This is a genomic window from Candidatus Saccharibacteria bacterium oral taxon 488, from assembly GCA_010202465.1.
GTDB lineage: Bacteria > Patescibacteriota > Saccharimonadia > Saccharimonadales > Saccharimonadaceae > Nanosynbacter.
The window spans coordinates 288,356-346,026 of the sequence record CP047919.1 but is presented as its reverse complement, the minus strand read 5'-3'; the positions used below and the strand labels follow the sequence as shown (position 1 = coordinate 346,026).

Here is a 57,671-nt window from a genome sequence, read left to right as displayed (position 1 = left end):
CCAGCATGGCAATGATCTGAAAGCGGGCTTTCTGGCCACCCGACAGACGCGCCAGTGGCGTCATCCGATCCGCTTCGGTGAACAGATAATCAGCCAGTAGTTGGCGAATTTTGGTATCAGAAATCGGTAGGTCACGGCCAAGATACAACTTCTCAATCGCCGCCTCCAACGGATCCGCCAAATACCGCTCATCAATCTCTTGCTCATACACGCCCACCCGCACCTGCGGGTCGAGGAAGAGGTTGCCGGAGTAGAGGATAGGGGCGGCAGGTGCGACACCTCCTCCGCCAGAGACTGTGAAACGTTCGTGAGTAACGGACGTTTCAGCCGAACGCTCGCGAAGAATCTCCAGTGGAGATTTGAGCGAAGAGTGTGCTCTGGCGGAGGACGGTGGAGTGGCTGCTGCCCTACTATTTAACAACATCCGCTCGCCTACACCAACTGCCGCATCCTCAACTCGCACCAGCACGTGCTGACTACGACTAGCCGCGTCCTTCATCGATAGCCGAATATTGCGCGCCTTGAAATTGCCGTAGCGCTCGGCCGATTTATAATCAAGCTGCCCAGCCGACTGCTTATCGATCCAAAACGTCGGCTTGTCCATCTCTGATAATTCCGCCAGCTCGGCCCGCGCTTCATTCTCCAGCCGCTTGAACTTTTGGATAGTGCCGGGGTTTCGCGACTTTTCCTTCAGCCGCTGATAATCCAGCACCTTTTGCTTGAGGTTGGTCATCCGCTTTTCAATGTGCTCAAAATTATTCATACCCGCCGCCGTCGCCTGAGCATTTTGCTTAAGGTAGGCGTCATAATTACCGCGGTAGCTGACCGCTCGGCCGTCTTTGAGCTCGATGATCCGATCCACCTGGCCCAGCACATCGCGGTCGTGCGTGATGATCAGCATGGCCTGGCGCGGCTGCGAACTCATCCAGTCGATAAACTGTTGCTTAGCCACATAATCCATGTGGTTGGTCGGTTCGTCAATCAGCGCCAAATGCGCCCCCGCGTGCATAATCTTCACGATCTCTACCAGCCGCTTCTGTCCGCCCGACAGGGAACCAAGCGGCCGCTCACCGCATCCGCTCAGCTGAAAATTATCAAGCTCTCGGGCAATCTTCTCCTCAATCTGATAAAACCCTTTTTGATCAAATCGCTCCAACGCCTGGGTGTACTCCTCAATCTTATGCATATTATCGCCCATAGTCTCGGGATACTCATCAATGATTTTCTTCAAGCTCGCATATTCCGGCAGCCCCGCCAGAATGTAGGCAAGCACCGTCTGGTCGCCCAAGCCGTGGTGTTCCTGCGCCGTCGACGCCATGGTGATGCCGCGCCGGAAAATCACCTCCCCGGTATAGTCGGTGTCCGTACCCGCCAAGATACCAAACAACGTTGACTTGCCGATGCCATTGCGGCCGACCACACCAATTTTCTCGCCGTCGTCCACACTAAACTTGACGTCACGCATCAACGTCTTGTCGCCAAAACTTTTTTCGGTGATGTGGATGTCGGCTATCATGCTTGGGATATTGTAGCATACTATGATGCTAATCATTGACTTTTATGTAATTACATCGTATTATTTAACACATGCCAAGAACAGAAGTAGACCACGGCAAGGCCAGAATTATACCATTCAAGACCATTGCCGGAGATCGCGCTATACCGCCACACCACGATGAAGCCAGCACAGCTACCACTGAAGGTGTAATCATACCACTGACAGAAGCCCGCATTCAACGATCAGAAGGTGATAACCTCCCCAGTTACCAGCACCTCAACGAAAAATTCCGCACTGCCACCAACCAACTCGAAAACCTCGACGAGACTGTCGATATTTGTGATATTCTTGAGAATATCGCGAACGTAGCACGCTTACTCGAGAAGCACCCAGAGTTTAAACCAGACCTTTCTGTGTGGCGACTCGTTGATACAATCGAGAAGTCTGCCAACCAGTTGATTATCATGAATCACATCAACAATTACCCCGCACTGGTACGGCTACTCGGCTGGGCCATCAGGGGCGAATGCCACCATCCAGCAGTCAGGGAACTCGGCCATAATGTCCTGGTCCTCGTATCCCAGTGCCAGCATAATGCTAAATGGGATTTCACAACCGGTGAAGTGCATGGGCTTGAATAGGACAAAATAGTAGCTAGGTATTGCATTTATACTTAAACAATGTTATAGTATAGAGCTATGAATAGAGAGACGACACCACAAGAAAAGCAGACACATAAAGTAGATAAAAGATACTACACAGCCAACGGCGAGGATATTACTAGCGTTGTTGCGCCAGCTGAAGAATTCATCGATAAATTTTGTTCATCTGCAGCGGAAAATAGTAGTAGCATGCCAACCTTAACGCAGCGCACCCAGGCGGCCATGCTGCACACAGTACGTACGGTACTGTATGAAAATAATATGCGCCCATATGATTTCCCGTGGAATAATCCAGAAAAAAGTACTAACACGGCCAATACTTCAACGGTAGAGCACAAAGATGACCAGGGAATTACACAAGTCAATAATTCGCAAAGTATAAAACCCACCGAAAGCAACCCAGAGATTACTGAGGCCCACTATGAGCGTCTTGCGGAGTACAAGACCTACCAAGAGGTGGTCAACAATATACCAGAAAAAGGGCACGAGATACTCGGGAAGCTTCAGGGCGTACTCAGCAAAATCCTCAGCTATGGACTCGCGCCAAACGCAGCGAAATACGACGTCTTAGCCAGGCTGGAATACAAAATTGAAACAGCTGCTGCTCCAGACGAGCTCAACCTGATTAGGCAGCAAATTCTAAACTCCGAAAAGGAGATGCCACGTCCCGTTGACGCAGAGACTGTCATTGAAATTACCCAAAAAATCCTCAGCAGCAAGCTAGCTGAGCTGCGGGGTGATACAAAAGAGAGGTGTCGCTTAGAGGAAGAAGCGTCAGTAGACATGGCAGGGATTCAAGCTCTCTTTGACTTAGACAAGTCAGGGCTGCTTGATCAGCTATACAAGGAGCTCCTAACCCGTATCAATATCATATACAGTGATGATGAATTAGAGGTGTCGCAAAAGCAAGTAGCCCTAGAGGAGCTTGCAGCCGTCATAGACGAAATACGAGTGGATATGATGATTGCGGATGAAGAAGAGGTACTGCACTAGTGAGGCTTGATCAGGCAGATGTCCCGCTTCGGTACGATCCAGATGGTACAGGACGCGGCCCAGACAGACCAACCCTCTTCTAGCTAAGGCTCCATCCTACATGCTACAATAATCAAGTGACCAAGCCCACCAAGACCAAAAAACCATCCACTCACGCCGTCGTAAATCGCCGAGCGCGATTTGACTATGAGTTGGGCGAGGAGGTTGTGGCCGGGCTGGTGCTGACGGGCATGGAAGTGCGCGCTGCCAGGGAAGGGCACGTGCAGCTCAAGGGCGCATTCGTTAGTCTGCGCGGCGGTGAGTTGTGGCTAAATAATGCTAGTTTTTCACTGCGGCTCAATGTTCGCGGCCAAGCCAACGCCCGCAGCGTTGACACTTCAGCGCGAAAATTATTAGTCAGCAAACGCCAATTAACGCGCTTTACTGAGGCAAAAAAGCAGGGCATGACCATTGTGCCGACCAAATTATTGACTAACGGCAAGTTCATTAAGGTGGTCATCGCCCTCGCCAAAGGCAAAAAAACCTATGACAAGCGCGAGACCATCAAGCGGCGCGATCAAGATCGCGAGACGCGGCGGCAGCTTTCTGGGCGATAACCCGGCGATATAATTTCTCTAATTTGCGGACTTGGCGGCGCTCGGTGAACGTGACCGCTAATCTTTTGCTCTCAGCGCCAAACCTCGCTCGACGGGCCGGTGAACGGAGCAGCGTAATGATGGCATCCGCCATGCTCTTGGGCCGATTTTTTACGAAGATACCGTTCACGCCGTCACGCACTACCTCTGATACTTGCGTGTCAATGATGATAATTGGCTTACGAGCGTGCGCCGCTTCGTGTAATACCCAGCCTTGCGTATCCTTGAGTGACGGGAAGCAAAACACATCCAGCGCCTGGTAAGCCACGCCTAATTCCTCGCGCGGCAAAGCGCCGGTAAAGATAATCCGATCAGCGTACTTACTCTCGGCCGCCATCGCCTCAAGTTTTTTGCGGTACTCGAAATCGCCAACGAACAGCAATTTGGATTTAGGGCGAGCCTTGGCGACGTACTTGTCAAAGGCCTTGATCAAAATCGGTAAGTTTTTCTCTTCACCCAGCCGCCCAATAAAACCAAATACTTCATCAGATGCCCGGAGACCCCACTGCGCCCGAAAGGCCTTGAGCTGAGCCGCCGACGGTCGCGGCAGGGCATTGACACCATTTGGCAGCAATGTCAAATCATACAGATGATCATCGTCCTGCCAGCCACTGAGCTGAGCGACACTTTTGCGACTGAGGGCGATGACGGCGTCGGCTTTGCTGTAGAGAATAGTGATGACGCACTCGATGATGGCCCGGTTCCATTTGGTGATACCACGCGGCCGGTACAGCTTGACCAGTTCAAATAAATCACGGCCCCTTAGCTTAATCGACAGTGGTAGCACCACGCCAGCCAGTGTCAAAATCCCCGGCAGTACCGCCGGATAATGCTCGGCAAATTCGTACATATCGGTGCAGTGCTGGATGACGAGGGGGATCTGCTGCTTGTGCGCCGCACTGACGCCAACCAGCCCAATTTGCGACGGCGTAAAGATGTGCACGATGTCCAGCTCCAGCTCTTTGATGCGGCGCTGCACTGCCGGCGGGAAGAACACCGACGTATCGTAATCATCAAAAAACGCACCCTTGATTGATGGAAAGCGAACGATGTGCGAATCCGGATCTTCGTTGAGCAGCTCGGCTTGTTTGGCGGGATTCATCGACTTGGCGGGGCAGAATACGTAGACTTCGTGGCCCAGCGCCTCGAGCTCACGCTTGAGCGATTCGACCACAAAAACGATGCCGTTAATCGACGGTCGATAGGTATCGGTGAATAAGCCTACGCGCATTCCTCATCTTCTTTTAGCAACTCTTGATACATCGCGACTAAGCGCTTGGCGCCAGCACCGCTATCAAATCGTTCAGCAATTTTTTTAGCACCATGAATTGCTGACTGGCGAAAAGACGCATCTGTTCTGAGACGGGTCACTAATTGAATAAATTGCTCATCAGTACCCGCCATAACTGCCGAGCCACGAAATGTATCGTCATACTGCGGAATATCACGCAATACTATCGGCAATCCAGCACCAGCTGCCTCCAGTACACACACAGGATGATTTTCCTGAGTAGCCGGCAATACAAACACATCAGCTGCCATATAATACTGGCGCACATCTTCGAGCGGTATAACACCGGTTACCGTAAGGTTAGGAGGAACTGAATTAATAAGTTTTTGCATTGACTCGTATTTAGCCCCAAGATGTTTAAATGGAATACCGCCAATCCAATAAAACGTAACATCCGGCATTGCACGAGCGATTGATATAAAGGTATCAAGTCGTTTGCGAGGCTGCACTTGGCCATTACCGATGACGACGAAATCACGTTCTGTCAAATGTAACGCTTGACGCGCAACACGGCGATCATCAGCAGTAACCCGATATCGCGCCATGTCAACTGTATTATATAACACTTTGACGTTAGACAATTTCATGTCATGAACCAGCTCATCATGTACCATCTTGGAACAGGCCAACACAAGGTCGGCCCGGCTGTAGAAGAACTTTAGCCACAATTTACCAACTGGCTTCCAGTATCTGGCCGCCCTCAATGATCCAATGAAACTATCTGGTACCAAGTGTGCTGAAACAATTTTTTTACCGTTTTTGCGCAGTAACCGTCCCAATGCATACATACCCACTGTCTGGACATGAACTATATCTGCCGATCGATTAGTGTTAATGGCAATATCAATAGCAGGCTGTTTTTCCAAGGCACCAGTAATCTCCTTATAAGCTGTATGTACACCATGTCCTTGGACCGTAAACTCACTTTCCGAAATCATATTGACCACGATTCGGGATGTCTTTTTAGTCATATTTAGCAATTATACCATGATAATTCGTTGTATAATACAAGAATGCGATTATTTTCCTGGAACGTCAATGGTATCCGCGCTGTCATCAACAAGGGCGAGTTTGCCCGCTTCCTGCAAACCTATGATCCGGATATTGTATGCCTCCAAGAGACCAAGGCCGCCCGCGACCAGGTAGAAATTAATCTGCCAGAGTATCACGAACATTTCTATTCAGCCGCCAAAAAAGGTTATTCCGGCACGGCGATTTTGTCGAAAATCCGGCCGCTGCACTGGCGCGATGGGTTGCCGCCGGCTATCATCGAGCGGTTTAATTTGACCGGCGATCAATATGGCAATCCAGCGGACGAGGGGCGCATCATCACTGCCGAGTTCGACGATTTTTGGGTGGTGACCTGCTATACGCCAAATTCAAAGGGGGATTTGAGCCGGCTGAAATTACGCCATGAGCAGTGGGATCCAGCGGTGCTGGCGTATCTGGAGGAGTTGGAGCTCGTCAAGCCAGTACTATACTGCGGCGATATGAACGTGGCGCATCAAGAAATTGACCTAGCGAACCCTAAGCCCAATGTCGGCAGGCACGGTTTCACTGACGAGGAGCGCGAGGGTTTTCAGAATTATCTGGACGCTGGATTTATCGACATCTTCCGGGCGGCGTTTCCCGAAAAAACCGACGCCTACACCTGGTGGACGCACTGGGCCAACGCCCGGGCGCGCAACGTCGGCTGGCGGATTGACTATTGGCTGGCATCGCGTGAAATCGCCGGGCGCGTCACCAACCCACAGATTCACGCCGAACAAATGGGCAGCGATCACTGCCCGGTAAGCATTGAGGTTACGATATGAAAATTACCAAACGCTCAGGGAAACGCACATTATTCATCAGTCTCAGCGCCGTACTAGTCATCGCCGGGAGCGCTGTGGTGACGTATTTCGCTCTCCGTCATTTCAACCCGCCACGTACCACCGCTCAGCAGCCAATTAACACAAAGCAGCCCGATCCCGTACCAACACCCAAGGAAAAAACTCCCGACAGCCCGAAGCCCCCAGCGCCAGCCGCACCAATTATCATCGCTCTACCGCGCGCTACACCGATCCCCGCCCGCATTGTCAACAACGCTGATGACGCTGATCTCTGGAAAATCGCCAACAAATCCCGGGCCTTTGCCAATCCTCGCTATCAGCCAAGCGACCTCCGCATCGTTAGCGTACCGACATTACCCGGCCGCGGCCAAGACGAGCGCTCACTCCGCGCCGTCCTCATGCCTGATCTCGAGAAGTTAGTCGCCGCTGCCCGCGCCGCTGGCGTCACGCTCCGCGTCGGCTCAGGCTACCGCAGCTACGCCACCCAAGCCTCACTCTTTGCCAGCTACGCCCGCCGACACGGCGAGGCTGCAGCCAGCCGCTTTAGCTCGCGCCCCGGACACAGCGAGCATCAATCAGGCCTGGCGGTTGACTTCGCTGGCGCCGATCAAACCTGCTGGGTGGATAATTGTTTTGAAGGAACCGCCGCCGGCAAATGGCTGGCCGCCCACGCTCATGAATACGGCTTTATTCTGCGCTATCCGAAGGGTAAGGAATCGATCACCGGCTATCAATACGAGCCATGGCATTTTCGCTACGTCGGGCGGGAGCTAGCGGGTGCGCTGCACCAGTCGGGCTTGACGATGGAGGAGGCTTGGTCGTATATTGAAAAGGCAATGACCAAACTCAAGCAGCGAGGAACACAATAAATGAAGCACGGGGTGGGGCGCGCAGTCGTGGCCATGGTTTTGGCGGCCTGGACGACACTGACACTACTGATGATCAATGGCGGCACGCAGCTCGTCAATCGAACCTCAGAGTCGGTCGCTCATTCGCCGCTGTATAATTTCCAGCCGATCACCATCCGTCTCGACCGGACCAATCGCGACTTGACCTTTCCGTCGTGGAAATATTTACAAACTGGGAAAATCTGGTCGTACGTTTCGGGCAAGCAGGGCATCGACCCAGCCTTTGAGCCACCGCTGACTGATATTACTGATGGTACGCCGAGCTGGATAGAGGATAAGCGCGTGCAGCCGATGGTCAAAGAGCCACTGGAGCAACTGCGCCAAGCCACGGCTGAGGCCAAGCTACCGGTCCTCGTCTCTAGCGCCTACCGCTCCGGCACCGCCCAAGCCAAAGTCCGCACTGAAACCACCGCCAAAAACGGTGCCGCCCACACCGATGAATACGTCGCCAAACCCGGCCACAGCGAGCATCAGCTCGGCCTAGCGGTTGACTTAACCAGCTTTTCTGAGAAATGCAAGGCCCGCTTTAGCGACTGCGCACTTGATCCAAAAACCGCCAGCTGGCTCGCCACCCACGCCCACGAATACGGTTTTATTCTGCGCTATCCGAAGGGCAAGGAAAAAATAACCGGTATCGCGAGCGAAGCTTGGCACTTCCGCTACGTCGGAAAAGACCTAGCCAGCCTCATCCACGAATCGGGGCTGACCTTTGACGAAGTGTACCAAAACATGGTCAAATTACGCGACAATGCATCAGTTGCTAAGTCGTCTCCTTCATGATATAGTAAGCTATTGCGAGAAAGCCAAAAATACGAGATAATCAAGCGATGAAGCAGCAGAAATTCGCAGTTTTTGATATCGACGGTACGCTCATTCGTGGCGGGCTGTATCGGCAGTTGGTGCTCGGGCTGATTGATGCCGGCGCCATCCCCGAAGTCCATGCCTCGATCATTCAGCAGAAATTACTCAGCTGGAAACGGCGAGAGTCAAAAGATGCCTACGATGAGTACGAAATGAGTTTGGTCAATGCTATTTCCAGCTCACTCGCTGACATCCCGACCGCGGTGTTTGACGAGGTGGCGAGTAGTATCGCCGAGAGGGAGCTCGACCACGTCTACACCTACACACGGCATCGCCTGCGCGAGCTAAAGCAGGCGGGCTATTTTCTGATCGCCATCTCTGGCTCACAGCAGGAGTTAGTCGAGCCATTTGCTAAAAGATACGGCTTTGACGCCTGGGCGGCTCAGGTGTATGAACGGCAGGGCGATACCTTTACCGGTACAATGACCACCAAGACGTATACCAATAAAGACAAGATCCTCCAGGGAATTATTGATAAATACGGGCTAACGCTCGCTGGCAGTTATGCCTTTGGCGACAGCGAGGGCGACCGGCACCTCCTGGCGATGGTTGAACATCCCGTCGTCTTTAACCCGACGGAAAAGCTCCTTGAAATTGCCAAAACCAACGGCTGGCCAATTGTCCTGGAGCGTAAAAGCGTGGTGTTTGAACTCGAGAAAGGCGAACGTGGATACCTTTTGGCGCAAGCAGGAAAAATCTAAGCCGCTGTTTCCCGACGTCGAATGGAATCGGCCAGAGCGCCGCGACCAGGCCGGGCGGCTGGGGATCGTTGGCGGCAACAAGCTCGGCTTTGCGGCGGTGGCAACCAGCTACCAGGCAGCACGTGACGCCGGGGCAGGTGAAGTGCGAGTCGTGCTACCCGACACACTGCGCCGCACCGTGCCAGCAGCGATGACCGACGTTCTATTTGCGCCCACCAATCCGTCCGGCGGCCTCAGCAGCGCGGCAGCAGGCGAATTAGCCGCCCTCGGCGAGTGGGCTAACGTCATGCTGCTAATCGGTGACGCCGGCAAAAATAGCGAAACGGCCGCGCTGTACGAGCAATTTGTGCGCCAGTACCACCGGCCAGTCGTGCTGAGCCGCGACGCCATCGACCTGGTGCAAAACAGCTTTCCCGCCATCCTTGATAACCCCCACGTCGTCTTTGTCGCCTCATTCGCCCAAGTGCAAAAGCTCTTTCGCAGCGTCTACTATCCAAAAATCCTGACATTTAGCATGCAGCTAGCACAGTTAGTTGAGGCGCTACACAAATTCACCATCACTTATCCGGTCACATTGGCAGTTTTTCATGCCGATCAATTAGTCGTCGCACGGAGCGGAGAAGTCATCACCCAAGCCTGGACCGAGCCGATGCAGCTTTGGCGCGGACAAACTGCCGCGCACGCCGCGAGCTACCTCTTGTGGTCGCCCGAAGCACCACTGGCCGCCATCAGCACCAGCATTGCCGCTAGCGTATAAACCGGGGCGGTTCCCACCAGCTCTTGACGATTTATAGACTACGCGGTATAACAAGGATAGTTATGTCACGAAAATGCCTGATTTACCATCCTGTGACTGAATTTCCTCTATCAGATCCAGATTTTGCTCAAGAGATACAGGAACGATTTAGTATACTGAATGACAACCCCATACAACCAACGCAATCCGAGGAGCGTCATCTTACTATCCTAGGTGCACGAGAATACCCAAAGATTCTACATCCGTCTAGACTGCAGGTCCGCCTACCGGAACAATCACAAAAGAGCCTTGAGCTCAATGTAGTTGGCGCTCGTATATTAGGAGAGTGTGCACTCACTCTGGTATTCAATGACCTCAGCCAAACTTTACCGCGGGAAGAAAGACGACGTATCAAGCAAGCATTTATAGAAGCAGGGGCTACCACTCCTCACCATAAAAAATTCAAGCCACACGTCACCATTGCCAAGATTCCCAGGGGAATTAGTAGACGGCATGTGATTCGCTGGACAGAAAATATGCTACCGACAGACCCAACCGTCATCGTTGGCGGTATCACGCAGAACAATCTCTCGGGGAGAGAATTTAATGAACAGTCCCTCATCGAGTTTGACTTTAGTAATGAGGGTCATTCTCTCGATCTACAGGTTGCTGACTGTATGCTTCTGCCGCCACTAAAACAAAAGCCAGAGAAGAAAGGGTGCGGACATCATTCTCATTCTTAACATTAGCTTCTCATAAGGTATTGCCACCAATAAAACTCCCGCTACAAAACGGGAATAAAATTAAACAAACTGAGGCGACCTCTGGTACCGCGGGCCGGACTTGAACCGGCACGAGCTAATGCTCACCAGATTTTGAGTCTAGCGCGTCTACCAATTCCGCCACCGCGGCACGAGAGAACGCCCCAAGTCATCCGAGGGTAATTATACCACGGCCGCTACCACATCAGCAAGAGCCCGGATACTTTATCTTTCCGACGTTTTCCCGTATAATAAGGGGTGATGAATCCACATGACGATCAGTTTGGCAGGCGAGTGGGAGCGCCAATCTCGAGTCAACCTCGTCCACTGACGCCGCCACCACGTGATTATTCTGGCTCGCAAGCTGCTGCCGCTAATGTTATTCGTGATCAAATTAATGCTATCTATGGCGGTCGCAGCACCGAGTCCACGCCACACACCACGCCGGTGGTTCAGCCGCGGCCCACGGAGCAGCCACATCCAGAACCGACCGAGCGTACTACTGTCACGCCGCCACCGCGCACGCCAAGCCCACACGCCCTGAACACCGCGCCACCGGCAGCTCAACCGACCCAGCCAGCCACAGCGCCATCTCCCGAGCATCCCGCTCACATCACCGAGTCACCTCAGCCCCAGCCAGCGAACAAGTCAACGGACAAGCCCACCGCCGCGCCACCAACCACACAGGCGCAACCGACCGCCCCGGCCAAAACTCCCGCTCATCAGCCGCAAATCACCGCTGATCAGTGGAAGCAGTACCACAGCTCTTGGCAGAAATATTATCAGATGTACTACGAGCGCTATTATGCCTCACACCTTGACCAAAAGCAACAGGAATTTGACCGGCTGGTCCAGTCTGCTCGCGACGCTAACGCCGCCGCCGCGCCGGCCATGACCGATATGTTGTCCGCCCAAAACCCCATCAAGCGCCTCCGTACCCAGATCCAGCAAACCGTCCGCGACAAGGCCAAAAAAGTCACCAAGTCACGCCATTTCATCCCGGCACTGGCAGGTGTATTGGTGCTGCTAGCGTTCGTCTTTTTGCAGTACAACCGCGTCTTGTTTGGTATCGCCGCCGCCTATACCACCCCAGGCAATGTTGATCCACAAAACATCATCGTCAATCCAGCAAGTAGCACCACTGTCGGCCCCGACCCACGGCTGATCATTCCTAAACTCAACGTTGATGTACCAGTCATTTATGGCGTTAACGCGGCCGACCATAACGCTCAAATGAAAGCAATGGAGAAGGGCGCTGCTCACTTCGCGATCGCTGGCGCGAACGCCGTGCCTGGCCAAGTTGGCAATGCTGTATTCTCGGCGCATTCGTCTAACGATGCCTTTGCGCCCGGTGACCACAAGTTTGTCTTTGCTCAAAACGAAAAGCTGGTCAAAGACGACATCATCTACATGCACTACCAGGGCAAACGCTACACCTACGCCGTCACCAAGAAAGAAGTCGTTATGCCAAACGAGGTCAGCCGTGTCCAAATTCAAACCGATAAGCCGATGCTCACTTTGATCAGCTGTGTACCGCTTGGCACTGCTGAAAAACGCCTGCTGGTCTTTGCCGAGCAAATCAGCCCCGACCCATCTGGCGCTGCCAAATCAACCGAGCCAGTCACCACTCGATCCGCCGCTATCCCGGGTAAGCCATCACCAACACTACTGGAACGATTATTTGGCGCCAAGGAATAAAGCACGATAAAAGCACAATAAGATTCAAATTAGCGCTTAGCGCTTGATCGTCATCCGTAGCCGTGACATCGTCACCGTGCCGTTATCAGCTCGGCGGAAAGCATACAGCCAGTCGCCGTCGTGCGACAGTGACGCATCAAACCCTTCGCTGGCCTCCAGCATCGTCGATTGATTAGCGCCGTCGAACTCGCGCATCACCAGCTTGCCGCCCTCAACACTCCACACGTGATAATCATCCAGCCAATCAAGCGTCGTTCCCGTCGGCAGTGCCGTATCATGCGACATCGATTGCCGCTCAATATCATAACTCATAAAGCCAGCCGTCGTTCGCATCAAGACGAACCGCCCGGTACCGCTCAGATCCAGCTCGGTCAGTAGTTTACCGGCAGCGATCGACTTGACGCGACCAAGTAATTTTGACGCTGACGAGCTCGACCCGTCCAGCGCCGCGCCCATGTGCAGCGTCACCGCCGAGCCGACGCCAACCACCAGCACGTCTTTATTATCATAGCGCGAGAACTTGATCATCAACGGCGTCGAAGCCTCCGCCTCAGTCTGTCGCCGCACAACCACTGGCTCAGTCCAGTCCTTGCGCCAAATTCCCGCCAGCTGCAGCTTGCTCGTACCATTTGTCCCGACGTAGGTGATATAATCCGCACCATACACCGAGAATGACTGCACATGACTGATCAGCGGCGCAGAAATCGTCGCTGCGTTTAAGTCCGCTCGCCGCAGTTCGCCGCTCGACTGTAGTATGTATAGTTCGTTGCCGCTCTCACCGAGGAAGCGCACATCTTTTAGTTCCAGCCCGATCACTTTCGTGATGTCAGCCACTGTCTTATTCTCGCGGTCGACTTTCAGCCACTGGACTTTTTCGCCTTGGCCTTCGACCACGTAGGTGTGTTTGAGAATGGCGTAGCGATTACCGGAATCCCATTCAACGATCTTGAATGTGTGCGTCGTCGCCTGGCCGCCATAGCCCGCCACCACCGACGTATCCAATGTCACCTCATTAAACTTTGGCTTATCCGAATCACGCAAATCGCCCCAGACGATCTTCGGCGCATCGGTCGCTTGCATCACACCCAGCATGAACCGCCAATTTGGCGAAAATCGCACCGAGGCCAGCGACGAAAATTCCTTGACCGAACTCACCACCCGCTCACTCGGCACCAGCCGCGCATATGATAGCCAGGTCAGTGTCCCGGCCTTAACCTCGACGACCTTGCGCCACTCGTCATAGCCATCCAGGCGCATGGAAAATTGATGCTGCCCCTCAGGAAGCATGCCCTTGATATGTGTCTTGCCGAGCTCCATGCCATCGACAAACACCCGTGCGCCTTGCGGCCGCGAATCATACTGCACCAGCGCCCGCTGCTCAACCGTCTGCGTCTTAAGATTCAGCTGATAGCCAAGCGTATGAAAAATCAAAATGAACGCCAATATACACACCGCCAGTACCATAACTGTGTAAATCAGTGTCCTGCGGGCGAGCTCTAAACTGCGCTTTTGTTTTCGATACATAATGAGAGATTATACCACATTTCACCCCTTGCAAAAAGCATGTCCTCTTTGTACAATAAAATATAAGCATTAGGAATACGAGGGGTTCATGAACAAACAAATCATCCATAAAACCGTCCACAAAACTGCCGGCCAAAAATCAACGACGCTCAGTCGCCGCCATGTTGCCGCACCATCGCACGCCAAGCGTCGCCTGGCCAGTCGCCTCGACATCACGCGCGACACCTCCGTCCCGATGAGTGTTCATGTCAATAAATTTGCGCCGAGCGTGCCGAGTGTCCAGCTGCAACCAACCAAGCGTGACCGTCCTGCCGAACCGCACCCGACCATGGTGCGCGCCCAAGCTCGCGCCGCCCAGCAGCCTCATCAGACCACCCGAACTGCAACTCGCCGCAGTCCAGCCACATCACACCATCACTCGACTCGTATCGTTAAACCAAATCAAACTCCAGCCAAACAGCATCCTGCGACCCTCGCGCCCAAGCCAGCCGCCGTTCTCAAGCATGAAGCCATCACCGAAGCCCTGCAGCGCGCCACCACCCCGCAAAAAGCGCCGCGCCGCGCCAAAAAACCAAAGAGTCGCATGGGTCGCTGGCTGCAAGTCGCCTCCGTCGGCCTGGCCATCATGCTGATCGGTGGCTATTTCACCTACCTCGGCATGCCTAACATCTCCACTCGCATTGCCGCTATCCAATCTGGCATCAACGCCAAATATCCCGGCTACCGACCAACTGGCTACGCCCTGAGCGGCCCGGTTACCTTCAAGAGCGGGGAAGTCCGCATGAAATTTGCCTACGCTGACGGCGGCCAATCCTACACCATCACCCAGCAAAAAAGCTCACTCAACTCCGCCGCCCTCAAAGAGACCCTGACCGCCGACGGCGGCGACGTCCAAACTACCACCGCCGGCGGTCTGACTATTTACAGCACCGACCGGACGGCCAGCTGGATCAATGGCGGCGTCCTCTATCAGATCACCCTCGGCGGGGCATTGTCAAGCGAGCAAGTCACCAAAATCGCCACTAGTTTATAATCAGCCCCGTAAGCACGCACACCCCTCACGTTTACCAGCGCCGCGCCCGCGTGCTATAATCACCCCATGACTACACGCACTCGTTTCGCACCCTCGCCAACAGGGTTTTTGCATGTTGGCGGCATTCGCACGGCATTATTTGCTTTTCTCGTCGCCCGGCAGGCTGGCGGCCAATTTATCCTGCGCCTCGAAGACACTGACAAGGTCCGCGAAGTTGCCGGCAGCCGCGAGCATCTGATCGCCAGTCTCAAGGCACTGCACCTCGACTACGACGAAGGCCCGGACATTGGTGGGCCATACGGGCCATACATCCAAAGCCAGCGATTAGACCATTACCGCCAGTGGGCGCAGAAACTAATCGACGCCGGCCGTGCCTACGCTGATCCCTACACACCTGAGCAAATCCAAGCGTTTCGCGACGCCGCCCAGGCCGAGAAGCGCGCCTTCCGCTACCGTGATCATCGCCCCGACAATCCACCGGAGTGGGACGGCACGATGCCGCTGCGCTTCAAGGCTGAGCCCAAAAGCTATACCTACCACGACGAGGTCATGGGTGACGTCACCACCAGCCCCGAGGTAGTTGACGACTTCATCCTCATCAAGTCTGACGGCTACCCGACCTACAATTTTGCCCACATCATCGACGACACCGAGATGAATATCACCCACGTTATTCGCGGCCAAGAGTTCATCTCCAGCATGCCAAATTATCTGGCACTCTACGAAGCGCTGGGCTTGCCGCGGCCCATATTCGCCCATCTACCGCACATCATGAACGAGCAGGGCAACAAGAAATTAGGCAAGCGCGACGGCGCCAAAGACGTGCTAGATTATATCCGCGACGGCTATCTGCCAGAGGCGCTGGACAGTTTCATCGCCACCATGGGCTGGAACGACGGCACCGAGCAAGAGACCTTTACCATGGATGAGCTAATTACCAAGTTCAGCCTCGACCACGTGCAGCGCTCGGGCGCTCGCTTTGATGAAAAGCGGCTGCTGTGGACAAATGGGCAGTTTATCCGCTCGCTGACGCTGGATGATTTGGCCGAGCGGGTTAATGATTTTTGGCCGGACAGTGCCGCCGGGGCGGACGAGGAGTATCGTCGGCGCGTCCTAGCACTAGCGCAAGACCGCTTAAAAACCCTGCGTGATCTCGGCGGGTTTGGCTATTTTTTTGCGGAGCCTGAAATTAACATGGAGCTCATCAACAGCAACAAACAACTCAAGAAATTATCTGAGAATGAGCGATGCGAATTACTAGAAACTGCCCGCCACGAGCTCGCCACGCTCACCGACTGGACACCAGAGTTAGTCCAGATCCGGCTGAACGAACTGTTGGAAATCACCGGCCAAAAGCCTGGCATTCTCTTTAGTCTCATCCGCATCGTCATCACCTGGGCACCGTTCAGCCCGCAGCTGAATGACACGCTAGCGCTGATCGGCCGCGAGCGTACACTAGCCCGGCTTGAGCGGGGAATCGCCGCGTTCTCGGCGGGTGTAATATAGCCATCATACTATACCGAAATACTTCGATCAGCGAGCGCATCGCTCCGTTTACCGAACACGCCGCTTATGCTATACTAAACCCATGCACATCAAGAATCCTCGCCCAGCCACCGCGGCCCAAAAACCGACGGTAACATCAGCTAAATCCGATCATGCGTCACCAAACGCCCCGGCCAAAAAACGCTCGTTTGTCCAGTGGTGCAAAAAGCACTTGTGGGCCATCGTCTTGATTACTACCTCGCTGGTCATCGCTGGTATTTTCATCGTCGCTATCAATTCCGTCCAGCACGATAGCGGCCTACCGTTCTTCACTGCCAAGAAAAAGCCAACCAAATTCTACTCACCACTCACCGGTCTCGAAGTCGCTGATGAAGCAGCCACCAAGCAGCCCGTCACTGGCGTCATGATCGAGAACAGCCCCGACGCTCGCCCACAGTCCGGCCTCTCCGGAGCCGGTATCGTCTATGAGGCCGTCGCCGAGGGTGGCATCACGCGCTTCCTCGCTGTTTATCAGGGCGCTAAGCCCGGCCTCATCGGCCCAGTTCGTAGCCTCCGCCTTTACTATCTCAGCTGGGGCGCGCAGTACCAAGCCTCCATCGCCCACGTCGGCGGCAGCCCGAACGCTCTCGATACCGTCCGCAGCAGCGGCTACCGCGACATCGACCAGTTCTTTAATGGCGGCAGTTATTGGCGAGCCAGCGACCGCCGCGCCCCACACAATGTCTACACATCCGGTGAGAAACTTGACGCCCTGAATGCTAGTAAAGGTTTCAAAGAATCATCATTTACCGGTTTCAAGCGTGGTGATGGCAAGCCGGTCGAGACACCAAATGCCACCACTATCCAGCTCAACTTTAGCGGCAGCACTTACAATACCGCCTATGCTTATGACAAAGCGACCAACACCTACAAACGCTCACTAGCTGGCGCACCGCACGCCGACCGGGAAGGTGGCCAGATCGCCCCACGCGTGGTCATCGCTCTCGAAGCACCGCTCGAGCGACGCGTCGGGCCAGATGGCTACGAGGACACCGTCACCATTGGCTCGGGCAAGGCGACCGTCTTCCAGAACGGCACCGCTACCGCCATCACCTGGAAGAAAGATAGCCTCACCGCACCGCTCAAACTGCTTGACGAAAATGGCAAAGACTTTACCCTGGGTCGCGGCCAAACATGGATCGGCGTGTTTACGCCCGGGCGGGGATCCGTCACGTGGCGATGACAGCTGGCGGCACGTCAATTTGCAGCTTTCGACGATACCACCGGCGCATGTTGTTCGCTTGTGCACTGGCCGGGCAGATGGCGGTGGCGCTCATCAGTGGTGTCGTCCTCAATATCACTGGTCTTACCTCGTGGAATCACCCAGCGTTCTGGTTAATTACTGGTACGATTTTCATCGTCGGCAGTCTTTTTTCGACCATGTTGACCATCATTGCCGGTCGGCCACTGGATAATATCTTGACTGCCTTGATCCATAAACGCGGCGAGCGCACCACCACGCCGCTACCAAACCCGAACGCCGAGCAACACGCCAAAACCGGCTTCAAGACCGTCCTTGAACTCATCTACGACGAGCCGACTCAACCCGCCCCGCCGCCAAGCCCCGACGCGCTGCTGACCCAAGCGCTCAATCACACCAGCTGCGGCGTCGTCGTCCTCGATCCCACCAAACGCATCATCTCCGCCAACAAGGCTGCACCAATTGCCACTGACGCCGACGGCCAGCCGTATCTGGCGCTGGATTTTCTCAACGAGCAGTCGCTCGACGCCTGGCTCAGCGACGCCGACGCCTGCCAAGTCTCCGCCGAGCGTACCTGGCGCCACGTTGCCACTACCAACGGTGCCTTCAAAAAAACTCGCTTCTTTGACATCATCGCCTCCTACCAAAAAGACGCACCCGGCGAAACCGTCATCATCCTCATCGACCGCTCGGCCCAGTACCTCCCCGAGGAAGAAGACCTCAACTTCATCTCCTTCGCCGCCCACGAACTCCGCGGCCCGATCACCATCATCCGCGGTTATCTCGACGTCCTCGCCGAGGAGCTGGCCGGCCGACTCAAGGGTGACGAGCCGCAGCTGTTGGCACGGCTGACGGTCTCTGCCAACCGCCTGTCTGGTTATATCAATAACATTCTCAACGTCGCCAAGTTCGACCGCCACCACCTTAGCATCCACCTCGCCGAGGACTCACTCGCCGACATCTATGGCTCGATCGCCGACGACATGCAGCTGCGCGCATCGACGCAGCACCGCTTGCTCAATATCAGCATCCCCTCCGACCTGCCAACCGTCGCTGCCGACCGCTCCAGCATCAGTGAGGTCATCTCCAACCTCATCGACAACGCCATCAAGTACAGCTTTGAGGGCGGCACCGTCTCGGTCAGTGCCGAACAAAAGGGCGATGTTATCGAAGTCTCTGTCGCTGACAATGGCGTCGGTATGCCGCCGAGCGTCGTCAAAAATCTATTTCACAAATTCTACCGCTCGCATCGCAGCCGCGAAACCGTCTCTGGCACCGGCATCGGCCTCTACATCTGCAAGGCCTTTATTGAGAGTCACGGCGGCCACATCACCGCGCGCTCCAAAGAGAACGAAGGCTCGGTCTTTTCGTTTACCGTGCCGGTGTATGCCGCCGTCAAGGACAAGCTGCTCGAGGACGGACAGCTCAATCGCAATCTGATCCGCCAAGGCGGTGGCTGGATAAAAAATCACGCTATGTATCGAGGATAAGAGGAGGGAAGTATGGCGATCAAAACAATCTTGTGCGTCGAGGACGACCGTTTTATCGGCGAGATGTATGTGCGCAGCCTGCAAAAAGCTGGCTATGACGTGACTTGGGTGGTCGATGGTAATGACGGGCTGGTCATGGCCCGGAGTCAGCCGTTTGACTTGATTATCCTTGACTTGATGCTGCCCGAACAGCGCGGCGACCAAATTTTGGACGCGCTGCGCTCTGATGACACCGACCTGATCCCCAACAGTAAAATCCTCATCATGACCAACTTTGAGCAAGACGACGCCACCAAATCTGCCATCATGAACCGCGTCGACGGCTACCTCATCAAGGCCGACATCACACCCCGCAAGCTGATCGACGTCGTCAACAAGATGGGCTAGACGCCCCCAGCTAACCATGCTATAATGACCCGGTAGCTTACACGGCCCTATCGTCTAGCGGTTAGGACACTGGGTTCTCATCCCAGCAACCCGGGTTCGATTCCCGGTAGGGTCACCATACAGGGATGTATATTCCGTTCGGATTTGAAACAGCTCGTTTACCTCTGGTGGCGAGCTGTTTTTGTGGGTTCCAAAGTTTATTTGTTCGTAGGTTGGAAGTTTGTTGAACATAGCACCGAAAAAGGCGGCTTTTCGCAGTGGATTACAGAGGTCGAGTAGTAGTTCTGGCAGGTGTTCCAAAATATATTTTGCATATTGCAAAACTTGGTCAAATTCGGCTTGTAAATTCGGCTGCCTAGCAATTTCTTCATCCAGCTCTGCTAATTCTTTTTCGACGCTAACAATATCCTCTTCAAGATATTTTAGGGCCGTCTCGCTTGTGACAATACGCATCCGATTAACGGTTGCCTTGATTTGGCTTTGCAAGCTCTCGCGGTGCTCTAGGCGCTGCCGATTAGCATCAATTTGCCCAGTCTGACGCTCGCGCCACAATTCAGCGATAGCGGCGATAACATCGTCAACATACTCTGGCTTGATAGTAATAGCCCTCACAAAGTCTTCTATCGTCTTATCAAATTCAGGCTTCGACACACGGAAGTAATGACCATCGCGACTGCAGTGATAAGCTGGATAGTGTTTACCTAGCTTGCCACGAGCGCTACCAGATAGTGTCTTACCGCATTTAGGACAGGCAACTACCTGCTTATATGGATAATCTGGGTTATAAACTTGTTTATTTTTCAAATGATCTGGAACTGCTTTACGTTTAATAGTGATATTATCACGGCTATCAACCTCCACGAAGACTCGGCCGCGATTAGCTTCGTTGAATAAATCCACGCTAACGAGCCCATCAAACTGCGCTTTAACTGGCTTATCATGTGTCCATTTTTCTTTAATAATACCGCAATATACCAATTTGCCGGTGTATTGATCAATCATTTTGGCGGTCATTTTTCGGCCACCAATCTGTCGTTTAATTTTCGTTCGGTCGTATTTGTCACGTACAATCGTCACGCGAGAACGAAAGCCCATGGAATTAAGCTCATCGGCAATTTGCGGGTTTGTATAAACATGCGCAGCGCGCATCTCGTCCTTGGCGCGCTCAGCCTCCAGATACTCAGATTTTTGTGTTGGATTAAACTCACTCCAGTAATATTTGAACCCGGTATGCTCAAGAGTGTTAATTTGCTGCTTACCAATAACTCCGTACATATCCTCAAGTGCAATACCAAGCTTAGTCAACTGCCGCTTGAGCGGAGAATAGTAATCACCACCACCTCGTGTAAAGCGATCAATCGATTTGATACACATTCTTCGTAGTGACGCGGACATAGATATGTCTGAGTTTTTCAGAGACCTGTCTAGCCTTGCAAACACAATGGGTATTTGGTCTCATATTAAAGCTGGAGGCACGAAAAGCTTTTATATTAATCGATTGCATATGATAGAATCGCCGCAACTTTTGAGACAATACGAGGAATTTTGTGCGGATGAGTCGCTAAAAAGCGTGAACGGCTTAATCGTCTATATACCTAGACGACCTGCTTTATGCGGTAAAGAAATATGTTAAAGATATGCAAAAAACATGAATAATACATATGTTATACCCTCTCAAGGGGATGTTCATGATATGAATATCTTTCAAAATGGCTACCTTGTTGATTTTGAGGCGGCTGGATGGAACAGGCTATCTACTGACATATCAACATTTATCCATCACATTATGTGTGGAGGAAATTATTTTGGACCATCGTATGCGAAATGGGCAGAACCTAAACCTAATCCGCTAAGCAGATCTAAAGAAATCACTCATACTGACGGTAGGGTGTGGGTAAAACTCAATACATCGCGTCAAATAATAATTCGTGATTATATGGAGTGCTATATCAAAGGTATAGACAGGAATATCCTTAACAAAATTAATAGAGAGGCATGCGTAATGATATCCCTGAGGCTGCTGACTGTTTTTAATGTTACTTCCATGTCTCCAGATGATAGAAGTATTATATTTATCTTAGCAAATTACTTTTTCTCGCATTACACCGTAGAGGAGTCTGTAGGCAGCTGTTGCTTCAATGACGGTACATTTTAATTGCCTTAGCAAGAAGTTGTCTCGTGTTTTTGTGGGTGAGGAGCTGAAAAGCTTTTGGCAAGCTGACCCATAAGGGGCGTATATCTTCTCCTGTTTGAAGCTGTTGCTGCTGTCGAGGTACTGAGTCATTAATAGACGCGGCATAGTACGAAACCTCTTTTACTACGTGGCTATCGTCTGTTGAGAATTCATATATTAGAGTATCAATAAATCCTAGGATCGTTGTGTGGTATCCAGTTTCCTCAAGTATTTCTCGCACGGCGGCGTCACGGCGGCGTTCTCCGGGCTCTATAGAGCCTTTAGGAAAAGAATATTCCTTGACTGGCTGCAGTGATTCGATTATAAGAACTTTGTTATCTTTAACGATAACCCCTCCTGAACTATAACGGTGAATAATATTTTTTGAAGCCATGCGTGTCTAAGTATAGCACAGGGTTGTTAGTATTTTCTTAAACACAGCATAAATTTCACGAGGTACTTTAAATGACTTACGCTTAGGGCGTTTATCCGGGCAATGTTTTGACATTCAACTAAAACTCTGCTAATATTTACCTAGGGCTAAGTCAATTAGTCAAAATCCAGACAAATCTCGTACGATCAGTGAGCTAGACGAAGGCCCTTTAATGATGAAAGTGTTTAGCGAAAACCCACAAGAGGCCATGCTACACATTGCGCAATCAGCAACCCGTTCAGACGGAACTCCCTTTGATAACAAAACCAAGAAAAGTCTCGAGGCTGCACAGAGGTACTTGTCTGCGGGAATCGTTAGCGGCTATCGAAATCCCCTATCTCACGAAACACACAATGACTTGTCTGCGACAGGTGTCATTACCGAGCAACACTGTTTGGATGCTTTAAGCGTGCTATCCTTATTGCATACAAGGTTAGATGATTGCTAGGTAGTAGCAAAAGGCTATTACTCTTTTTTGGTGCCTTTATACTTTTCCAAAAACCCCTCAAAATCAAAGTCCTCACTCTTGCTAGCGACGTGCGCAAATCTTTGCATGAATTTCAGAAATCCGACTGCGTATTCGCGATTTGCATTGTCTGGGTCATGAAGCTCCAGGTAGTGGATCGTTTTCTGGATCGTTTCTTCGTCTTCGTACAGGTGAAGATCTTTGATTGTGTTCTCGTCGTTCATGATTATTTCACCTCCATAAATTTATTTAAGCCAATAAAATCTATCAACATTTCTGCTTCAATCACAGATACTGTCCTTCTCATTATCTCACAACTATCGTGATATGAGAGAATATTTAGGCTACCTTCATAAATAACCTGCCTATCAATGATGGCTAATTTACGGTGATGTTTGACTGTAAAAAGAACTTCGACACCCGCGAATTGTAGCAAAATTAGAGATTTTTGGACTTGCAATTTGTATATTTCGTCGTATTCTTCAAGCGGTTTGGCGTTAAGTAATATTGCCACGCCACGCTTTTTGAGCCGATGAAATATCGGGATGAATCTTTCAGCTCGGGCAGTTCTGAGAAACGGGCTTTCGATAATAACGCTTTTTCGGGCTCTTCGTAAGTCGCGCATAAACTGGTCGTCAAAAGTGTTTTGGTCGTAGAGTTTTGAGTCCGATTTTCGCAGATTAAACATCGCGCTCCTCCAAATCCGGCAAATACACCTCGCCATTTTTAATGACCATACCGAGTTCCCTGAAACGATCTCGCAGTACAAACAAATCGCGAAAAAGGAGTTCCACATTTATATTGGTTGGCTCACCAATTAGGTTTTAAATTTGGCGGAGTTTCCGTCTTCTTTGTTTATCAAGAAAAGTTTGTATGGTTTGCAGTGTATATTTATAATAAAGGTAATTGTTTTAATTTATTAAATGGAAAAATCATGAGCTTTATCGGCAGACTGATTGACAAAGATAAAGTTAAGGAACTAACTGATAAATATAACCTGACTAGACCAGGATTTGACGACAGCCACTCCCTCGATAGCCATATGATTGCAATGGCATACAGCAAAGAAGACGACGCAATATGTGTTTCAGTACAGTCTCAACAAGGGGTATCTCTTAACGGTCAGCTGCCCACAGGGGGAATTCCTCGAATAAATGCGCTTATATGGAAGGAGTTTAACATACGCATAGATTTGTATGAAAGTTTTATGGGTCTCAATGCGGAAGAGTTTAATAGTGGACATGGACAAATCAAGGAGTTCATGCTAGTAGCAAATCGTATTATAGCTCCGACTGAACTGAAGAGTGAAAAGGAAAAAATTGCACAACTAGCTGAAGAAGGCTCTCTTGCTCTTCATCAAGCCACACTTCTGCCCAGAGACAGTCAGAAGAAGAGTAGTTTTAGAGGGGTTGACATAACTTTTATGGATAAGGATGAGATATGGAAACTGTAGAGGGAGTTGTCAGTTGGTCTATTAAGGAAAAAAGGGGGTATTAACCTAACGGTTATAGAAATATTAGCCACCAAGAAGCTTGTTTAGAAAGGATGATATGGATTTTAGAAACGAGACGCTCAGTGAGAAAAAAGTTAAAGAAATAATACAAAAGTATAAACTATCCGCACCCTGGCCTGGTCGTGACGACACCATGGAGCGTAATTTAACAATGTGCGTTCGTGATACGAAAAAGGATGCGCTTTTTGCGTCTATACAGGGTCAGTTTGGTCGGGCACATAATGGTTTTCGTGTAGACAACGCCTTTGATGGCGTTGGTGTATTAATATGGATGGACACTGCTACAAGGATTGACTACTACGAAGACATAATAGGCCAAAATAAAGAAATCGTTATAATAGCTACTAAGATTGTTGCTCCAGAAAAAATACGTCCTCATAGCGACAAGCTATTATTTATGCTTAAAGAAGCATTACTAGCTTATCGTCGTTCAAGTCTACCACCAGCAAATAAAGACTTAAAACTTTCCTTCAAAAATACTGCAATAATAAGCTTCAATAATGGAGATAAGATATGGCAACAACAGTAGATGACCTTATTAGATTTGTATCAGAATGGCGAAGTAAGAATACTTACTCTACAACAAGTGAAGGAGTTCTTACTAGAGAGAGTTTACTTAAACTACTTAGCGATATCAATACCAAGATTGGGGACATGTCTTTTGAACCTCCTAAAGGTAAAAGTCGTGCATTTTTATACAGCAATATAGTCATAGAAAGCGACGGACATACGTATGCCAGCAAAGACTATATGTCTGATATCCTTAGGGCAGACAAAAAGGCATACAGTATATATGACATGGAAGCTAGCCGGCTATTTGGCAACAATGTGTTTAGAAAAGCTTTAGTCCATACTATAGGCGATGAATTCTTATTTGATGAAATCACCGGTGATACTATCCAGATTGACCCTGTTTCTGGAAAGCCTTTGCCACGCACGCGACTACATGCGGCGGATGATCGACGATAGCGAGGATATGGACGGCGCGATATATGTTGCAGAGGAGAACGGCCAGGTGGTCGGCTTTATTCAGGGCGTAATTATTGATCATCAGCCTGGTCAGGACACCGTTTTCGATGCAGTGCATGCGCCGCGAAAAGACGGCTGGATCGGGCTGCTCTATGTCGAGCCAGAGCAGCGCGGCAGCGGTATCGGACGAGCCTTGCTGGATGAAATGAAGCGCTATTTCCAGAGTAAAAATTGCGATACCTTGCGGCTAAAAGTGCTGAGCAGCAACCAGCGCGCCATAACGTTCTATGAAAAATATGGTCTTACGGCCCGCGAAGTAGAAATGATAACAAAACTACGGTAGGTTTTTCGGGATCTCGGCTTGAAGCGGCGCCCCACCGCGCGCTATACTGATACTATGGCCCGCGAAATTCTTACCATTGAGCATCTCAGCAAGACGTACGGCTCGGGTGATAGCGCCACGCGTGCGCTCAAGGACGTCAGTTTTTCGATTCGTCACGGCGATTTTCTAATGATCACAGGGCGCAACGGTTCGGGCAAATCGACCTTTATGCATCAGGTGGCGATGTTGGATCGCCCTGATAGCGGCACAATCTGGTTTGATAGTAGGGGTGACGAGGCACCAGCGATAGAGATCACTCAGCTACCAGAAAAACAGCGAATTGAACTACGCCTGCGCCAAGTTGGCTATATTTTTCAAGAGTACGCCCTGATTCGTGAACTCACCGCCCTAGAAAACGTCATGTTGCCGCGGCTGATGTGGTGCTCGGCGAAGATTGCTAAGCAAAAAGCTCTGCAAGAACTGGATCGTGTTGGTTTGAAGGACAGAGCGCGCCATCTGCCATCGCAATTATCTGGCGGCGAACAGCAGCGCGTGGCGATTGCCCGGGCTCTGGTCAATGAGCCGCACATTATTTTTGCCGACGAGCCGACGGCTAACCTAGATACGGTCGCCTCAACAAATGTCATGGAAACGTTGAAGGAAATTAACGCCAGCGGCATAACCTTGGTGATGATCTCGCATGAAGCTGATGAACTAGCCTATGCCAAGCGGCAAATCGTGTTTGAAAACGGCAAATTAAAAGGCGAGCGTCAACCCGCAGCCGGGAGGCTACTATGAGCCAGTCCCGCAAAACGCAGGAAACGCAAACGCCGCAGCCCAAGAACAATCTGTGGCGCGAGTTCTTGCTGGGTTGGCGATTGATGCGGCAGTACATCGTGCGCGGCCGCAAGTGGACGCTGGGCCTGACGACGCTGCTAGTGGCGGTGGCGTTCATTAATCTAGCCTTCATATCGTCGCTGCTAGCTGGCGTCACGTCGGCGATTGAATCGCAGATCAAGAACCTGATGGTCGGCGAGGCCTATATTGATGTCAAAAAGCCCGGCGAGTACATCACCAATGTCGATAACAAGCTGGCCGAGATCAAACGCATTGACGGCGTCACGTCGGCTGACAAAATCCTGGCTGTACCGGCAATATTAGGATATAACGATGACAAGCAGGTACAAGCTCGAATCAATGTCGTTAATCCGCAAGCCTTTCGCCAAACCCTGGAGGTCGCTAACCGCGTGTCGGACGGAACGTTTTTGGCGGCGAGCGACGACGAGATCGTGCTGGGTAGCCGGCTGCTCGAGAGAGGTTCTCTTGAAGGGGTCAAAGTTGGCGATCGGGTAACGATAAATGTTAACGGTAAAAAGGTCAACGTTAAGGTCGGCGGTATTACCTCGACGAAGTTCTATAATGCAGATATTCAGGCGTACATCTCGCGCGGTTTATGGCGCAAGCTCACCAGCGGTATACCGAGCCATTTGACGGCTGGCGAGAACGATGCCAGCATGATCGTCGTGCGCACCAGCCGCGGCAAGGAAGCGTCGGTGCAACGAGCACTTACTGACCTGAACTATCCGGGCCTGCGGGTTCACGATTGGCGTGACGGAGCGACGGTTATGGATACGATTACCGGTAGCTTTCAGTCGCTCAACGCTATTATGCTGATAGTTGGCATTATCATTGCGGCGGTGACGATCTTCATCGTGATTTACGTTGACATCATCAACAAGCGGCGGCAAATCGGCATTCAGCGGGCAATTGGCGTCAAGCCGCGAGTGATCGTCTTTAGCTACGTTCTACTAGCGCTATTTTATGCGGTGTGCGGTATAGCGGTCGGCTTGGTAATTTTCCTCGGTGGACTAGTGCCATATGTAGTGGCGCATCCGTTCAGTCTACCAATTGCCGACGTGACACTCAACATATCGTGGTGGGAATTGCTATTCCGTGCTGAGGTTGTGCTGGTAGTTGCCATCATCAGCGGCGCCATCCCCGCCATCATGGCCTCGCGAATGAAGATGCTCGAGGCGATTTTAGGGAAGGGCTAAGTGCGCCCCTCGGGGCAGCTGAATACGTACCATGCTTGACTTGCCGTGACGTGGCTCAATGTGGGTATCATTTTCGCCCGTCTCGGTCTATAATACAAGCATGAAGTGGGCGGGGGATGTTTCGCAAGTCGGTGAATTATCGCGATTTTGGCTGCGGCGACTATGCGAGGCGGCCTTGTTCGTCGGGCTGGTCATCGTCCTCCTCTATGCTTGGGCGCGTTTTATCCCGACCGGTTACCGGCTACCCATCGGCGAAGCCATCACCGACCTCGCCGCCGCCATCAGCGCCCTCGTCAGCCTTGCCGCCCTCATCCTCTGTCTGTGGCTACCGCGCCGAGCCATCACCGCCGCATCCATCGCTGTCTACGGCCTGATCATCCTTGCCGTCGGCTCACTGGTTGCCACCAGCGGCTTTCTGGCCTCGCCATTCGCCGCCGCCTGGCTCAGCGCTGCGGTGTTCGCCGGCTTCTTTGGCTGGCCCGTTGTCCTCGGCACCAGCCTCCTCGTCATCATCGCCATCACCACTGCCGCCATCACCCAGCACGCCAGCCTCATCGCCACGATTGGCGCCCTATTTTTTGGCCTGGCGCCCCTAGCTCTTGGCTTTATCATCTGGCGCCATCAGCCGCGCGTCAGTAAGCTCGGCGACATATCTGAACTCCGCACCAAGCTATCCACCGCCGAAGGCACCTCTGACATCGTCATTAACACCATCGACGACGGCGTGCTGGCCATCTCGCGCGAGGGCAATATCGAGCTAATCAACCCCTCGGCCCAGCGGATCATCGGCTGGAACCAAGGCGACGCCCTCGGCCTCAAATGGCAAAGCGTCATCCAATTAGTCACCGCCGATGGCAAAGACGTCACCGTCACCGAAAACCCGGTCATGCAGTCACTGATCAATAATCGGCCGGCGCACTCCGACAAATTACTCCTCCGCACCGCCTCTGACAAGCAAATCCTCGTCTCCATCGTCGCCTCGCCAGTCGGTAAAGACAACGAAGGCATCATCGTCGTTTTTCGCGACATCACCAAGGAAAAAGCCGAGGAGCGCCAGCAAGCCGAATTCATCTCTACCGCCAGTCACGAAATGCGCACTCCCGTCGCCTCCATCGAGGGCTACCTCGGCCTGGCGCTCAACCCAGCCACCGCCCACATCGACGACAAGGCGCGCGATTTCATCACCAAGGCCCACGCCTCGGCCCAGCACCTGGGTCGACTGTTCCAAGATCTGCTCGACATCAGCCGCGCCGAAGATGGCCGCCTCAAGAATGAGCCGCAGATCATCAATATCACCACCTTTGTCGGCGAGATCTTTGAGGGCCTGGCGCCACGCGCCGCCGAAAAAGGCCTCGTCTGCACCTTCCGTCCGGACGCCGCCGCCACTGTCCAGCCGGCGTACTACGCCAACGTCGATGCCGATCACCTCCGCGAAGTTGTTTCTAACTTGATCGAAAATGCCATCAAGTACACGCCCGACGGGGAAGTAGTCGTAGACATCACCGGTGATGACAAAACGATCACCATCAGCGTCCAAGACAGCGGTATCGGCATCCCCGCCGAAGATGTGCCACACCTCTTTCAAAAGTTCTACCGCGTCGATAATTCCGACACCCGCGAGATCGGTGGCACCGGCCTCGGCCTGTATCTCAGCCGCCGCCTGACCGAGGCAATGTCCGGCCGCCTATTCGTCATCAGCGAATACCGCAAGGGGAGCACTTTCTTTCTCGAGATTCCTCGCACCCGAACCGACGAGGCGATGCGCCAATTACCAACCACTCCCGCGCCTACCGCTCCACCACTGACCACCGAACCGCCAACCGCTGTCGCCGTCCAGCCAACCGTCCCGATCAATGCCACCCAACCGGACGCCGCCGCTACCGTCCTGACTAAGCCGGCCACGCCGCCGGTGCCGCCGCCCAACTTTAGCCCGCTGCAGCTAATGCCCGCACCACCACCTGAACCAACCACTCCCGCGCCCGCCATGCCATCCACACCGCCCGACCCAGCCCCGAGCCTCTTGCCACACCCACATCCCCTGAACCAACCGCTACGCCCACACCATCAACACCACTCGCTACCCCAGAGCCAGCTGCTGCCCAACAAAAACCATAACCACTATAGTATTTTGGCGCAAACTTCGGTATAGTAGGGGTAGTTATGACAAAGATTTTACTAGTAGAAGACGACAAAAGCCTGCGCGAGATTTACGGCGTCAGGTTACTAGCTGAGGGCTACGACATCGTTTCGGCGGGCGACGGTGAAGAGGCTTTGGCTATGGCTATCAAAGAACGCCCGGCCTTGATCGTTAGCGACGTGATGATGCCCAAGATTTCCGGCTTTGACATGCTGGATATCTTGCGCTCGACCACCGAGACACGCGACGTCAAAGTCATCATGATGACCGCATTGTCATCCGAAGACCAGCGTCAACGTGGCGAAGCCCTCGGCGCAGATCGCTACCTCGTTAAGTCGCAAGTTGGCATCGAAGACGTGGTGCGCACTGTCCACGAAGTACTCGGCGACGCGCCAGAACCGACTCCCGTCGCGCCCGAGCCGGCCGCAGAGCCCGTAGCAGCTGACGCGCCGTTGGCGGCACCGGCCACCCAGCAAGACGCTCCGGCAGTTACCTTGCCATCACCAACAGAGATAGCAATTGCAACCCACGTTGTCACTCCGGCACCGACCGCACCAATAACTCCGACGACCCACGATGATTCAGCCATCGCACCCGCTCAAGCTAGCCCAGACAATTCGACCCCTCCAGCAACCGACCCAGCACCGTTCGTCCTGCCGAGCGCCCCATTGGCACCGACGGCTCCGTCCGCATCGACTGAGCAAACCGCCGAGCCGGCCACTACAGAACCAGTGACGCCAGCCGACCCAGCGCCAACCCCAGCGCCCGAGGTAGAGCAAACTCCGGTCTCTGAGTCAGCGCTGACCCCATCTCCTGAAGCAGCACCGACCACCCCGACCGACACCTTGCCACAGCCAACAGCACCGACCTCATCACCATCGCCGCAGCCGACCAGCCACGGTGGCGAACGAGTAATCCAGCCACTGAGCCAAGAGCCACAGCCAGACATGTCCAAGATGATGGAGCAGGAGCTCAGCGACCAACTCGAGTCTATGCAGGCCGCACCACAGCCAACGCCAGATTCAGGCGACTTCACGCTGCCGACGCCTGATGCTATGGCGGGGCCGCACGGCGACCTGACACTAGATGCACTCGAGCCACTACCGACGCCAGCCGATGACCAGCTGCTTGATGCTGGTACCGCGATCAATGCCGAGCTCGCCAACGCGGCATCATCACAGCCACAAGATGACGATACACCGTTCGTCCTGCCCACCCCAGCACCGATGCCAACTGATCCAACCTCGACCCCAACGCCTGAGGCAGAGCAGACCTTGACCCCTGAAGGAGGGCCATCCCCCGTGACAGAGCCAGCACAGCCAACGACACCCCAGCCACCGACCAACGCCTTTCCGCCGCAGCCACCGGTAGCTTCCTAGTATGACGACACCAACGCAAGCATCCGATTCTACCAATTCATCTGCCCAGCGCCTCAACAAATTCGTGGCGCTGGCACTCGGCGTGTCGCGCCGCCAGGCTGACGAACTGATCGAGCAGGGCACGGTCACGGTGAATAACCAGCCCGCCAAGCTGGGTCAACGCATCACTGCAATCGACATCATTCGCCACGGCAACAAACGACTCACCGCCCAAATCCACCAACTCATTCTCCTCCACAAACCCATCGGCTACCTCTGTTCGCGCGCCTCTCAGGGCGGGATACCAACCATTTACGAATTATTGCCAACCAGTCTCCATCACCTCAAACCCGTCGGTCGCCTCGACAAAGACAGTTCGGGCCTCATCCTCCTCACCAATGACGGGGACTTCGCCCACCAGATGACACATCCGTCGTTTTATAAAATGAAGCGCTACCTGGTGACGCTCGACCAGCCGCTCCAACCGCTCCACCGGCAAATGATCAATGACTTTGGCGTGCAGCTGCCTGACGGGCCGAGCCGCTTGACGCTGGAACGTCAGCACGAGGGCGACGACCACCGCTGGATCGTCCAGATGAGCGAAGGCCGCAACCGCCAAATCCGCCGCACCTTTGCCGCCCTTGGTTACGCCGTTACTAAGCTCCACCGGACAGATTTTGGTAATTACAGCCTCGGCGACATCAAGCGCGGGGAATTTACCGAAGAGCCACTGACTACCTAGGCCTCCCCGGGCACCAAAAGCGCATATTATATCACATTTTTGACAAAATACATTGACATTTTATTCTATTAGTGATATATATATATCAGCTTTTGCTCAAAGTTTTTAGGGTGAAAGTCGCCCTTTAGCTTTGAGCTTTCTTCTCGAGAAAGGATAACAATGAGGATCATCATCTATTTTGTGGTGCTCACGCTCAACATCGCTGTCGCGACGTATACTTTCGTGGTGGCGATCAAACTCGGTCAAGTGACCGAGTCCTGGGTTGGTATTGCAATAATGGCTGGCACTGGGGTATTGAATGTCCTAAGCGCAGCAAACATGATAGACGCAATCAAGGAGGTTATCAAGAGCAAGGGCTAAGCCCACCGGAAAGAAAATAGCTCGCCGTATGCGCTCAATCTGATTGAGACAATATAATGTTGTCTCTCGGATTGAAAGATCCGTATACAGCTTGAGCTCGTTCGGTGGGCTATTTTCATTGCCTTTCGCCAAATCCTCACGCCTCTGGTATAATAGGCGTAATTATGTCTCATACATTACCTACCGTCGCCATCATCGGCCAAGCTAACGTTGGCAAAAGTTCGCTGTTTAACCGCTTGACGCGCGCCCGCACCGCCATCGTCGCCCGCGAAGCCGGCACCACCCGCGACAACGTCGTTGGCAAAGTTTCGTATAAGCGCCGCGCATCGTCTCCTAACGAGAATGCGGCAGGCGCGGCACCTCCTGGGCTGGAGCATGGCACGAACACGCACGCCAGCCTCTCCGACAAGTCGATAGCTCTGCGGACGGCGTTGCCGGATGCATTCGACATGGAGGAGACGGTTGGCGGTCGCGCTGCAGCAAACACGCACGCCGAATTCTGGCTCATCGACACCGCCGGCCTCAAGCCCGCCGAAGACGAATTCGAAGCCACCATCCAAGACCAAATCGCCGACGCCTCTGCCGCGGCCGACGTCATTCTCGTCATGGTCGATTCCACCGTCTATCCATCAGACGCCGACCGTCAACTGGCCAAAAAAGCCCTCAAAAGCGGCAAGCCCGTCCTCCTCATCGCCAATAAAGCTGACCTCAAAGGCTCGCTCCACACCGACGAATTCAAGCGTCTCGGCATCAAAACCATCATCAAAACCTCTGCCGAGCACAACATTGGTATCTCCGAGCTACTCGACAACATCGCCGATCTCATTCCGCCAGCCACTCAAACCGAAGCTGACGACATCATTCGCGTCGCCTTGATTGGCCGGCCAAACGTCGGCAAAAGCAACCTGTTTAACACCCTAGCAGGTAAGCAACAAGCCATCGTCGCCAATGTCGCCGGCACCACCCGCGACGTCAACCGCGTCCAAGTCCGCTACCATGGCCAGACCATTGAGCTACTCGACACCGCTGGCGTCCGCCGCCAAGGCAAGCAAGAAACCGGCATCGAAAAGTTCTCGGTCCTCCGCACCATGCAGGCCATCAACGAAGCCGACATCTGTTTTCTCTTGATGGACGTCAATGAATTAAACGTCGGACTAGACCAACGCCTGGCTGGCATCATCGACGAAGCAGGTAAGGGGCTCGTCCTAGTGGTCAGCAAGTGGGACTCCGTCGAAGGTAAAGACGCCTACACCCATGACGAGCTGGCACCACAAATTAGCTATCATTTCAAATTCACACCCTATGCACCACTCATCTTCACCTCATCAGTCACTGGCCAAAACGTCGCCAAATTGTTTGACCTCGCCCTTGATATTTACAAACGCCGCCGCCAAGAGTGCAAAACCCGCGTCCTCAACGACCTCTTGCAAAAAGCCGTCACCGCTCATCCGCCAGCCGGCCTGAAGAATTCACATCCAAAACTCCGCTACATCGTCCAGACTGATATGGCCCCGCCATGGTTCGTCATCTACGGCAGCAACCTCAAATTCGTCCACTGGAGCTACAAACGCTACCTTGAACGCACCCTGCGCGAAGCCTTCAACTTTGCCGGCACACCCATCAAACTATCTTTCCGTGACGAAAAACAACTGAAAGCCAACCGCGAACGCATCGCCCGCGGCCTAGAACCGGTCACCAAAGCCTACAAACAGGCCAAAAACGCTGAAAAAAGCATATAATACCACATTTTTGACAAAATCCATTGACATTTTATTCTATTAGTGATATATATCAGCTTTTGTTGACGAGTTGAGTAAATCCTTGTCCGAAAGTGTAGTTTGACAAGCAGAAGAATAACTAGGTACGAGGTGAGTTCTCGTAACACCATAAGAAGTGCTACGATATCTCATCTCGTACCAACCGGGTGCGAGAGAAGATAGTCGAGAGGAAAACAGTGTCTAACAACATCACCATTAATTTTGAAAAACTTCCAGCCTTCAAGGCAAGGCCGGGCCTCGATTGGACGAGAAGGATGGGAGACGCACAAGACGACTGGCTCACGGCGGCTGTCGTGAAGTATGCGGATCGATGGGCCCGCCTCATGCAGGCGGTCATCGACCATACTGGAGCAAGTGTTGCCCAGGTGGCAACATGGGCAAGCCATCAGGCTGATGATGTACATAACAGTATCAGCGGTGGTGGACTCTATGGAGCCGCAAGCGAGCTGTCAATCTACTGGATCTACGGTGAAGAACTCGCCGACTGGTACGAAAGATCGGCGACTCCGTTGACCTTCAAGGCTAGTAAGGAACTGGTAGACATGTTGCGTGATCCGTCTAGATGGGCTTTCACTGCAACTAGGCCATAGCGAATCACCAAACTGACAAGCAGAATAATTTGCTTGGCGGTTTATCTCCCGCCTCAACAATTCTCCTGCTTGTCAGTTCGCTCCATAGATGCGTGTCTATGCTGATGAGTCGGAAACGACGAAAGCGAACTCGATATAGAAAATACCGTAAATCTAGGCCGGCATTGGAGGGCGTGGAGAGTAGCCGATACGCGTCACATCTCTCGATAATCCGCCTCGGTGGCAACTCGCATAATTTTTTGGACAGCCTCAACCATAGGGGCGACTGTCTCAATCTTTGGCTCAAACTGATCTAACTCGCGTAGGTTTACCCACCGATACTCAGAATACTCATCATTGAGTGTAATTTCACCGCCAATAAACCGGGCATAATAATGTGGCAGCACCATAGCCTGTCCATTAGTTTTGACAAAATATTCATTAACGCTGATGTTCGTCACCACCGCAATTTTAGCGACCGAGCCAATTTCCTCGTTTTTCTCCCGCCGAAGACCATTCACCAAGCCACCATCCGTCGACTCCAACTTACCGCCAATAAACGAGAACACGCCATCATAATCAGCCTCCCCGCGGCGTCTAGCGAGCAGCACGGCAGAGCCGTCTTGATTGAATAGCACTATTTTTTGACAGTACTGAAACAAGGTTGTATCCATATATTGCCTTTCTCGCCTTACACTTCCTAGAGTCATCATACCATAGGTACGGGCAGATCTTACAGCCGCCTAGATAACGACTGAGACGCGGGGGGTAGCGTTCAGTTGCGACGGGGGCAGGGCCGCTCGCCAATCTCTGCTTTTTCCTGTAAAATAAAGGCAATGAAGCTCTATAACACTCTCACTCGCCGTAAAGACAAACTGACGCCGCTTGACGGGCAGACGGTTCGTATGTATACCTGTGGACTGACGGTGTATTCGCAGCCGCACATTGGCAATTGGGTTGGTTATATTTATTGGGATGTGTTGGTGCGGCTATTGCGCTGGCAAGATATCTCAGTGATTCGGACGCAAAATATCACCGACGTTGGGCATTTGACCAGCGATGATGATGGTGGTGAGGATAAGATGGAGAAGGGCGCGCGCCGCGAGGGTAAAACCGCTTGGGACGTGGCCGAGCAGTACATCGCCATCGCCGAGCACGAGGCCTACGAGGTGTTGAAACTAGTACGACCCGACCATCTGGTGCGGGCAACAGATTATATCCAGCAGCAAATCGACTTTGCCAAGGGCTAGACGAGAAGGGATTTTTGTATAAGATTGCTAGTGATGGCATGTATTTTGATACGTCGCGGCTGCCGGATTATGGCAAACTCGCGCGGCTGGACGTGGCAGGCCTAGAAGCCGGCACGCGGGTCAGCGTGGCAGGCAAACGCAACATCACCGACTTCGCCGTCTGGAAATTTTCACCGACCAACACTAAGCGCGATATGGAATGGGACAGCCCGTGGGGCGTCGGTTTTCCGGGCTGGCACTTGGAATGTTCGACGATTGCTCGGGAGACGCTGGGTGATACAATTGATATTCACACCGGCGGCATTGACCACATTCCGGTGCATCACACCAACGAAATTGCCCAGAGTGAGAGTTTGACCGGACAGCAATTTTCTCAAATGTGGCTACACAATAACCACATCAAAGTTGACGGCCGCAAGATGAGTAAATCCTTGGGTAACATCATCACCCTCACTGACATCACTGCCCGCGGCTTTAGTCCAATGGCTTTTAAGCTAGCGATTCTCAGCAAGCATTACCAAACCGAAGGCAATTTCACCTGGGAGATTTTGGAGGCAGCTCAGGCGCGGCTGGACCATTGGCGCGGCTATGCGGCGCTGCGGCACCAGACGCACGACACGCTGGATGATGACGATGACAAAGACGAGCAGGAGGGCACCGTGTCGCTGCTGGCGGCGCAGCAGGCGCTGGTCGAAAAGTTGAATGATAATTTGGATACACCGGGGCCTTGGCGCTGATCGATGAGGCGTTCTCACGGCTGGATCACGCGCCATTGGAGAAGATTCACCGCGGCGGTTTACTGCAGCTACTCGAGGTAATTGACGAGGTTTTGGGCCTAGAGCTAATGAATACCACGCCAGACATTGACGATGAAGCCAAGCGACTCATCCTCGAGCGCCAGCAAGCTCGCCGCGCCAAAAACTGGCAGGCCGCCGACGACATTCGCGCTCAACTCGACGAAAAGGGCATCGCCCTACGCGACACCCCGTCTGGTCAAGTTTGGTCATACCGATAATCTCTCGGCCGCTTACTCAGCTGGCTTCGTATCAGCGGCTTTTTTGAGCGCCTTTTTTAGCGGCGAGCGGCGAGGCGGCGTCTGCGGCTCGCGATTATGCGCCAGATAATCGTCCATCAGCACCTTGAGCGACCCAGCGATCGGAATAGCCACCACGCCACCGACCAAGCCGCCAACATACAGCCCGACCGTCACCGCCACTAAAATCGCCAGCGCCGACAGCTCGACTTTCTTGCCCTGAATGACTGGCGCGATAAAATTATTCTCAATCTGCTGGTAGATCACGAAATAGATGAGATAGATAACGCCCGCCGACACGCTATTGAGCATCAGCATCAGTCCCACCACCACACCGGCGATCGTTGCCCCAAACATCGGGATCAGGCTGAGCAAGAACACCAGCAGAATTGTCGGCATCGCCAAGTTGGCCGCGATCTCCGGAATAAACCAGCTCATACCAAACACGAACGCCCCGGCGCACAGCGAGCCGATCCCCGACACCGTCAGCTGCCCAACAATGTAGCCAGTTACCACATTATAAATCTTGCCAACCAGCACCTTGTGATGGTCGCGCCGCTGCTCATCCCGATACAGCCGCCACAGCCGCTCCATCCATTCCTGACCCTCGAGCAACATCAAGAACGTCAGCACCAGCACCAGAAAGGCCGATGCCAAAAATGACGCCAGAGAGCCGATACTGCCGAGGATATTCGCGCCAAAACTTGCTGCCCAACTGGATGCCTGGCCGCGAATATTGTTCATCAGCGAATCAATCTGCGGCTGCAAGCCATTTTGCTCGACAAAGCTCTTCAGCCCGTGCCACTGCTCATTAACACCATTGACCAGCCCCGGCAGTGTCTCGGCAAACTTGGCCGATTGTTGCACCAACGGCGGCACCACAAACCAAATCACACTAGTCAAGATGATGATCAGCAGCATAAACGCCAACGCCGTCCCGCCCAGCCGACTCTTGCCGGGCAGCCACGACGCCAACTTACGCACCGGCGCGTTCAGCGCCAGCGCCAGAAACAACGCCGTCCCGAGCACCATCAGCGCATCCCGCGCCGAATAAATCATCAACCCCGCCAGCCCAAAGCCAATCACCACCAGCCAAAACCGCACAAATGTTTTAGTGTCTATTTCAATGCGTACTTTCATACTTAAACTTTATCAGCTTTTCGCTTCATCCGCAACGCCGACAGAGACAACTTGCTGTCATATGACATCGCACCGTAGCGGAAAATCCGCACCGCCAGCATCATGATCAGTACCGCAGACACCACCAAGACCGCCACGCCGATCAAGGCCTCAATGAGCGACAAATTGCCAACCGTATTCCTAATCATCAACGGAATCGGCGCCGTAAGCGGGAAGTACGACATGACCATTGAGAACGTTGACTCTGGGTATGAGACAAATACTGACGCGGCATACAGCGGCCCAAACAGCAATATCATCACCAGACCAACCCACGAACCTGCCTCCTTGGCAGTCGGCATCATTGCTCCCATAGCCACCAACAAACCGGTCAGCATGGTAAAGCTCGCGCCGAATAACGCGACAGCAATAGCAATCCTGGTCGGATCAAACACAATTTGCGATAGATCAAAGTTAGACAGGTGCAGCTGCGAACCAAATCCAAAATAGCCAATCAACACCGGCACAACGATAACCATCCCCTGAATCAACGATAGAGCGATCAACGCCCAGATCTTACCAACGATCAGTGTCTTGGCTTGCACTGTTGTTAGCAGCATCTCGACGGTGCGGTTTTCTTTCTCCTCGACAGTACTGGTCAGCATCTGATTACTAAAGAAGGCAACGAGCATATAAAATAGCACCAGGAAGAACCCTGGCACGACCATCTCGTTCACACCGCCGCTTTCTTTACCGTCTTTATAGGTCTTGAGTGACGAATTAATTTTCTGCTTGATCACTGCCGCTTCTGATCCGGTGACCTTGCTATCAACCGACTGACTCAGTAATGTACGGACAACTGCCTCGTACTTATTATTCTCGAAAACTCCTGTATCTTGGCCGTATATCCTGATCGTGTCCTTCTCGAGATCCTTCGGTATATAGAAATACGCATCCGTCTGACGGCGTTTGACTTTTTCAACACCTTCAGCTTCGGAGTCAACTGACTGGACTTTCATCACCGCCGCGACTTCCGGCTTGATTAGCTTTGAATGATCTGTCATAGTAATGCTGAATTTTTGCTCTTGAAGCTTATCGGCCGCCTCTTTGGTCGCCTGATTTGACCAAATAACAATACCGAAAACCAGCCCGATCATGACCGGAAAACCTAGCGCTATCAGCCAAAAAGTTGGCTTCTTCAAGGTACGCAGCACCTCAAATTTGAATACCATTCCGAAATTATGCATCTTACTCATGACGTACCTCCTGCTTCTCGCCGCCATAAACCTTCACAAAAATATCATCCATTGACGCGCCGCCGAACTGCTTTTTCACCTCTGCTAGCGTACCGTACGCTGCTGCTCGACCGTCTTTTAGTAGAATCAGCCGGTCGCATAGTCGCTCGACCTCTTCCATCTGGTGGGTGACAAATACCACCGTTGCGCCGGCCTTGCGCCGCTCCTCGATAATATTCATCAACAGGCGACGGTTCACTGGGTCAAAGCCCTTGGTTGGCTCATCCAAAATGAGCAGCTCTGGATCACCCATGATGGTTACACCCAGCTGAATTTTTTGCTGCTGACCACCTGACAATTTATCCAGCCGGGTCTTTGCCTTATCACTCAAGTCAACTCGCTCCAGATAATTCATGGAGAATGTGCGAGCCTCTTCTTTGCTGAGACCTTTCAGCCGGCCAAAATAAATCATAGTGTCGATGACTTTTTCTTTTTTGTACAAGCCGCGCTCCTCTGGGAGATAGCCTAGCTTGACGCTATCCTCAACCGTATACGGCTTGCCATCAACCAGTAGCTCGCCAGCCGTCGGCTCGTATAGCCCTAACAGCGCCCTGAGTGTCGTCGTCTTTCCTGAGCCATTGCTACCTAAGAATCCGAACACCTCGCCGCGCTGCACCTCAAAACTGAGGTCTTGAATGACCACCTTGTCGCCAAACGCCATCTGAAAATGACGAATCTCGACAATCGGTCGCTGCTGTTTTACTGTGTCTCGTCCCATATATCTCCCTTTCTTTCTGCTTATTATACACTATGTGGGTGGAGCAGGGGGCGTAAGGTACTATATCTTATTTTCGCTCTACTCCCTCGGCGCTCCGAGCTATCGCCGCTACAACTTCACGCTCTACTCCGTAATGTACAGCTATACCAACCGCGCAGCGCATGACGTCCTGAATCTCTTTGATGAGATTATCATACTGCGGCTGGCCGTGCTTGCGGCGCTTGACGCCCATACCTTCAAGGTGGTTAACGGCGCTAGCGAGCTCGCCACTCTCCTCGCACAACCGCGATACGCGCTGGAATATGTCAGCACCATGAGGGAACTTCGCATCAAGAGCCTGACAAATGATTAGTAGATTGGTAAATGTTTTATCGTCCAGATGCATTGATTATAATTATAAGCCTATATACTGTGTTGAGCAACTCCAGGTATGAGATGCTCACTATACACACTAGCAAAATATTTTATATAATATACTCATGCGCCTCCTCATCATTGAAGACGAACCAAAGATCGCCCGGATTATCGCCGAGGCCTTACGGCGTGAGCATCACGCCGTGGACGTGACACATGACGGAGATGAGGGGCTGAATATGGCGATGAGCGAGCCGTATGACCTACTAGTCGTTGATCGGATGCTACCGGGACGGAGCGGCACGGACATCGTGCAGGATTTACGCGGGCAGGGCAAGGATATGCCGATTCTGCTATTGACAGCACTGGGGACGACCGAGGACAAGACGTTTGGCCTAGACAGCGGCGCTGATGATTATCTCGTCAAGCCCTTCGCCATCGCCGAACTCACCGCCCGCGTGCGAGCGCTCCTCAGGCGCCCGCCAATTCAGCAACCGGACACGCTCCGGATCGCTGATCTCGTAATTGACCAGACAACACAATCCGTCACTCGTGCCGGCACCTCGATCGACCTGACCAGCAAGGAGTACGCGCTCCTTGAATACCTGGCGCGCCACCCCGGCCAGACGCTTAGCAAGGATAAATTGATCGCCCATGTATGGGATTTTGATGCCGATATTTTACCCAACAACGTTGAGGCCTACATCAAGCAGCTGCGCAAGAAAATAGACAAGCCATTTCGTCGGCCGCTGATTCACACCGTGCGCGGCTTTGGTTATAAATTGGAGGCTGGCGAGTGAAATTATTTTTCTCAGCAACGCTCAAGCTCGCCGGCTGGTACTTGCTCATTTTGATGACCGTCAGCTTGCTATTTAGTGGTATTATCTTTCAGGTCGCCAGCTCCGAGCTCGACGTCCAGCTAAGCAACTGGAGTAAGCACCACAAAACCAACAACCATATCGAAACGACCATTATCCGCGACCATCCGTCAATCTCGACCACCAACCTGTTGATCAGCCTCGGCTATCTCAACCTCATCGTACTGCTCGGCGGCGGTGTGTGTGCCTATATACTGGCCCGGCGGACGCTTGAGCCGATCGAGGCAGCACATGACGCCCAGTCGCGCTTTACTGCCAACGCCAGCCATCAGCTGCGCACACCACTGGCTGTCATCAAGGCTGAGGCCGAGCTGGCATTGTCCGACCGACGCACCAGCAAAGCATCACTCCGCCAGACGCTCCAAAGTACGCTCGAAGAGACCGACCGTTTGACGCAACTGACCGAGACGCTGCTCAAATTGTCGTCTGCCAATCGACAATTAGAAACCACCACCGAAACTTTTGACATCACCGACCTCACCAAAAAGCTGATCACTGAACGCAAAGCCGATGCGCGCACCACGCTCACCACCGACGAGGCCATCACTCTGACTAGCCACCGTCTCATCGTCCGCGAACTCATCGCCATCATCCTCGACAATGCCCTGCGCCACAGCCCGCGTAAATCTCGCGTCCAGGTTGACATCAAGGCTGCCCATCACCGCATCACCGTCTGCCTGACGAATGATGGCCAAATCGCGGCGCGCGACTTACCGCATATTTTTGAGCGATTTTTCTCTGGCGATCAGCGAACTGGTGGCTACGGTCTCGGTCTCAGCCTCGCCAAGCAACTGGCTGGTGCCCTCGGCGGCCAACTCACCGCCGCCAGCCGCAAGGGCACGACAACGTTCACCATTTCGCTACCAAAAACTCTGTAATTCACCCCTGGTGGCGTGACTTTTTTTGACATTTTTACAATTTTTCAGCTAATTTTCAGAATGCCATGGTGTAATAAGTTACGGTGAGGTGAGCTTCACCGGAAAGGGTAAGAATGAATACGACAACATATCTCAGTAAAAAAGGCTTCAAAGAATTACACAAGCAGATCAACGAACTCGAAATCCGCGAAAAAGCACTCTCAGCTGAACTGCGTGACATCGGCCGCGCCAAGTCTCGCGACGACAAACTCCGCCGCAGTGACATTATTATGAATCTCGAAAACGTCCATGGCAAGCTCGCCGAGAAACGCACTGCGCTCAAGACCGCCAAACCACTGCCGCGTAAGCGCGATCGGCTACGCATCGCCATTGGTTCGGTAGTTGATCTCATTGATCAGCAGGGTCAGCTCTTTCGCTACACACTCGTTGACAGCCTTGAGGCTGATCCGTCTGACGGCCGCATCTCGGTCGACAGCCCCCTCGGACAGAGCCTCCTCAACCGCCATGCCACCGAAACCATCTCTCTCGGTCTCGGTCGCACCACTCGGCGCCTGCAAGTGGTCGGCGTCCGCTAAGTACAACCCAAGCGTCCCAATTTGACGCTGACCACGCGCCCCCTGCCGCTCGTTTACCACGGGCGGCACTTTCGGTATACTACTTATATGACATCAACGATTCTTATTGTTGAAGACGAACCTACTCTGCGCATTGGCACCGAGCAGTTCCTTCGCCAGCGCGGCTTTGCGGTGGTGACGGCGACCAGTAGCGAGGAGGCTCTCAAAAAATGTTCTGAGGCGGATGTGATTATACTCGACATTATGTTGCCGGGGATGAGCGGTATCGAGACACTGCACCAAATTCGCCAGACCAGCGATGTGCCGGTGTTGATGCTGACGGCATTGCATGATGAGTCGACGCAGATTGCTAGTTTTGACGAGCTGGCGGATGATTATATGAGTAAGCCGTTTTCGCTGGTGATTTTAGAAAAGCGAATTAAGGCGCTGCTTCGCCGCCAGCAGTCTGTCAAAAAAACCTTGTGGCGCCACGGTCTGGCTTCGGTGGATTTTATGGCATATCAAGGGTTCTATGATGACAATGACGCACACCTCAAGCCCAAGGAAGTGCAGCTCCTCAAGTTGCTGGTGGATAATCCAAACATGGTCTGGAGCCGGCAGGCTATCATTGATAAATTGTGGCGTGATGATGAGGTGCCGTTCGACCGGGTTATCGATGTCTACATCAAAAACCTGCGCAAGAAATTGCACCTGGACTGCATCATTACGGTGAAGGGAGTGGGCTATCGCTATGAAGAGGCTTAAATTATTTCCCAAAACATTTTTGGTGTCAATCGGCCTATTCACGGCGTTGATCATCCTGGTGCACGCGCTGGTCTACACCTTGATGCCGCAATTTTATTTGCAGCAAAAAGAGCGCGAGGCGGCGGACAATCTCACGGCACTGACGACCAAGCTGAGGGGCAAATCCACCGAGGACATACGTCGGACCAGTCAAGAATTTGCTCAGATGAAAAACGTCAATATCACGCTGACAATCGACGGGTGCGACCAGTATTTTCAAGGTTTTCAGTCGATCAACATCGTGACCGATAGTGGTAAATCGGTTGACACCAGCGTGGTGAAAATTGCTGACGGGCAGACTGTCGATCCGCGCTCGGTGATTTTGCGGCAGGGTAGTGTGACGGATAAACAGGGGCGAGCGATTACGGTCAAACTGCTCGCCGACGTAGCGCCCGTCACCCAGGCCAAACTCGCTACCCTGCACGTATTGCCATATACTATGCTCGGCTCGCTGTTAGTGGCACTGCTATTCTCGTACATCTACAGCCGTTTTGTGACGCGGCCGATTCGTCAGATGGCAGCAGTGACGACGACGATGCAGCAGCTGGAAAAGGGTGCGCGCTACCCGGTAAATAGCAGTGATGAAATTGGCGTGCTAGGGCGAAATATTAATGAGTTATACCAAAATCTATGGCAAACGATTCGCTCGCTGGAGCATGAGAATAAGCGGATCACGCAGCTTGAGAAAGAGAAAATTACATTCCTTCGTGCGGCCTCGCACGAGCTAAAAACGCCGCTGGCAGCCCTCCGGATCATGCTCGAAAACATGCAGCTGAACATTGGCGAGTATAAAGACCGTGATCAGTACCTGGCGAAATCGGTGGCACAGGTTGATCGCTTGGCGGCAATGGTGAATGACGTTTTACGCTCTGGCAGTGTCGCCGAGCAGGCTTTGCGTCAGGAAAAGCGGCTGAGGATTGATAAGATGGTCGCTGAGGTAGTTGAAGATTATGTGTTGCTAGCAAAAACGCGCGGCATGACTTTCACGGTTAACGCCCGTCCGACGACCATTCGCGCCAACCGCGACATGATGCGCCACGTCATCTCGAATCTGGTGTCGAACGCGGTGCGCCACGGTGACGCTGGGAGCGTGATAACGATTACCTCTAACCAGCACGAGCTGGCCATTGAAAACGCTTGCAAACCGCTCACTAAACGACAACTCCAGCACATCTTTGACCCGTTTTATCGCAGTTCTGACGGTGCGAAGCAACATGCCGATAGCAGTGGCATCGGCCTCTACACCGTGAAAATGCTGCTCGACACTAAGGGGCTGGATTATGAGTTTGCGCCGCATGGGCAGGGTATGCGGTTTGTGGTGAGATTTGAGTAGGAGGATGTAGTGGACAGAGAGCTAGAGAAAATGAGTTTGAAAGAGTTGTGGCAATTATTCCCCATATTTCTTGTAGAACACAATAGAGAATGGGCACGCTGGTATGATGAGGAAGTGAAAGCCATCTCCTCATTGGTGCCAGAAAAATACATAACACAAATATCTCACATTGGTAGCACGGCCATCCCAAATATACAGGCAAAGAATATAGTAGATATATTGCTTGAAGTCCCGTCGGAAAAAGAATTAGAGCCTGTAAAAAATATTCTTGTTGAAAATAATTGGCTGTGCATGAGTCAGAAAGCAAAACGAATCTCATTGAATAAGGGCTACACCAAACAGGGCTTTGCGAATAAGGTATTTCATCTCCACATTAGGGTGGCGGGAGATAATGATGAGATCTATTTTAGGGATTACCTAATTGAAAATAGTAGCATCGCCAAAGAGTACGAGAAATTAAAGCTGAATCTTTGGAAGGAATTTGAGCATGATAGGGATGGGTATACTGATGCAAAAAGTGATTTCATCAGAAAGTATACTAAGATAGCTAGAAAAAAATACGGGTCTAAGAATAGGTCGCCCTAAATTATGCGTGATTAAAGTCGTCAAACGAACTCTCAGCTCCTGCTTCACATAAAGACCGCGTCGCTAAGCATGTCATACTAAAGTGCTGGCTGTCTGTGTTAAAATCAAACCATGAATGAATTCATCCTAGTAGCAATAAAATTGTTGATTGGCTTTTTCGCGCTGACGATAATCATCAACGTTTCCGGAAAAGGTAATTTGTCGCCATCATCTGCCAGCGATCAAGTGCAGAATTATGTACTGGGCGGTATCATTGGAGGCGTTATTTATAACAATAGCATTCAGATTTTGGATTACATCGGTATTTTGTGCATATGGTGCGCGCTGGTGCTGACATTGAAATGGATAAAACAGTATAACGTGAAAGCAAAGCAGCTGATCGACGGCAGGGCGTTGATAATTATTGATAATGGAAAAATCAACATTGAAAATTGCAAGAAAGTTGGCTTGAGTGCTCATGATGTATCGTTCAAACTGCGGACTCATCATATCTATTCAACGAGAAAAGTGAAAAGAGCCGTGGTGGAGCAAGACGGCGAATTGATCATCACTCACGAAGGGGAAGAGAATCCGAAATTCCCATTGATAACAGACGGGCAGCTGCAAACTGATATTTTGCATGTAATTGGCAGGGATGAGAAATGGCTACTGAAAGAGATGAAAAAGCAGGGGCTGAAGGCGTATGGCGATGTGTTTTTAGGGGAGTATGTGGACGGTAAGTTAAACTTGACGGCTTATTGATGAGCAGGGGACTTACGGTTAACCGCTATTTTGTCTAGCCGCAGCTAAATAATACCGATAATAACTCTTCGGATCTGAAACGAAAAAACCGTCGTCCATGTCGTCATTGTCACGAATGTTGATGGGTTGAGTATTAGCATAAGGCTTGATAATATGGATGAACTCAAACTCATATTCACCAGAAATTTGTTTGAGCTCCTCACTCTGATAAAACGGATCAGGATAGTCTGTCATGACCAGCGCAAGATACTGCCCATCATGAGTAAACAGATGAAACGCTGTATCAGGATAGAGTGGCACAAGCGACGCTAGCTGGCGAATATATGATGCGCCGTCGAGAATTGGGAATGCTTTGTTGACTATTTCTGGAAATAGGATATTGCAGTAGTTGTTCATGTGGTAACTTTGATTATATCAAAAACAGCGGACGGCTTCATGATGTATCTAAGCTGCTAAAGCACCAGCCGTCTGTGCTACAATTAAATCATGAAGATGTTGATACCATAACCCTCGCCGAGCTTCGCCCGATGGCCGAGAGAATGTACGGGACGATGGTCAAGGCGGATGTCGATGTTGCGAAGAAAATTGTGGTGATCGACATGGATATGCATGCTGATGGCGAGGCGTATCTGTTAGAACGTGGATCGCAACAAGCAGATCTATGGGGGATCAACCTACATCCAGATAAGTTTGGCACTGATGACTTTATCGAGTTTGACAGCATGATAAACATCCGACCGCGGCAAAGCAACTCGTCGCGCGATGTGCTCGACCAAGCGATACGTCAGCAAATTATCGATATCATCGCCGGAGTCGTCCGTGAGTGAACATGTCTTTGATCGGCAAAAGTGGCAGAAGAGCCTAACGATATTTGAGCAAATGGGCAACATCGGCTCGGAGGTCGGGCGAGCCTTTGCCGCCCGGCGCCGCGGCGATACGACTGCAATGACCGGTGCTTGGCAGCGCGGATTGGACTTATTAGACGCCACCGCCGAGCAGCTTGCCCGCCAAAAATCACCAAAACTCCGCGAAGTCCTGCGCGCCCGCGAGCTATTCGCCGGCATGGAGGACGAATCGTTGGAGGATTACTTTATGTGGTTTGCAGTGGCAGCGAGGAGAGGGAAGTAAAACAGTAATTAGCACTACTGATCTATTATTCTATCGACCCCCTATGATTTAGATGAACTATGTAAATCTTCTTCTATCCTCTTGCGTAAACCATTGTAAATAGTTGGTTCTTTACCAGCTTCAAGCTCATCAATTAGATCATAAATATAATCATCTATGATAACAAAGTCCGCCCGAGGATCATAAATAGGTTTACCAATAAACTCATGAACTATGCCATAAATACTAGTCAATTGCTTAATATCTCTTTTTTCTATGGCGCTATCTATTAGGAACAATAATTCCTCGGCAACTGATATCTCAATTGGATCATTCATTAATTTTAACCCTCTTTGAAAGTGAGCAGTTTATAGACTTGCTCGGGTCTATTGTGTCACTCCTCTCGATAGGAACCACGATCCGAGACCAGATTACCATAAGCATCGTAGTGATCGTGATGCTTTTTGACACGAAGCTTCTTGTCGCCATAGAAGTCAACGCGGTCGAGATGGTCAGAAGCAATAAGCGCCTCTCCATCCCGCGGACCAAGTCCGAACGACACAGTGACATCATGACCACTACTAGTGCTGCCATAAACTGGCGGTGTCCAGTTACGGTTACCATACGTTTCGCCATCGCCAAACGTACAATCCGGGCCGCCGCGACAGACCGATCGACGATGTACCATGACAGTACCATGTGACAAGATCTGATAACTCAGATCGTCATCAAAGTTGCATCTGTACCAGTCGGTGCCCATAGGTATCTGACTAGGTGTAGTGACAGCGTGCCGTCCATTGGACAGCCTCCTGAGAATGCAGTTGTCACCGCATTCGACATCGCATCTCTCTGAGTAGCTCATAGAGACCTTTCTCAAGTAGAAGGAGCGGCGTTAGGATTATTCCAAAACGCTGATATATATATATATATCAATAATAGGACCCGAGGTCAAGCAATCTTACAAAAATCACCACAAACCATAGTAATTTCCTGCTCACTCACACTAGAATAAAGCTACAACCAATACCTAACCCCCAATAAATCAAGATAGTATCCGTCGCACAACTTTAGCATCGGCTTGTGACCTAAGTCGTATAACTCCATAATAGAAGGTATGAAAATTATCACCAAAAAATCTTACCCCGATTTATTCGAAAAAGTCCTAGCGGGCGAGAAAACGTTTGATATGAGAGTGGCCGATTTTGACATCCAACCCGGCAACATTCTGGAGCAGATTGAGATAAATTATGACGGAACGCCAACCGGCCGCAAAGTCCGTCATGTAGTCGGCGAAGTTTTACGCACGAAAGAAATCGATTTTTGGAAACAAGAAGACATTGATCAATACGGCTATCAAGTGATGTCGCTTGCCGAGCGGGTTGATTAGTGCAATAGCAGACCTACTTCGTGGCAGGTTCCGTCCTAGAAAAAGAAATCAAGAACGCCAAATTTGAAAAAGCTACCGAACTCTTTAACGCTATCACCTCTGGCAACAAAACCTCGAGTCACGACTATATGATGAGAGGCACCTATAAATTACGCATGTATAGCAATAGATAACTTGTATTACTGTATAAGTTATAAGACAATAAACTAATGCACCGATATAAGAAATCGTCAGTCGCTGTGGAGATCCGTAAAGCCAAGACAGGCGATGTTGATTTCGTTTTTCGCCTGATGACAGAAGCGCTTGAACCATTTTACGATGGCGATCATCAAGCTCATGCACAGCGGATTTTTACCGCGCATATCAATGGTAACGTCGATTCTGTCGGGCAGTTTTCACTCGGGCAGTACATGTTTATTGCAGAAGTTGATTATCATCCTGCTGGAATAATTCATCTAGTCATCAAAAAACAGGGGACAGTTAAAATTAGTCCGCTCATCGTTGCTCCAGAATATCGCGGTAAATTTGGCATTGGCAGTAAGTTACTTCGCCATGCTGAGGATTTTGCTCGCAAACACCACGCTCGGCAACTCTACTGTACAGTGGCTGCCCAAAACCAAGCCACGTTCAAGTTTCTATTGCGCAAAGGCTTTCATCTGGCTGGTAGGGCGCAAGATCATTATAAACCTGGTATCGACGAGTGTATGCTGTACAAGCCGCTGAATCAAAGTGCAGCTCCTGATTTGTCAGATATTTCAATCATCCCGTTTGACGAGAAAAAGCACGCTGTAGCGGCGCGCCAACTGATCCTGTCGCGAGTGGGCAGTGACTTTAATGGCGTGGATGATACATGGGTGGATGCGCTATTTGCTAGCTACCAACGACGTGAGAGCCGAGATATCAACGCTAAATATAAGCTCATTTTCATCGCCGAGCAGGATAGAAAGGTCGTTGGCGTTGTTCTTGCAACCCCAAAGAAAGGCCGGCCGATTAAAATCATGCCATTGGTAGCAAAATCAGATGCTGTTTTCGAAGCGCTGGTAGTTAACTTGCCACAACTATTAGCTGATTATGGTCACAAGCTGTACGTCCATATGGTCCCTGAGCCGTGGCAGGTCGCCTGTCTCCAGCGTCACGGCTGGACACTTGAAGGTGTGTTCCCGGGAGGATACGCACCAAACAGTGTCGTTCAACAGTGGGGAATCAGTCTCAACAAGAAAGGAATGCCTATGCGTAAGATGCGCATCAAGAAACCCTACTTTGATGCTATCATGTCGGGTCGCAAGACCTTAGAAGTTCGCATCGGCTACAACAGTATCAAGCGCCTTAAGGAGGGCCAACTATTGCAGCTCGAAAACGGGCATGCATCTGGTGTAGTGCGAATCAAGTCAATTCGAATCTACAGTAAATTCGCCGACATGCTGGCGGCTGAGCCATGGCAGCAGATCGTGCCGCAGGTGAAAAGCCAAGAAGAGGCACTTCGCCTCCTTCACAAGATCTACCCGCCGCATAAGGAACGCCTCGGCGTTCACGTTATCGAGCTCGAGAAGCAGGACAGCAAGTTAGAGAAACTCATCTGAATACTACCCATTTCACATTCCCTTCACACACCCTTGCTACACTGACATAGAACCAAGAAAGGAGATCTATGTCATTTATACAACGTGCCTGGTTGTATATCACCAGGAAAAAACTCAAAACGCTGATTTTGCTGGCGATTTTGCTGTGTATGTCGACGATTATGCTGAGTGGATTTGCCATCAAGCATTCGACCGACGCGGCGGCGCAGTCGCTAGACAAAACGCTCAAGGCCGGCTTTACGCTGGGCAATAATCCGCGCACCAATCCGGGAACCGCTCGCGGTTCGGGAACGGTGTCGAACAAAGATATCGACGCGGTGAAGAATCTGGAGGGCGTGACGGACTATGTCAAACGCCAGAACGCCACGGTCGACTTTATCAATACCAAGCTTGTGCCACTACCAAGCGGTGGCAGCGGCTATGATGCTGAGAAAGACAAGCAGTTTGGCAACGCCGCCACCATCATCGGCGTCAATAAGTCTGAATCCGAGAAGAAGTTCCGGGCCGAATCGCTCAAGCTCATCGCTGGCCGGCACATCACCGAGAACGATTCGCACAAGATTTTGGTGCACGAAGACTTCGCCAAGGCTAATAACCTGAAACTTGGCAGTAAAATTAAGTTAAAGGCCAACCAATACGACACCGACAACGAGCATCCATCCAAGGACGAGGTTGAGGTAGAAATCGTCGGTATATTTAACGGCAAGAACCCAAAGCAGGCGACGTACCAGGTGGAGTTGTTCGAGAATTTGTTCTTGACTGACATCGCGACGACCCGCCAGTTGAATGCGTATACCGAGCAAAATGAGATTTACCAAGATGCCACGTTCTTCACCAAAGGCACCAAGCAGCTGGACGAGGTGATGGCGCGGGCAAATAAACTGCCAGTTAATTGGCAAAAGTACCAGTTGAATAAGAATAGCCAGGAGCTAGCCGGTGTGACTGGTGCAGTCAATGGCGTGTACGGCTTGATCGACGGTATGCTGTGGGCGACGGCACTGGTCAGTGTCGCGGTAATCGGCATGGTGCTGTACTTGTGGATGAACGAGCGCAAGCGCGAAGCGGGCGTACTCTTGGCGACGGGCGTGCCGCAGTCAAAGATTGTGCTGCAATATATCGCTGAGCTAGTGATGATCGCGGTGCTGAGCTTCGGTGCGTCGTACTTTACCGCAGGGCTGATTGCTCAGCAACTGGGTGATCACGTGGTGTCGCAGGCGGCGCAGAATGCCACGCGTCAAGCTGGCAGTTCCCTCAACGGTGCGTCGCTCGGTGCTGACGCTGACTCGGTGACGTCGTCACGCACGTTGGACAAGGTGACGGTTGGTGTGCAACCGACGGATCTATTGGCGGTGTGGGGCGCTGGACTAGCGGTGATTATCATCGCGGTGCTCTTGGCCTCTCGACCGATTACCCAGTCAACGCCAAAAGAATTACTAACCGAAGTGGACTAGGGGCGAATGATGACGATTATCAAACGAGCCTGGACGGCTGTGACGCGTAAGCGGCGTCGCAGCCTGACCATCGCCCTGATCATGACGCTGATTTTCACGCTGCTCATCGGCACGCTGACGGTGCAGCAGGCGATGGCGCAGCTGAAGCAGTCAATTGAACGAAACATCCGCGCTGGCTTTAGTATCGCCAGCAAGCAGCCATCGGGCGAGGTGCCGATGGATATCGCGCAGCGAGTGCAGCACCTGGACAAGGTCAAAGCACACAATTTCCAGGCAGAGACCACTGCGGGACTGCCGGGCAAGCAATTAATCGACACGGCAGGCAGCGGCGTGCAGCTGGACGCTAACGTGGCTGGCGAGGCGAAGGTGACGGGCGCGACAGAAAGCAATCTGCTCGGCGAGTTCACCGGTCGATTTTACCAACTAGAACAGGGTAAGCATCTGGGGGCGAACGATCAGAACGCGGCCCTGATTCACAAAACCTTCGCTGAGAAAAATAATATCAAGCCAGGCGACAAGCTGGACATCACCAAAGACGGCCGGCGGGTGACGGTAACTGTCGCAGGGATCTTCAGCGGCAAAGGCGAAAAGCCAGCGGTCTTACAGTCTGACATGGCAGAGAATCATCTCATCACCAACTTGGCTGCGGCGCAGCAACTGACAGGTAGCCAGCAGTTGACGCGGGCGACGTATTTCGCCGAAAATCCGCATCAGCTGAAGTCGTTAACGGACCGCACTAAAAGCCTACCAAACGTCGATTGGCAGAAATTCAGTCTAACTGACAACGGGGCCGTGTTCGCTGGGGTTCTCCAAAACATCGCTGGCATTCAAAACATTTTGACGATTGCCACCATCGGCGCAGCCGCGGCGGGGCTGGCGGTGCTGTCGCTGGTGCTGGTATTCTGGGTGCGCGGCCGCTTGCATGAAATTGGCATCTTGCTGTCTATCGGCACGTCGAAGCGGCAGATTATCGGGCAATTACTGGCGGAGCTGGCGATCATCGCTCTAGTTAGCTCGGTGTTCGCTATCGCTATCGGTTCGGTCGCCTCATCGCAGATTTCTACTGCCCTGACAGCGCAAACTGACCAAAGCCAGCGCATAGAAAAGACTGCGGTGCAAGCTACGCCAGTAGCGACCTACCTAGAGGCTTTCGCCTTCAGCTACGTAGTCGTTCTGCTATCAGCCATCGCTGCCACCGCGCCAATCATGCGCCAATCACCAAAGCAAATTTTAGCAAAATTAAGTTAGGAGTTATCATGTCATTACTTACTTTACGCGATATCATTTACTCATATGCTGACGGTACCAGCAACGTGCTCAACGGCATCAATTATCAATTTGAAAAAGGCAAATTCTACGCCATCGTCGGTAGTTCTGGGGCTGGTAAGTCGACACTGCTGGGGCTACTAGCCGGGCTGGACACGCCGACTGGCGGGCAGATTTTGTTCGACGACGAAGACATCGCCGAGCAGGGCTATTCGCACCATCGCAAGCATAATATCTCGCTGGTGTTTCAGAATTATAACCTGATCGATTACCTGACACCGCTGGAGAACTTGAAATTGGTTAATTCCAAGGCCACTAACGAAACGCTGCACTCTATGGGCCTGGACGACGATCACATTCACCGTAACGTCATGAAGCTTTCTGGCGGACAGCAACAGCGCGTGGCGATCGGGCGAGCCCTCGTCTCGCATGCACCGATTATCTTGGCGGACGAGCCGACCGGCAACCTGGACGAAACCACCGCCGCTGATATCATTGACATCCTGCGTCGGGTCGCCCACGAAAACGACAAGTGCGTCATCGTCGTCACCCACAGTAAACAGCTGGCCAAGCAGGCGGATGTGGTGTTGAAGCTGAAGGATAAGAAGCTACGGGCATAGCGTCAGGCCTGGTGCGGCCCACGTCACTTACGGTACGTGGAGCAACCGAATCGACTGACGATGATCAACTCATGCAACCCCCATCTCAAGCAAGAGGTGCGCGAGGCAGAAGCCGGAGGCGCACCTTTTTGCCTGTAATTAACTGTTGCAGAATAGCGACCTCAGCTATACCGGGTACAATGACTACCCACTATTTCAAGCTACATCCCGAACCTCAAATTTCCCCCAAACAGCACTTCACGCTATAATAACCGTATGCATTTTTATCAATCATCAAGCGACGAGGCGCTGCGGCGACTGGGTTCCTCGAGCAGCGGCCTGAGTGCGGCCGAAGTCCAGCGCCGCCAAAAACGCTACGGCCTCAACGTCATCAAAGTCCAATCCGAACCGCTCTGGCGTATCATCCTCGAGCCATTTCTCGATATCTTTATGCTCGTCCTGCTCATCGCCGCCATCATCAGCCTCTGGCACGGCGAGGCCATTGACGCCATCATCATCTTTGTCATCGCCGCCATCTCGGCCGTTATTTTCTACATTCAGCGCTTCTCAACTGACCGCGTGCTGCGCAGCCTGTCCCGTCACGACGCCCAAAAAGTCGACGTCCACCGCGTCAATCGCACCACGCGCATCGACGCCAGCCAGCTGGTTCCGGGCGACGTCGTTTCACTAGCCGAGGGCGAGAAAGTCCCTGCCGACATCCGCCTCCTCCGCAGCGCCAACTTGCGGGTGGACGAGGCGCAACTGACCGGCGAATCACTGCCAATCTCCAAACAAACCGACACACTCACCGGCAATAAAGAAATGTACGAGCAAACCAACATGCTGTTTCAGGGCTCATTCGTGGTTAGCGGCACCGGCACCGGCGTGGTCGTCGCCACCGGCAATCAGACCGAGTTTGGCAATCTCGCCATGCTCTCAAAGCGCGAATCAACCCAAAGCCCAGTCCAGCGAAAAATCGACACCCTGATCACCAGAGTCATCGCCGCTGTCTCGGCTATCGCCCTCGTCGCCTTTGGGCTGAGCTTGCTGCGCGGTATGGACGTACTAGAGAGTCTACGCTTTGTCATGGCTCTGGCGGTGAGTGCCGTGCCGGAGAGCTTGCCGATTGCCATTTCCGTGGTGTTGGTCTTAGGGATGCGGCGGATGGCCGCCAAAAAAGCGCTGGTGCATCAAATGCGCGCCATCGAGACCATTGGTGTCATCACCACCATCGCCACCGACAAGACGGGCACGCTGACCAAGAACAAGATGACCGTTCAGCAAACGTGGACGCCGGACGAGGCGACAGAGAACATTGACCACATCATCGGACTGGTAGTCAACCGCGCTCACGCCAAGAGTCACGATCCGCTGGACATCGCCCTCAATGAATACGCCCGCAAGCAGAGCGCCGCCCCACGCCACGCACCAGTTCGCGACCTGCCATTCAGTCAAGCCCACGCCATGTCCGCCACCATCTGGCATCACGGCCGGCAGTTTCGCTTGTATGTCAAAGGTGCGCCCGAAGCCATTCTGGCAGCGTGCCGCGTGTCGGCTCGCACCAAAAAGCGCGCCCAGCAAATGCTTGATGAGATGACCGCCCGCGGCTACCGGGTGATTGGGCTGGCGACGGGCGAACTGGATGAGATAATTGATGGCTTTGATCAGCTCGGCAAGCTGACATTCGCCGGCTTCGTGGCCGTGGCCGATGTGCTGCGACCAGAGGCACCGCGGGCTATCCGGGCGGCTCTGAAAGCGGGTGTGTCGGTGCGGATGATCACTGGCGATCACTTCGAGACGGCCTATCAGATTGGCCGGGAGCTTGGCATGGTCAAGGATCGCGACGAAGTGTTTGACTGCCGTGATATGGCCAAGTTGTCTGATGATCAGCTGGACGCCATCGTCACCAAAACCAAAGTCTTCTCCCGCGTCATCCCCGAGCAAAAATACCGCCTGCTGACCATTCTCAAAAAACACCACATCACCGCCATGACTGGCGACGGCGTCAATGACGTACCGGCGCTGACCAACGCCCATGTCGGCGTAGCCATGGGGTCAGGCTCGCACATCGCCAAAGACGCTGGCGATATCATCCTGCTCAACGATAATTTCAAGACCATCATCGACGCCATGCGCGAGGGTCGCACCATCATCGCCAATATCCGCCGCATGCTGTTTTATCTGCTGTCGACTAACACTGGCGAGCTGATCACCATGCTCGGCGCGCTGCTCATCGGCATCAAGACGCCGCTGGAGCCGGTGCAAATCCTCTGGGTCAATCTGGTGACCGATACCTCGATGGTCATCCCGCTTGGCCTGGAGCCGGGTGAAAAGCAGGCTATGAACCGCTCGCCGGAGCACCCCGACGCACCGATTCTCAACCACCAAATGATCTGGCGGATGGTCATCGTCGCCGCCACTATGTCGGTCATGGCACTAGCGGTCTATATCTTTTTCGAGAAGCATTACGGCCACGACTACGCGCAAACGCTGGCCTTTATCTCGCTGGTGGTCAGCCAGTGGGCCAATGCTTTCAACGCCCGCTCCGACAGTGAATCAATCTTCAGCCGCCTCAAGGTCATGAACGCCAGTTTTTATGCCGGCATCGGCCTGTCGGTCATGCTGCAGCTACTCGTCTTCTTCGGCCCGCTTGGCACAATCCTCCACATAACGCCGATCAACTTCTGGCACGGCGCACTCATCGGCCTGGCCTCGTTCATCATCCCGATCATCACCTGCGAGATACACAAGTGGCAAAGTAGGAGGAATGACCATGTCTGAGCTCAAAACTATCCGAGCCGCCTATCGCGTGTCAGTCAAGGGCCTGATTTATGATGATAATAATGGAAAGTTGCTATTCGTCCGCGAGAGGAGCGATACGTGGGATTTACCCGGTGGCGGACTGGAACACGGCGAGAGCATAGCCGAGGCCTTGCGGCGTGAGTGCCGAGAAGAGCTGGGCACTGAGATAGAAATTACAAATGCAGCGCCAATCATCATCCCGACATGGAGCAAAAAGTTCGACACCCCGGTGCTTATCATCGCTTACCAGGTTCGCCTCGTGTCACCACCCACAACCACGACAGACGTCAGCGAGCTGCGATATATTGGAGCCGATGAGCTCAAGCAGGTTGAGCTTGACTCGACATTGTCGGCCATGATAGATCAGTTTTATGTATAGAAACGACCCGTGGTAGCCGGCGTAATAATACACAGCATCGATTGAACCGGAAACCGGAGGAGATTTAGAATGATTAGATATCTTTGCTTGGCTGGGCATCCTGAGCAAAGATCGAACCAAGCTTGAGTACGGGTATTTGAAACAGTTCCGCTCGCTGACACTGCCAGCAGCATAGGCCAAACCCATTTTCTGCATTATTTTGAGGTTTCGAGGAGGTGATTCTCAGAAAGTTTTATCTTACAGGGGTTCGGTTTGTCTACTACCTTGCTAAAGCAATCCGGGTGGAGCCACGATCGACAAAACCGAGACATGGATGATAAGTACCCATACGGCTAATCTTGTGAGGTATCAATCACATACTGAGCCTCGCCCTCTTCGATACCCTTTCTCGCCTTACGGAATGCCCACTGTGGTATTTGCGGGAGCTCCTGATTGAGATCATCGCGCTCTTTACTTAGATTTTTGAGTGTAAGTAATAGTTTATCATTCCTCTCTATGTCAATATCGATTTCGCCAAATATTCTTGCACGATTTCTTAAGCTATTATATTTATTGCCCGCGCTCAAATGCGTGTCCGCTCTTTCGACTGGATTTACAAAGGTCGCCACTGCTGAAAGTGCTGCAACAATAATAGCGAGTATGCCTGCGACTAGACCATGACTATCAAAACTTGATAGGGCTGTGGCGCCGCCTACAGCGGCCAAGATGGTTGTTGGTATCCCTATCCACAAGTTGAAGTTACCCCAGAAGCGCCCCGCCTGAAAGTGTCCTTTCGCAGAATAGAGACAATCCTCCTCAATGCGCTTAGCCTCATCTAATATTTTTCTTTTAATAGCTTCCGTATACTGGGAATTTTTCACCAAAAATTTGCCTCCATGTTGTTATTGCCCGCTGATGGTCGTTGTTTTCTCCATAGGTTAAGTACCAG

At 52.2% G+C, this 57,671-nt stretch carries 62 protein-coding genes, 2 tRNA genes and 1 pseudogene (2 of these 65 running past the window's edge); 47 read left to right on the top strand and 18 right to left on the bottom strand.

Annotated elements, in window-relative coordinates:
- Positions 1–1,516, bottom strand: the 5' portion of a protein-coding gene (locus tag GWK76_01825; GenBank protein ID QHU92059.1) for an ATP-binding cassette domain-containing protein. The gene continues 176 nt to the left of window position 1, outside the view; 1,516 of the gene's 1,692 nt are visible here — the first part of the coding sequence; its start codon is at positions 1,514–1,516; its stop codon lies off the left edge, out of view.
- A 71-nt stretch (positions 1,517–1,587) separates the two neighbouring features.
- On the opposite strand from GWK76_01825, the gene GWK76_01820 reads away from it, so the two are divergent.
- The 3 genes from GWK76_01820 (at position 1,588) to smpB (ending at position 3,749) form a co-directional block, all read left to right on the top strand.
- Positions 1,588–2,139: a hypothetical protein gene (locus tag GWK76_01820; protein QHU92058.1), complete on the top strand. Its 552-nt coding sequence runs from the start codon at positions 1,588–1,590 to the stop codon at positions 2,137–2,139.
- Positions 2,140–2,196: 57 nt separating this feature from the next.
- Positions 2,197–3,153 (top strand): hypothetical protein, encoded by a 957-nt coding sequence (locus GWK76_01815; GenBank protein ID QHU92057.1) that lies wholly within the window; start codon positions 2,197–2,199, stop codon positions 3,151–3,153.
- 116 nt (positions 3,154–3,269) lie between these two features.
- Complete coding sequence (smpB, locus tag GWK76_01810) at positions 3,270–3,749, top strand: SsrA-binding protein SmpB (protein ID QHU92056.1); 480 nt, start codon at positions 3,270–3,272, stop codon at positions 3,747–3,749.
- On the opposite strand, the gene GWK76_01805 is transcribed toward smpB, so the two are convergent.
- Positions 3,697–5,019 (bottom strand): glycosyltransferase, encoded by a 1,323-nt coding sequence (locus GWK76_01805; protein QHU92055.1) that lies wholly within the window; start codon positions 5,017–5,019, stop codon positions 3,697–3,699. The two genes, smpB and GWK76_01805, sit on opposite strands and share 53 nt — an antisense overlap.
- Complete coding sequence (locus GWK76_01800) at positions 5,010–6,050, bottom strand: glycosyltransferase (GenBank protein QHU92054.1); 1,041 nt, start codon at positions 6,048–6,050, stop codon at positions 5,010–5,012. The genes GWK76_01805 and GWK76_01800 overlap by 10 nt, the downstream gene beginning before the upstream one ends.
- A 42-nt stretch (positions 6,051–6,092) precedes the next feature.
- Between GWK76_01800 and xth the strand changes: the two genes are divergently transcribed.
- The 6 genes from xth (at position 6,093) to GWK76_01770 (ending at position 10,860) form a co-directional block, all read left to right on the top strand.
- Positions 6,093–6,893 carry an exodeoxyribonuclease III gene (gene xth, locus GWK76_01795; protein ID QHU92053.1) on the top strand — a complete coding sequence of 267 codons (801 nt, stop codon included), beginning with the start codon at positions 6,093–6,095 and terminating at the stop codon, positions 6,891–6,893.
- Positions 6,890–7,780 (top strand): D-alanyl-D-alanine carboxypeptidase family protein, encoded by an 891-nt coding sequence (locus GWK76_01790; GenBank protein ID QHU92052.1) that lies wholly within the window; start codon positions 6,890–6,892, stop codon positions 7,778–7,780. The genes xth and GWK76_01790 overlap by 4 nt, the downstream gene beginning before the upstream one ends.
- Positions 7,781–8,599: a hypothetical protein gene (locus GWK76_01785; protein ID QHU92051.1), complete on the top strand. Its 819-nt coding sequence runs from the start codon at positions 7,781–7,783 to the stop codon at positions 8,597–8,599.
- Between the two features lie 47 nt (positions 8,600–8,646).
- Entirely contained in the window at positions 8,647–9,381 is a 735-nt protein-coding gene (locus GWK76_01780) for an HAD-IB family hydrolase (GenBank protein QHU92050.1), read from the top strand.
- Entirely contained in the window at positions 9,347–10,138 is a 792-nt protein-coding gene (locus GWK76_01775; protein QHU92049.1) for a hypothetical protein, read from the top strand. The genes GWK76_01780 and GWK76_01775 overlap by 35 nt, the downstream gene beginning before the upstream one ends.
- A gap of 62 nt (positions 10,139–10,200) precedes the next feature.
- A complete protein-coding gene (locus tag GWK76_01770; protein ID QHU92048.1) occupies positions 10,201–10,860 on the top strand; it encodes a hypothetical protein in 660 nt (219 codons plus the stop codon).
- An 82-nt stretch (positions 10,861–10,942) separates the two neighbouring features.
- Here the strand turns inward: GWK76_01770 and GWK76_01765 are convergent.
- A tRNA-Leu gene (locus GWK76_01765) sits at positions 10,943–11,029 on the bottom strand.
- Between the two features lie 110 nt (positions 11,030–11,139).
- Between GWK76_01765 and GWK76_01760 the strand changes: the two genes are divergently transcribed.
- The gene (locus tag GWK76_01760; GenBank protein ID QHU92047.1) at positions 11,140–12,576 is read left to right on the top strand and encodes a sortase; all 1,437 of its coding nucleotides are present in this window, start codon (positions 11,140–11,142) and stop codon (positions 12,574–12,576) included.
- A 36-nt stretch (positions 12,577–12,612) separates the two neighbouring features.
- Here the strand turns inward: GWK76_01760 and GWK76_01755 are convergent, their stop codons facing one another.
- Positions 12,613–14,100, bottom strand: coding sequence for a PEGA domain-containing protein (locus GWK76_01755; GenBank protein ID QHU92046.1), 1,488 nt, complete (start codon positions 14,098–14,100; stop codon positions 12,613–12,615).
- An 88-nt stretch (positions 14,101–14,188) separates the two neighbouring features.
- Between GWK76_01755 and GWK76_01750 the strand changes: the two genes are divergently transcribed.
- From GWK76_01750 to GWK76_01720, 7 genes are all read left to right on the top strand, one after another.
- Complete coding sequence (locus GWK76_01750; protein ID QHU92045.1) at positions 14,189–15,133, top strand: DUF4367 domain-containing protein; 945 nt, start codon at positions 14,189–14,191, stop codon at positions 15,131–15,133.
- A gap of 66 nt (positions 15,134–15,199) precedes the next feature.
- Positions 15,200–16,639, top strand: a complete 1,440-nt coding sequence (locus GWK76_01745; protein ID QHU92044.1) for a glutamate--tRNA ligase — start codon at positions 15,200–15,202, stop codon at positions 16,637–16,639.
- Between the two features lie 82 nt (positions 16,640–16,721).
- Entirely contained in the window at positions 16,722–17,861 is a 1,140-nt protein-coding gene (locus tag GWK76_01740; GenBank protein ID QHU92043.1) for a DUF3048 domain-containing protein, read from the top strand.
- Positions 17,813–19,369: a hypothetical protein gene (locus tag GWK76_01735; protein ID QHU92042.1), complete on the top strand. Its 1,557-nt coding sequence runs from the start codon at positions 17,813–17,815 to the stop codon at positions 19,367–19,369. Before GWK76_01740 ends, GWK76_01735 begins: the two co-directional genes overlap by 49 nt.
- 12 nt (positions 19,370–19,381) lie before the next feature.
- The gene (locus tag GWK76_01730) at positions 19,382–19,756 is read left to right on the top strand and encodes a response regulator (protein ID QHU92041.1); all 375 of its coding nucleotides are present in this window, start codon (positions 19,382–19,384) and stop codon (positions 19,754–19,756) included.
- A 43-nt stretch (positions 19,757–19,799) separates the two neighbouring features.
- Positions 19,800–19,874 (top strand) — tRNA-Glu (locus GWK76_01725).
- A 1,530-nt stretch (positions 19,875–21,404) separates the two neighbouring features.
- A complete protein-coding gene (locus GWK76_01720; GenBank protein QHU92040.1) occupies positions 21,405–21,911 on the top strand; it encodes a hypothetical protein in 507 nt (168 codons plus the stop codon).
- On the opposite strand, the gene GWK76_01715 is transcribed toward GWK76_01720, so the two are convergent.
- Positions 21,892–22,323, bottom strand: coding sequence for an NUDIX domain-containing protein (locus GWK76_01715; protein ID QHU92039.1), 432 nt, complete (start codon positions 22,321–22,323; stop codon positions 21,892–21,894). The two genes, GWK76_01720 and GWK76_01715, sit on opposite strands and share 20 nt — an antisense overlap.
- Positions 22,324–22,534: 211 nt before the next feature.
- On the opposite strand from GWK76_01715, the gene GWK76_01710 reads away from it, so the two are divergent.
- Positions 22,535–22,810, top strand: coding sequence for a hypothetical protein (locus tag GWK76_01710; GenBank protein QHU92554.1), 276 nt, complete (start codon positions 22,535–22,537; stop codon positions 22,808–22,810).
- Positions 22,811–22,827: 17 nt separating this feature from the next.
- Here GWK76_01710 and GWK76_01705 read toward each other — a convergent pair whose 3' ends face one another.
- Positions 22,828–23,052 (bottom strand): hypothetical protein, encoded by a 225-nt coding sequence (locus GWK76_01705; GenBank protein QHU92038.1) that lies wholly within the window; start codon positions 23,050–23,052, stop codon positions 22,828–22,830.
- Positions 23,053–23,054: 2 nt separating this feature from the next.
- Positions 23,055–23,516, bottom strand: coding sequence for a hypothetical protein (locus GWK76_01700; protein ID QHU92037.1), 462 nt, complete (start codon positions 23,514–23,516; stop codon positions 23,055–23,057).
- Between the two features lie 117 nt (positions 23,517–23,633).
- Here GWK76_01700 and GWK76_01695 point away from each other — a divergent pair, with 117 nt between their 5' ends.
- The 12 genes from GWK76_01695 (at position 23,634) to GWK76_01640 (ending at position 34,651) form a co-directional block, all read left to right on the top strand.
- Positions 23,634–24,281 (top strand): hypothetical protein, encoded by a 648-nt coding sequence (locus GWK76_01695; protein QHU92036.1) that lies wholly within the window; start codon positions 23,634–23,636, stop codon positions 24,279–24,281.
- 97 nt (positions 24,282–24,378) lie between these two features.
- Positions 24,379–24,870 carry a hypothetical protein gene (locus GWK76_01690; GenBank protein ID QHU92035.1) on the top strand — a complete coding sequence of 164 codons (492 nt, stop codon included), beginning with the start codon at positions 24,379–24,381 and terminating at the stop codon, positions 24,868–24,870.
- Positions 24,855–25,310 (top strand): hypothetical protein, encoded by a 456-nt coding sequence (locus GWK76_01685; protein ID QHU92034.1) that lies wholly within the window; start codon positions 24,855–24,857, stop codon positions 25,308–25,310. The genes GWK76_01690 and GWK76_01685 overlap by 16 nt, the downstream gene beginning before the upstream one ends.
- Complete coding sequence (locus GWK76_01680; GenBank protein QHU92033.1) at positions 25,297–25,653, top strand: GNAT family N-acetyltransferase; 357 nt, start codon at positions 25,297–25,299, stop codon at positions 25,651–25,653. Before GWK76_01685 ends, GWK76_01680 begins: the two co-directional genes overlap by 14 nt.
- A gap of 54 nt (positions 25,654–25,707) precedes the next feature.
- Entirely contained in the window at positions 25,708–26,430 is a 723-nt protein-coding gene (locus GWK76_01675) for an ATP-binding cassette domain-containing protein (GenBank protein QHU92032.1), read from the top strand.
- The gene (locus GWK76_01670) at positions 26,427–27,686 is read left to right on the top strand and encodes an FtsX-like permease family protein (protein ID QHU92031.1); all 1,260 of its coding nucleotides are present in this window, start codon (positions 26,427–26,429) and stop codon (positions 27,684–27,686) included. The genes GWK76_01675 and GWK76_01670 overlap by 4 nt, the downstream gene beginning before the upstream one ends.
- Before the next feature lie 100 nt (positions 27,687–27,786).
- Entirely contained in the window at positions 27,787–29,835 is a 2,049-nt protein-coding gene (locus GWK76_01665; protein ID QHU92030.1) for a PAS domain-containing protein, read from the top strand.
- A gap of 11 nt (positions 29,836–29,846) precedes the next feature.
- The gene (locus GWK76_01660; GenBank protein QHU92029.1) at positions 29,847–31,202 is read left to right on the top strand and encodes a response regulator; all 1,356 of its coding nucleotides are present in this window, start codon (positions 29,847–29,849) and stop codon (positions 31,200–31,202) included.
- Position 31,203: 1 nt separating this feature from the next.
- The gene (locus GWK76_01655; GenBank protein ID QHU92028.1) at positions 31,204–31,923 is read left to right on the top strand and encodes a pseudouridine synthase; all 720 of its coding nucleotides are present in this window, start codon (positions 31,204–31,206) and stop codon (positions 31,921–31,923) included.
- A 159-nt stretch (positions 31,924–32,082) separates the two neighbouring features.
- Positions 32,083–32,283 (top strand): hypothetical protein, encoded by a 201-nt coding sequence (locus GWK76_01650; GenBank protein ID QHU92027.1) that lies wholly within the window; start codon positions 32,083–32,085, stop codon positions 32,281–32,283.
- A gap of 164 nt (positions 32,284–32,447) precedes the next feature.
- Positions 32,448–34,022 carry a ribosome biogenesis GTPase Der gene (gene der / locus GWK76_01645; protein ID QHU92026.1) on the top strand — a complete coding sequence of 525 codons (1,575 nt, stop codon included), beginning with the start codon at positions 32,448–32,450 and terminating at the stop codon, positions 34,020–34,022.
- Positions 34,023–34,207: 185 nt separating this feature from the next.
- Positions 34,208–34,651 carry a hypothetical protein gene (locus GWK76_01640; GenBank protein QHU92025.1) on the top strand — a complete coding sequence of 148 codons (444 nt, stop codon included), beginning with the start codon at positions 34,208–34,210 and terminating at the stop codon, positions 34,649–34,651.
- A gap of 194 nt (positions 34,652–34,845) precedes the next feature.
- On the opposite strand, the gene GWK76_01635 is transcribed toward GWK76_01640, so the two are convergent.
- Entirely contained in the window at positions 34,846–35,304 is a 459-nt protein-coding gene (locus tag GWK76_01635) for an NUDIX domain-containing protein (GenBank protein QHU92024.1), read from the bottom strand.
- Positions 35,305–35,466: 162 nt separating this feature from the next.
- Here GWK76_01635 and GWK76_01630 point away from each other — a divergent pair.
- Positions 35,467–36,895, top strand: a pseudogene (locus GWK76_01630) (cysteine--tRNA ligase).
- A gap of 12 nt (positions 36,896–36,907) precedes the next feature.
- Here the strand turns inward: GWK76_01630 and GWK76_01625 are convergent.
- The 4 genes from GWK76_01625 to GWK76_01610 form a co-directional block, all read right to left on the bottom strand.
- Positions 36,908–38,053, bottom strand: a complete 1,146-nt coding sequence (locus GWK76_01625) for an AI-2E family transporter (protein ID QHU92023.1) — start codon at positions 38,051–38,053, stop codon at positions 36,908–36,910.
- A 2-nt stretch (positions 38,054–38,055) separates the two neighbouring features.
- The gene (locus GWK76_01620) at positions 38,056–39,288 is read right to left on the bottom strand and encodes an ABC transporter permease (protein ID QHU92022.1); all 1,233 of its coding nucleotides are present in this window, start codon (positions 39,286–39,288) and stop codon (positions 38,056–38,058) included.
- Entirely contained in the window at positions 39,281–39,988 is a 708-nt protein-coding gene (locus tag GWK76_01615; protein ID QHU92553.1) for an ATP-binding cassette domain-containing protein, read from the bottom strand. Before GWK76_01615 ends, GWK76_01620 begins: the two co-directional genes overlap by 8 nt.
- Positions 39,989–40,112: 124 nt before the next feature.
- Positions 40,113–40,430, bottom strand: a complete 318-nt coding sequence (locus GWK76_01610) for a hypothetical protein (protein ID QHU92021.1) — start codon at positions 40,428–40,430, stop codon at positions 40,113–40,115.
- A gap of 94 nt (positions 40,431–40,524) precedes the next feature.
- On the opposite strand from GWK76_01610, the gene GWK76_01605 reads away from it, so the two are divergent.
- The 7 genes from GWK76_01605 (at position 40,525) to GWK76_01575 (ending at position 46,172) form a co-directional block, all read left to right on the top strand.
- Positions 40,525–41,199 (top strand): response regulator, encoded by a 675-nt coding sequence (locus tag GWK76_01605; GenBank protein QHU92020.1) that lies wholly within the window; start codon positions 40,525–40,527, stop codon positions 41,197–41,199.
- Positions 41,196–42,155, top strand: coding sequence for a hypothetical protein (locus GWK76_01600; GenBank protein ID QHU92019.1), 960 nt, complete (start codon positions 41,196–41,198; stop codon positions 42,153–42,155). Before GWK76_01605 ends, GWK76_01600 begins: the two co-directional genes overlap by 4 nt.
- 113 nt (positions 42,156–42,268) lie before the next feature.
- Positions 42,269–42,730 (top strand): hypothetical protein, encoded by a 462-nt coding sequence (locus GWK76_01595; protein ID QHU92018.1) that lies wholly within the window; start codon positions 42,269–42,271, stop codon positions 42,728–42,730.
- Between the two features lie 87 nt (positions 42,731–42,817).
- A complete protein-coding gene (locus GWK76_01590; GenBank protein ID QHU92017.1) occupies positions 42,818–43,474 on the top strand; it encodes a response regulator in 657 nt (218 codons plus the stop codon).
- On the top strand, positions 43,461–44,846 hold the full coding sequence (locus tag GWK76_01585) for a HAMP domain-containing protein (GenBank protein ID QHU92016.1): 1,386 nt from the start codon (positions 43,461–43,463) through the stop codon (positions 44,844–44,846). The genes GWK76_01590 and GWK76_01585 overlap by 14 nt, the downstream gene beginning before the upstream one ends.
- 9 nt (positions 44,847–44,855) lie before the next feature.
- Complete coding sequence (locus tag GWK76_01580) at positions 44,856–45,431, top strand: GrpB family protein (protein ID QHU92015.1); 576 nt, start codon at positions 44,856–44,858, stop codon at positions 45,429–45,431.
- Positions 45,432–45,542: 111 nt separating this feature from the next.
- Positions 45,543–46,172 (top strand): DUF421 domain-containing protein, encoded by a 630-nt coding sequence (locus GWK76_01575; GenBank protein ID QHU92014.1) that lies wholly within the window; start codon positions 45,543–45,545, stop codon positions 46,170–46,172.
- An 18-nt stretch (positions 46,173–46,190) separates the two neighbouring features.
- Here the strand turns inward: GWK76_01575 and GWK76_01570 are convergent, their stop codons facing one another.
- Positions 46,191–46,568: a hypothetical protein gene (locus GWK76_01570; protein QHU92013.1), complete on the bottom strand. Its 378-nt coding sequence runs from the start codon at positions 46,566–46,568 to the stop codon at positions 46,191–46,193.
- A gap of 131 nt (positions 46,569–46,699) precedes the next feature.
- Between GWK76_01570 and GWK76_01565 the strand changes: the two genes are divergently transcribed.
- Both GWK76_01565 and GWK76_01560 read left to right on the top strand, forming a co-directional pair.
- Positions 46,700–46,999 carry a hypothetical protein gene (locus GWK76_01565; GenBank protein ID QHU92552.1) on the top strand — a complete coding sequence of 100 codons (300 nt, stop codon included), beginning with the start codon at positions 46,700–46,702 and terminating at the stop codon, positions 46,997–46,999.
- On the top strand, positions 46,992–47,300 hold the full coding sequence (locus GWK76_01560; protein QHU92012.1) for a hypothetical protein: 309 nt from the start codon (positions 46,992–46,994) through the stop codon (positions 47,298–47,300). Before GWK76_01565 ends, GWK76_01560 begins: the two co-directional genes overlap by 8 nt.
- A 41-nt stretch (positions 47,301–47,341) precedes the next feature.
- Here the strand turns inward: GWK76_01560 and GWK76_01555 are convergent, their stop codons facing one another.
- Positions 47,342–47,617 (bottom strand): hypothetical protein, encoded by a 276-nt coding sequence (locus tag GWK76_01555; protein ID QHU92011.1) that lies wholly within the window; start codon positions 47,615–47,617, stop codon positions 47,342–47,344.
- Between the two features lie 56 nt (positions 47,618–47,673).
- Positions 47,674–47,967, bottom strand: a complete 294-nt coding sequence (locus tag GWK76_01550; protein ID QHU92010.1) for a hypothetical protein — start codon at positions 47,965–47,967, stop codon at positions 47,674–47,676.
- Between the two features lie 426 nt (positions 47,968–48,393).
- On the opposite strand from GWK76_01550, the gene GWK76_01545 reads away from it, so the two are divergent.
- The 7 genes from GWK76_01545 (at position 48,394) to GWK76_01515 (ending at position 56,743) form a co-directional block, all read left to right on the top strand.
- Positions 48,394–48,666, top strand: coding sequence for a DUF3850 domain-containing protein (locus GWK76_01545; protein ID QHU92009.1), 273 nt, complete (start codon positions 48,394–48,396; stop codon positions 48,664–48,666).
- 239 nt (positions 48,667–48,905) lie between these two features.
- Entirely contained in the window at positions 48,906–50,246 is a 1,341-nt protein-coding gene (locus tag GWK76_01540; GenBank protein ID QHU92008.1) for a GNAT family N-acetyltransferase, read from the top strand.
- Between the two features lie 68 nt (positions 50,247–50,314).
- Positions 50,315–51,697, top strand: a complete 1,383-nt coding sequence (locus tag GWK76_01535) for an FtsX-like permease family protein (protein ID QHU92007.1) — start codon at positions 50,315–50,317, stop codon at positions 51,695–51,697.
- 6 nt (positions 51,698–51,703) lie between these two features.
- Positions 51,704–52,945 carry an FtsX-like permease family protein gene (locus tag GWK76_01530; GenBank protein ID QHU92006.1) on the top strand — a complete coding sequence of 414 codons (1,242 nt, stop codon included), beginning with the start codon at positions 51,704–51,706 and terminating at the stop codon, positions 52,943–52,945.
- A gap of 8 nt (positions 52,946–52,953) precedes the next feature.
- The gene (locus GWK76_01525; GenBank protein ID QHU92005.1) at positions 52,954–53,583 is read left to right on the top strand and encodes an ATP-binding cassette domain-containing protein; all 630 of its coding nucleotides are present in this window, start codon (positions 52,954–52,956) and stop codon (positions 53,581–53,583) included.
- A 255-nt stretch (positions 53,584–53,838) separates the two neighbouring features.
- Positions 53,839–56,343 (top strand): HAD-IC family P-type ATPase, encoded by a 2,505-nt coding sequence (locus GWK76_01520; protein ID QHU92004.1) that lies wholly within the window; start codon positions 53,839–53,841, stop codon positions 56,341–56,343.
- The gene (locus GWK76_01515; GenBank protein QHU92003.1) at positions 56,330–56,743 is read left to right on the top strand and encodes an NUDIX domain-containing protein; all 414 of its coding nucleotides are present in this window, start codon (positions 56,330–56,332) and stop codon (positions 56,741–56,743) included. Before GWK76_01520 ends, GWK76_01515 begins: the two co-directional genes overlap by 14 nt.
- A 332-nt stretch (positions 56,744–57,075) precedes the next feature.
- Here the strand turns inward: GWK76_01515 and GWK76_01510 are convergent, their stop codons facing one another.
- Together GWK76_01510 and GWK76_01505 are read right to left on the bottom strand one after the other, a co-directional pair.
- On the bottom strand, positions 57,076–57,603 hold the full coding sequence (locus tag GWK76_01510) for an SLATT domain-containing protein (GenBank protein QHU92002.1): 528 nt from the start codon (positions 57,601–57,603) through the stop codon (positions 57,076–57,078).
- Positions 57,572–57,671, bottom strand: the 3' portion of a protein-coding gene (locus GWK76_01505; GenBank protein QHU92001.1) for a hypothetical protein. The gene runs 770 nt beyond the window's last position; the window shows 100 of its 870 coding nt (coding positions 771–870); its start codon lies beyond the right edge, outside the window; it ends in the stop codon at positions 57,572–57,574. Before GWK76_01505 ends, GWK76_01510 begins: the two co-directional genes overlap by 32 nt.

Bases quoted from the DNA above. Each gene is read 5' to 3' on its own strand.
- GWK76_01585 (QHU92016.1), top strand. From the start codon at position 43,461: ATGAAGAGGCTTAAATTATTTCCCAAAACATTTTTGGTGTCAATCGGC.
- GWK76_01805 (QHU92055.1), bottom strand. From the start codon at position 5,019: ATGCGCGTAGGCTTATTCACCGATACCTATCGACCGTCGATTAACGGC.
- GWK76_01665 (QHU92030.1), top strand. From the start codon at position 27,787: ATGAAGTGGGCGGGGGATGTTTCGCAAGTCGGTGAATTATCGCGATTT.
- GWK76_01800 (QHU92054.1), bottom strand. From the start codon at position 6,050: ATGACTAAAAAGACATCCCGAATCGTGGTCAATATGATTTCGGAAAGT.
- GWK76_01715 (QHU92039.1), bottom strand. From the start codon at position 22,323: ATGGCTTCAAAAAATATTATTCACCGTTATAGTTCAGGAGGGGTTATC.
- GWK76_01595 (QHU92018.1), top strand. From the start codon at position 42,269: ATGAATACGACAACATATCTCAGTAAAAAAGGCTTCAAAGAATTACAC.
- GWK76_01720 (QHU92040.1), top strand. From the start codon at position 21,405: ATGAATAATACATATGTTATACCCTCTCAAGGGGATGTTCATGATATG.
- GWK76_01675 (QHU92032.1), top strand. From the start codon at position 25,708: ATGGCCCGCGAAATTCTTACCATTGAGCATCTCAGCAAGACGTACGGC.
- GWK76_01620 (QHU92022.1), bottom strand. From the start codon at position 39,288: ATGAGTAAGATGCATAATTTCGGAATGGTATTCAAATTTGAGGTGCTG.
- GWK76_01525 (QHU92005.1), top strand. From the start codon at position 52,954: ATGTCATTACTTACTTTACGCGATATCATTTACTCATATGCTGACGGT.
- GWK76_01625 (QHU92023.1), bottom strand. From the start codon at position 38,053: ATGAAAGTACGCATTGAAATAGACACTAAAACATTTGTGCGGTTTTGG.
- GWK76_01790 (QHU92052.1), top strand. From the start codon at position 6,890: ATGAAAATTACCAAACGCTCAGGGAAACGCACATTATTCATCAGTCTC.
- GWK76_01820 (QHU92058.1), top strand. From the start codon at position 1,588: ATGCCAAGAACAGAAGTAGACCACGGCAAGGCCAGAATTATACCATTC.
- GWK76_01750 (QHU92045.1), top strand. From the start codon at position 14,189: ATGAACAAACAAATCATCCATAAAACCGTCCACAAAACTGCCGGCCAA.
- GWK76_01605 (QHU92020.1), top strand. From the start codon at position 40,525: ATGCGCCTCCTCATCATTGAAGACGAACCAAAGATCGCCCGGATTATC.
- GWK76_01735 (QHU92042.1), top strand. From the start codon at position 17,813: ATGGATCGGCGTGTTTACGCCCGGGCGGGGATCCGTCACGTGGCGATG.
- GWK76_01670 (QHU92031.1), top strand. From the start codon at position 26,427: ATGAGCCAGTCCCGCAAAACGCAGGAAACGCAAACGCCGCAGCCCAAG.
- GWK76_01785 (QHU92051.1), top strand. From the start codon at position 7,781: ATGAAGCACGGGGTGGGGCGCGCAGTCGTGGCCATGGTTTTGGCGGCC.
- GWK76_01815 (QHU92057.1), top strand. From the start codon at position 2,197: ATGAATAGAGAGACGACACCACAAGAAAAGCAGACACATAAAGTAGAT.
- GWK76_01690 (QHU92035.1), top strand. From the start codon at position 24,379: ATGGATTTTAGAAACGAGACGCTCAGTGAGAAAAAAGTTAAAGAAATA.
- GWK76_01570 (QHU92013.1), bottom strand. From the start codon at position 46,568: ATGAACAACTACTGCAATATCCTATTTCCAGAAATAGTCAACAAAGCA.
- GWK76_01555 (QHU92011.1), bottom strand. From the start codon at position 47,617: ATGAATGATCCAATTGAGATATCAGTTGCCGAGGAATTATTGTTCCTA.
- GWK76_01615 (QHU92553.1), bottom strand. From the start codon at position 39,988: ATGGCGTTTGGCGACAAGGTGGTCATTCAAGACCTCAGTTTTGAGGTG.
- GWK76_01650 (QHU92027.1), top strand. From the start codon at position 32,083: ATGAGGATCATCATCTATTTTGTGGTGCTCACGCTCAACATCGCTGTC.
- GWK76_01535 (QHU92007.1), top strand. From the start codon at position 50,315: ATGTCATTTATACAACGTGCCTGGTTGTATATCACCAGGAAAAAACTC.
- GWK76_01710 (QHU92554.1), top strand. From the start codon at position 22,535: ATGATGAAAGTGTTTAGCGAAAACCCACAAGAGGCCATGCTACACATT.
- GWK76_01515 (QHU92003.1), top strand. From the start codon at position 56,330: ATGACCATGTCTGAGCTCAAAACTATCCGAGCCGCCTATCGCGTGTCA.
- GWK76_01780 (QHU92050.1), top strand. From the start codon at position 8,647: ATGAAGCAGCAGAAATTCGCAGTTTTTGATATCGACGGTACGCTCATT.
- GWK76_01635 (QHU92024.1), bottom strand. From the start codon at position 35,304: ATGGATACAACCTTGTTTCAGTACTGTCAAAAAATAGTGCTATTCAAT.
- GWK76_01705 (QHU92038.1), bottom strand. From the start codon at position 23,052: ATGAACGACGAGAACACAATCAAAGATCTTCACCTGTACGAAGACGAA.
- GWK76_01565 (QHU92552.1), top strand. From the start codon at position 46,700: ATGGCCGAGAGAATGTACGGGACGATGGTCAAGGCGGATGTCGATGTT.
- GWK76_01755 (QHU92046.1), bottom strand. From the start codon at position 14,100: ATGTATCGAAAACAAAAGCGCAGTTTAGAGCTCGCCCGCAGGACACTG.
- GWK76_01520 (QHU92004.1), top strand. From the start codon at position 53,839: ATGCATTTTTATCAATCATCAAGCGACGAGGCGCTGCGGCGACTGGGT.
- GWK76_01685 (QHU92034.1), top strand. From the start codon at position 24,855: ATGGCAACAACAGTAGATGACCTTATTAGATTTGTATCAGAATGGCGA.
- GWK76_01740 (QHU92043.1), top strand. From the start codon at position 16,722: ATGCACATCAAGAATCCTCGCCCAGCCACCGCGGCCCAAAAACCGACG.
- der (QHU92026.1), top strand. From the start codon at position 32,448: ATGTCTCATACATTACCTACCGTCGCCATCATCGGCCAAGCTAACGTT.
- GWK76_01590 (QHU92017.1), top strand. From the start codon at position 42,818: ATGACATCAACGATTCTTATTGTTGAAGACGAACCTACTCTGCGCATT.
- GWK76_01760 (QHU92047.1), top strand. From the start codon at position 11,140: ATGAATCCACATGACGATCAGTTTGGCAGGCGAGTGGGAGCGCCAATC.
- GWK76_01655 (QHU92028.1), top strand. From the start codon at position 31,204: ATGACGACACCAACGCAAGCATCCGATTCTACCAATTCATCTGCCCAG.
- GWK76_01745 (QHU92044.1), top strand. From the start codon at position 15,200: ATGACTACACGCACTCGTTTCGCACCCTCGCCAACAGGGTTTTTGCAT.
- GWK76_01610 (QHU92021.1), bottom strand. From the start codon at position 40,430: ATGCATCTGGACGATAAAACATTTACCAATCTACTAATCATTTGTCAG.
- GWK76_01700 (QHU92037.1), bottom strand. From the start codon at position 23,516: ATGTTTAATCTGCGAAAATCGGACTCAAAACTCTACGACCAAAACACT.
- GWK76_01730 (QHU92041.1), top strand. From the start codon at position 19,382: ATGGCGATCAAAACAATCTTGTGCGTCGAGGACGACCGTTTTATCGGC.
- GWK76_01680 (QHU92033.1), top strand. From the start codon at position 25,297: ATGATCGACGATAGCGAGGATATGGACGGCGCGATATATGTTGCAGAG.
- GWK76_01660 (QHU92029.1), top strand. From the start codon at position 29,847: ATGACAAAGATTTTACTAGTAGAAGACGACAAAAGCCTGCGCGAGATT.
- GWK76_01545 (QHU92009.1), top strand. From the start codon at position 48,394: ATGAAAATTATCACCAAAAAATCTTACCCCGATTTATTCGAAAAAGTC.
- GWK76_01770 (QHU92048.1), top strand. From the start codon at position 10,201: ATGTCACGAAAATGCCTGATTTACCATCCTGTGACTGAATTTCCTCTA.
- GWK76_01575 (QHU92014.1), top strand. From the start codon at position 45,543: ATGAATGAATTCATCCTAGTAGCAATAAAATTGTTGATTGGCTTTTTC.
- xth (QHU92053.1), top strand. From the start codon at position 6,093: ATGCGATTATTTTCCTGGAACGTCAATGGTATCCGCGCTGTCATCAAC.
- GWK76_01530 (QHU92006.1), top strand. From the start codon at position 51,704: ATGATGACGATTATCAAACGAGCCTGGACGGCTGTGACGCGTAAGCGG.
- GWK76_01550 (QHU92010.1), bottom strand. From the start codon at position 47,967: ATGGTACATCGTCGATCGGTCTGTCGCGGCGGCCCGGATTGTACGTTT.